The 56,032-nt window shown below is 64.1% G+C and carries 54 protein-coding genes and 1 pseudogene (2 of these 55 only partly in view); 27 read left to right on the forward strand and 28 right to left on the reverse strand.

What is annotated here, in order from left to right:
- Positions 1–197 carry the beginning of a TonB-dependent siderophore receptor gene (locus AABE10_RS13370; protein ID WP_342933712.1) on the reverse strand. Its footprint begins 2,044 nt before the window's first position, so 197 of the gene's 2,241 nt are visible here — the first part of the coding sequence; the start codon lies at positions 195–197; the stop codon falls past the left edge of the window.
- Here AABE10_RS13370 and AABE10_RS13375 point away from each other — a divergent pair.
- The 3 genes from AABE10_RS13375 (at position 192) to AABE10_RS13385 (ending at position 3,336) form a co-directional block, all read left to right on the forward strand.
- Positions 192–368 (forward strand): hypothetical protein, encoded by a 177-nt coding sequence (locus tag AABE10_RS13375; RefSeq protein ID WP_342933713.1) that lies wholly within the window; start codon positions 192–194, stop codon positions 366–368. The two genes, AABE10_RS13370 and AABE10_RS13375, sit on opposite strands and share 6 nt — an antisense overlap.
- Positions 369–900: 532 nt before the next feature.
- The gene (locus tag AABE10_RS13380; RefSeq protein WP_342933714.1) at positions 901–2,295 is read left to right on the forward strand and encodes an FAD-binding oxidoreductase; all 1,395 of its coding nucleotides are present in this window, start codon (positions 901–903) and stop codon (positions 2,293–2,295) included.
- A gap of 216 nt (positions 2,296–2,511) precedes the next feature.
- The gene (locus tag AABE10_RS13385) at positions 2,512–3,336 is read left to right on the forward strand and encodes a DMT family transporter (RefSeq protein ID WP_342933715.1); all 825 of its coding nucleotides are present in this window, start codon (positions 2,512–2,514) and stop codon (positions 3,334–3,336) included.
- Positions 3,337–3,417: 81 nt separating this feature from the next.
- Here the strand turns inward: AABE10_RS13385 and AABE10_RS13390 are convergent, their stop codons facing one another.
- Positions 3,418–3,846: a TOBE domain-containing protein gene (locus AABE10_RS13390; RefSeq protein WP_342933716.1), complete on the reverse strand. Its 429-nt coding sequence runs from the start codon at positions 3,844–3,846 to the stop codon at positions 3,418–3,420.
- A gap of 182 nt (positions 3,847–4,028) precedes the next feature.
- Between AABE10_RS13390 and AABE10_RS13395 the strand changes: the two genes are divergently transcribed.
- From AABE10_RS13395 to AABE10_RS13410, 4 genes are all read left to right on the forward strand, one after another.
- The gene (locus AABE10_RS13395; RefSeq protein ID WP_342933717.1) at positions 4,029–4,415 is read left to right on the forward strand and encodes a hypothetical protein; all 387 of its coding nucleotides are present in this window, start codon (positions 4,029–4,031) and stop codon (positions 4,413–4,415) included.
- A 157-nt stretch (positions 4,416–4,572) separates the two neighbouring features.
- The gene (locus AABE10_RS13400) at positions 4,573–5,280 is read left to right on the forward strand and encodes a YceH family protein (protein ID WP_342933718.1); all 708 of its coding nucleotides are present in this window, start codon (positions 4,573–4,575) and stop codon (positions 5,278–5,280) included.
- Between the two features lie 32 nt (positions 5,281–5,312).
- Positions 5,313–5,552, forward strand: coding sequence for a hypothetical protein (locus AABE10_RS13405; protein ID WP_342933719.1), 240 nt, complete (start codon positions 5,313–5,315; stop codon positions 5,550–5,552).
- Between the two features lie 289 nt (positions 5,553–5,841).
- On the forward strand, positions 5,842–6,768 hold the full coding sequence (locus tag AABE10_RS13410) for a M23 family metallopeptidase (protein WP_342933720.1): 927 nt from the start codon (positions 5,842–5,844) through the stop codon (positions 6,766–6,768).
- A gap of 55 nt (positions 6,769–6,823) precedes the next feature.
- Here the strand turns inward: AABE10_RS13410 and grxC are convergent, their stop codons facing one another.
- The 3 genes from grxC to AABE10_RS13425 all read right to left on the reverse strand — a co-directional run bounded on the left by grxC (position 6,824) and on the right by AABE10_RS13425 (position 8,744).
- The gene (gene grxC, locus AABE10_RS13415) at positions 6,824–7,111 is read right to left on the reverse strand and encodes a glutaredoxin 3 (RefSeq protein WP_342933721.1); all 288 of its coding nucleotides are present in this window, start codon (positions 7,109–7,111) and stop codon (positions 6,824–6,826) included.
- Positions 7,112–7,151: 40 nt separating this feature from the next.
- Entirely contained in the window at positions 7,152–7,496 is a 345-nt protein-coding gene (locus AABE10_RS13420; protein WP_342933722.1) for a DUF4148 domain-containing protein, read from the reverse strand.
- Between the two features lie 240 nt (positions 7,497–7,736).
- Positions 7,737–8,744, reverse strand: a complete 1,008-nt coding sequence (locus tag AABE10_RS13425) for an AraC family transcriptional regulator (RefSeq protein ID WP_342933723.1) — start codon at positions 8,742–8,744, stop codon at positions 7,737–7,739.
- Positions 8,745–8,909: 165 nt separating this feature from the next.
- On the opposite strand from AABE10_RS13425, the gene AABE10_RS13430 reads away from it, so the two are divergent.
- Complete coding sequence (locus tag AABE10_RS13430) at positions 8,910–10,304, forward strand: dihydrolipoyl dehydrogenase (protein ID WP_342933724.1); 1,395 nt, start codon at positions 8,910–8,912, stop codon at positions 10,302–10,304.
- Between the two features lie 364 nt (positions 10,305–10,668).
- Positions 10,669–10,797 (forward strand): annotated as a pseudogene (locus AABE10_RS36420) (MFS transporter); the annotation flags it as partial.
- A 43-nt stretch (positions 10,798–10,840) separates the two neighbouring features.
- Here AABE10_RS36420 and AABE10_RS13435 read toward each other — a convergent pair.
- On the reverse strand, positions 10,841–11,764 hold the full coding sequence (locus tag AABE10_RS13435; protein WP_342933725.1) for a LysR family transcriptional regulator: 924 nt from the start codon (positions 11,762–11,764) through the stop codon (positions 10,841–10,843).
- Between the two features lie 162 nt (positions 11,765–11,926).
- Between AABE10_RS13435 and benA the strand changes: the two genes are divergently transcribed.
- The 6 genes from benA (at position 11,927) to AABE10_RS13465 (ending at position 16,921) form a co-directional block, all read left to right on the forward strand.
- Entirely contained in the window at positions 11,927–13,324 is a 1,398-nt protein-coding gene (benA, locus tag AABE10_RS13440) for a benzoate 1,2-dioxygenase large subunit (RefSeq protein ID WP_342933726.1), read from the forward strand.
- Positions 13,321–13,824, forward strand: coding sequence for a benzoate 1,2-dioxygenase small subunit (gene benB / locus AABE10_RS13445; protein WP_342933727.1), 504 nt, complete (start codon positions 13,321–13,323; stop codon positions 13,822–13,824). Before benA ends, benB begins: the two co-directional genes overlap by 4 nt.
- 57 nt (positions 13,825–13,881) lie before the next feature.
- Entirely contained in the window at positions 13,882–14,928 is a 1,047-nt protein-coding gene (gene benC, locus AABE10_RS13450; protein ID WP_342933728.1) for a benzoate 1,2-dioxygenase electron transfer component BenC, read from the forward strand.
- Positions 14,929–14,933: 5 nt separating this feature from the next.
- The gene (locus tag AABE10_RS13455) at positions 14,934–15,713 is read left to right on the forward strand and encodes a 1,6-dihydroxycyclohexa-2,4-diene-1-carboxylate dehydrogenase (RefSeq protein ID WP_342933729.1); all 780 of its coding nucleotides are present in this window, start codon (positions 14,934–14,936) and stop codon (positions 15,711–15,713) included.
- A 138-nt stretch (positions 15,714–15,851) separates the two neighbouring features.
- Complete coding sequence (locus AABE10_RS13460; protein ID WP_342933875.1) at positions 15,852–16,010, forward strand: hypothetical protein; 159 nt, start codon at positions 15,852–15,854, stop codon at positions 16,008–16,010.
- Positions 16,011–16,177: 167 nt separating this feature from the next.
- Entirely contained in the window at positions 16,178–16,921 is a 744-nt protein-coding gene (locus AABE10_RS13465) for an NAD-dependent epimerase/dehydratase family protein (protein ID WP_342933730.1), read from the forward strand.
- A gap of 203 nt (positions 16,922–17,124) precedes the next feature.
- Here AABE10_RS13465 and AABE10_RS13470 read toward each other — a convergent pair whose 3' ends face one another.
- Entirely contained in the window at positions 17,125–18,558 is a 1,434-nt protein-coding gene (locus tag AABE10_RS13470; protein WP_342933731.1) for a PLP-dependent aminotransferase family protein, read from the reverse strand.
- 101 nt (positions 18,559–18,659) lie between these two features.
- Positions 18,660–18,875: a hypothetical protein gene (locus AABE10_RS13475; RefSeq protein ID WP_342933732.1), complete on the reverse strand. Its 216-nt coding sequence runs from the start codon at positions 18,873–18,875 to the stop codon at positions 18,660–18,662.
- 90 nt (positions 18,876–18,965) lie between these two features.
- Here AABE10_RS13475 and AABE10_RS13480 point away from each other — a divergent pair, with 90 nt between their 5' ends.
- Positions 18,966–20,864, forward strand: a complete 1,899-nt coding sequence (locus AABE10_RS13480; RefSeq protein WP_342933733.1) for an AI-2E family transporter — start codon at positions 18,966–18,968, stop codon at positions 20,862–20,864.
- A 349-nt stretch (positions 20,865–21,213) separates the two neighbouring features.
- Here AABE10_RS13480 and AABE10_RS13485 read toward each other — a convergent pair whose 3' ends face one another.
- Positions 21,214–22,707: an amino acid racemase gene (locus tag AABE10_RS13485; protein ID WP_342933734.1), complete on the reverse strand. Its 1,494-nt coding sequence runs from the start codon at positions 22,705–22,707 to the stop codon at positions 21,214–21,216.
- Positions 22,708–23,061: 354 nt separating this feature from the next.
- Between AABE10_RS13485 and AABE10_RS13490 the strand changes: the two genes are divergently transcribed.
- From AABE10_RS13490 to glgA, 3 genes are all read left to right on the forward strand, one after another.
- Entirely contained in the window at positions 23,062–23,529 is a 468-nt protein-coding gene (locus tag AABE10_RS13490; protein WP_342933735.1) for a response regulator, read from the forward strand.
- A 224-nt stretch (positions 23,530–23,753) separates the two neighbouring features.
- The gene (locus AABE10_RS13495) at positions 23,754–24,341 is read left to right on the forward strand and encodes a BPSL1445 family SYLF domain-containing lipoprotein (protein ID WP_342933736.1); all 588 of its coding nucleotides are present in this window, start codon (positions 23,754–23,756) and stop codon (positions 24,339–24,341) included.
- Between the two features lie 408 nt (positions 24,342–24,749).
- The gene (gene glgA / locus AABE10_RS13500) at positions 24,750–26,372 is read left to right on the forward strand and encodes a glycogen synthase GlgA (protein ID WP_342933864.1); all 1,623 of its coding nucleotides are present in this window, start codon (positions 24,750–24,752) and stop codon (positions 26,370–26,372) included.
- Between the two features lie 75 nt (positions 26,373–26,447).
- Here glgA and glgX read toward each other — a convergent pair whose 3' ends face one another.
- Both glgX and AABE10_RS13510 read right to left on the reverse strand, forming a co-directional pair.
- A complete protein-coding gene (gene glgX / locus AABE10_RS13505) occupies positions 26,448–28,619 on the reverse strand; it encodes a glycogen debranching protein GlgX (protein ID WP_342933737.1) in 2,172 nt (723 codons plus the stop codon).
- A 154-nt stretch (positions 28,620–28,773) separates the two neighbouring features.
- On the reverse strand, positions 28,774–30,408 hold the full coding sequence (locus tag AABE10_RS13510) for a PAS domain-containing sensor histidine kinase (RefSeq protein WP_342933738.1): 1,635 nt from the start codon (positions 30,406–30,408) through the stop codon (positions 28,774–28,776).
- 412 nt (positions 30,409–30,820) lie between these two features.
- On the opposite strand from AABE10_RS13510, the gene AABE10_RS13515 reads away from it, so the two are divergent.
- Complete coding sequence (locus AABE10_RS13515) at positions 30,821–31,252, forward strand: response regulator (protein ID WP_342933739.1); 432 nt, start codon at positions 30,821–30,823, stop codon at positions 31,250–31,252.
- A gap of 114 nt (positions 31,253–31,366) precedes the next feature.
- Here the strand turns inward: AABE10_RS13515 and AABE10_RS13520 are convergent, their stop codons facing one another.
- The 5 genes from AABE10_RS13520 to AABE10_RS13540 all read right to left on the reverse strand — a co-directional run bounded on the left by AABE10_RS13520 (position 31,367) and on the right by AABE10_RS13540 (position 36,266).
- Positions 31,367–31,576, reverse strand: coding sequence for a hypothetical protein (locus AABE10_RS13520; protein ID WP_342933740.1), 210 nt, complete (start codon positions 31,574–31,576; stop codon positions 31,367–31,369).
- Positions 31,577–31,725: 149 nt separating this feature from the next.
- Positions 31,726–32,580, reverse strand: coding sequence for a 2OG-Fe(II) oxygenase (locus AABE10_RS13525; protein WP_342933741.1), 855 nt, complete (start codon positions 32,578–32,580; stop codon positions 31,726–31,728).
- Between the two features lie 143 nt (positions 32,581–32,723).
- A complete protein-coding gene (locus tag AABE10_RS13530) occupies positions 32,724–33,230 on the reverse strand; it encodes a nuclear transport factor 2 family protein (RefSeq protein WP_342933742.1) in 507 nt (168 codons plus the stop codon).
- Between the two features lie 143 nt (positions 33,231–33,373).
- Complete coding sequence (locus AABE10_RS13535; protein WP_342933865.1) at positions 33,374–34,633, reverse strand: patatin-like phospholipase family protein; 1,260 nt, start codon at positions 34,631–34,633, stop codon at positions 33,374–33,376.
- 241 nt (positions 34,634–34,874) lie between these two features.
- Complete coding sequence (locus AABE10_RS13540) at positions 34,875–36,266, reverse strand: sigma-54 dependent transcriptional regulator (RefSeq protein WP_342933743.1); 1,392 nt, start codon at positions 36,264–36,266, stop codon at positions 34,875–34,877.
- A gap of 435 nt (positions 36,267–36,701) precedes the next feature.
- On the opposite strand from AABE10_RS13540, the gene AABE10_RS13545 reads away from it, so the two are divergent.
- Positions 36,702–37,043 (forward strand): NIPSNAP family protein, encoded by a 342-nt coding sequence (locus AABE10_RS13545; RefSeq protein WP_342933744.1) that lies wholly within the window; start codon positions 36,702–36,704, stop codon positions 37,041–37,043.
- A 209-nt stretch (positions 37,044–37,252) separates the two neighbouring features.
- Positions 37,253–39,841, forward strand: coding sequence for a mechanosensitive ion channel domain-containing protein (locus AABE10_RS13550; protein WP_342933745.1), 2,589 nt, complete (start codon positions 37,253–37,255; stop codon positions 39,839–39,841).
- Between the two features lie 13 nt (positions 39,842–39,854).
- Here the strand turns inward: AABE10_RS13550 and AABE10_RS13555 are convergent, their stop codons facing one another.
- The 4 genes from AABE10_RS13555 to AABE10_RS13570 form a co-directional block, all read right to left on the reverse strand.
- Complete coding sequence (locus AABE10_RS13555) at positions 39,855–40,340, reverse strand: SRPBCC family protein (protein ID WP_342933746.1); 486 nt, start codon at positions 40,338–40,340, stop codon at positions 39,855–39,857.
- A gap of 32 nt (positions 40,341–40,372) precedes the next feature.
- On the reverse strand, positions 40,373–42,637 hold the full coding sequence (locus AABE10_RS13560; RefSeq protein WP_342933747.1) for an ATP-dependent DNA helicase: 2,265 nt from the start codon (positions 42,635–42,637) through the stop codon (positions 40,373–40,375).
- Positions 42,634–44,409, reverse strand: coding sequence for a VRR-NUC domain-containing protein (locus AABE10_RS13565; protein WP_342933748.1), 1,776 nt, complete (start codon positions 44,407–44,409; stop codon positions 42,634–42,636). The genes AABE10_RS13560 and AABE10_RS13565 overlap by 4 nt, the downstream gene beginning before the upstream one ends.
- 120 nt (positions 44,410–44,529) lie before the next feature.
- Entirely contained in the window at positions 44,530–46,122 is a 1,593-nt protein-coding gene (locus tag AABE10_RS13570; protein WP_342933749.1) for an MFS transporter, read from the reverse strand.
- A gap of 443 nt (positions 46,123–46,565) precedes the next feature.
- On the opposite strand from AABE10_RS13570, the gene AABE10_RS13575 reads away from it, so the two are divergent.
- A complete protein-coding gene (locus tag AABE10_RS13575; RefSeq protein WP_342933750.1) occupies positions 46,566–47,750 on the forward strand; it encodes a TIGR03118 family protein in 1,185 nt (394 codons plus the stop codon).
- A 71-nt stretch (positions 47,751–47,821) separates the two neighbouring features.
- On the opposite strand, the gene AABE10_RS13580 is transcribed toward AABE10_RS13575, so the two are convergent.
- The gene (locus tag AABE10_RS13580; RefSeq protein WP_342933751.1) at positions 47,822–49,297 is read right to left on the reverse strand and encodes an RNA polymerase factor sigma-54; all 1,476 of its coding nucleotides are present in this window, start codon (positions 49,295–49,297) and stop codon (positions 47,822–47,824) included.
- A gap of 485 nt (positions 49,298–49,782) precedes the next feature.
- Here AABE10_RS13580 and AABE10_RS13585 point away from each other — a divergent pair, with 485 nt between their 5' ends.
- Positions 49,783–50,121, forward strand: coding sequence for a BON domain-containing protein (locus AABE10_RS13585; RefSeq protein WP_342933752.1), 339 nt, complete (start codon positions 49,783–49,785; stop codon positions 50,119–50,121).
- Positions 50,122–50,213: 92 nt separating this feature from the next.
- On the opposite strand, the gene AABE10_RS13590 is transcribed toward AABE10_RS13585, so the two are convergent.
- Positions 50,214–50,666, reverse strand: a complete 453-nt coding sequence (locus tag AABE10_RS13590) for a PA2169 family four-helix-bundle protein (RefSeq protein WP_342933753.1) — start codon at positions 50,664–50,666, stop codon at positions 50,214–50,216.
- Between the two features lie 346 nt (positions 50,667–51,012).
- Here AABE10_RS13590 and AABE10_RS13595 point away from each other — a divergent pair, with 346 nt between their 5' ends.
- Positions 51,013–51,297 (forward strand): hypothetical protein, encoded by a 285-nt coding sequence (locus AABE10_RS13595; RefSeq protein WP_342933754.1) that lies wholly within the window; start codon positions 51,013–51,015, stop codon positions 51,295–51,297.
- Between the two features lie 94 nt (positions 51,298–51,391).
- On the opposite strand, the gene AABE10_RS13600 is transcribed toward AABE10_RS13595, so the two are convergent.
- From AABE10_RS13600 to AABE10_RS13610, 3 genes are read right to left on the reverse strand one after another with little or no spacing between them, the layout of a single operon-like run.
- Entirely contained in the window at positions 51,392–51,751 is a 360-nt protein-coding gene (locus tag AABE10_RS13600) for a DUF1488 domain-containing protein (protein WP_428983309.1), read from the reverse strand.
- Complete coding sequence (locus tag AABE10_RS13605; protein WP_342933755.1) at positions 51,748–52,275, reverse strand: DUF4142 domain-containing protein; 528 nt, start codon at positions 52,273–52,275, stop codon at positions 51,748–51,750. The genes AABE10_RS13600 and AABE10_RS13605 overlap by 4 nt, the downstream gene beginning before the upstream one ends.
- Before the next feature lie 56 nt (positions 52,276–52,331).
- Entirely contained in the window at positions 52,332–52,883 is a 552-nt protein-coding gene (locus AABE10_RS13610) for a type 1 glutamine amidotransferase domain-containing protein (protein ID WP_342933756.1), read from the reverse strand.
- A 207-nt stretch (positions 52,884–53,090) separates the two neighbouring features.
- Between AABE10_RS13610 and AABE10_RS13615 the strand changes: the two genes are divergently transcribed.
- Positions 53,091–54,350: a DNA topoisomerase IB gene (locus tag AABE10_RS13615; protein WP_342933757.1), complete on the forward strand. Its 1,260-nt coding sequence runs from the start codon at positions 53,091–53,093 to the stop codon at positions 54,348–54,350.
- Between the two features lie 121 nt (positions 54,351–54,471).
- Here the strand turns inward: AABE10_RS13615 and AABE10_RS13620 are convergent, their stop codons facing one another.
- The 3 genes from AABE10_RS13620 to AABE10_RS13630 form a co-directional block, all read right to left on the reverse strand.
- Positions 54,472–54,762 (reverse strand): hypothetical protein, encoded by a 291-nt coding sequence (locus AABE10_RS13620; RefSeq protein ID WP_342933758.1) that lies wholly within the window; start codon positions 54,760–54,762, stop codon positions 54,472–54,474.
- Positions 54,763–54,986: 224 nt separating this feature from the next.
- The gene (locus tag AABE10_RS13625) at positions 54,987–55,175 is read right to left on the reverse strand and encodes a hypothetical protein (protein WP_342933759.1); all 189 of its coding nucleotides are present in this window, start codon (positions 55,173–55,175) and stop codon (positions 54,987–54,989) included.
- A 91-nt stretch (positions 55,176–55,266) separates the two neighbouring features.
- Positions 55,267–55,545, reverse strand: a complete 279-nt coding sequence (locus tag AABE10_RS13630) for a hypothetical protein (protein WP_342933760.1) — start codon at positions 55,543–55,545, stop codon at positions 55,267–55,269.
- Positions 55,546–55,940: 395 nt separating this feature from the next.
- Here AABE10_RS13630 and AABE10_RS13635 point away from each other — a divergent pair, with 395 nt between their 5' ends.
- A protein-coding gene (locus tag AABE10_RS13635; protein WP_342933761.1) for an HAD family hydrolase crosses the window boundary here: on the forward strand, positions 55,941–56,032 show its start. Its footprint extends 583 nt past the window's final position; the window shows 92 of its 675 coding nt (coding positions 1–92); the start codon lies at positions 55,941–55,943; the stop codon falls past the right edge of the window.

Consider the following 56,032-nt stretch of genomic DNA (forward strand, 5'->3'; position numbering starts at 1 on the left):
TGGCCCGTCACCTTGACGGCGGGCAGCGTGGCGTTGTCTGAAGGCTGGCTGGCGGAGGGCTGGCTGGCGGGAGGCGTCGACGAGTCGGCCTGGGCAATGCTGGCTGCCGGTGCAGCGGCAGGCGTCGTCGTTTGAGCGTAGAGCGGCGTCGCAAAGACGGCCATGACGGCCGCTGCGAATGGCGTAGTTCGATGCATCTCGATTCCCTGTCGTTGTCGCTGATTTTTCTTGCTGCGACGGGCAAGCGGCACCCGTCCGGTTCGCGCGACTGGCGCGCGAATCGCCCCGCCAAGCCGGATTTTCGCCGGGCTGGTCATTTCCTAAATGCGAATCGATATCATTACATGAACAGTAACAATTCGCAATAAGCTGCTGGAGACATTTGTGGTCATTGCGCGTCGCTCGCGCTTTTTTTCATCGCGCGATGGTCCCTTCGGCTCTCGCTAAAAGATGTGCATGCGTGGCTGCTTCAACGGCGCTATGGGAATACCGACTCGCACTCGCTCCCGTTTAGCGATGCGATAAGGGACGAAGCGACCGAACGCTTCATGTCATGCGTAAGAGCCACTTTGCTCGCGTGAATCATCACGACATGCGAAGCGCGATGCGTTGACATCCCGGCGATGCATTCGCGCTGGCGCCACGGTCACGCGATGCAACGCGTTTTCCCGGAGCACTCCATCCGTGTGTCGTTCAGAAAATGCCTTGTTTTGCAGTGCTTTTTCGATCGACAGCCCGCCTGGACCGCGTTTTGAAAGCGACGAAGCCGCATGCGGGTATACGTTAATTTGTACACGCCGAGCCTCCCCGTTTTACTGAATGAAAGCCAGGTCGTCCGAACTACTTTGATCAGACATGATCGAGGGGTCGGACGTCGTTCATTTGTACCGGAGGTGTAGCATGGCGAATCTGTCCAGCAGTGCAATCGATGAATTCAAAGCTCTCACGCGAGGCCAGGTGGTCTTGCCCGGCGATCCATCGTTCGATGAAGCGCGCAGCATCTGGAATGGAATGATCGACCGTCGCCCCGCGATCATCGTGCGCTGCGCGGGCACAGCCGACGTGCGTCGCGCCGTCAATTTCGCCCGCGACAACGGCCTGCTGCTGGCCGTGCGCGGCGGCGGCCACAATATCGCGGGCAGTGCCGTGTGCGAAGACGGCATGCTGATCGACCTGTCGCCGATGAAGTCCGCGCGGATCGATCCCGTCGCGCGCCGCGCCTATGTCGAGCCTGGCTGCACGTTGCGCGACTTCGATCATGAAGCGCAGGCCCTCGGTCTCGCCACGCCGCTCGGCATCAATTCGACGACAGGTGTCGCGGGCCTCACGCTCGGCGGCGGTTTCGGCTGGCTGAGCCGGCGCTTCGGGATGTCGGTGGACAACCTGATTTCCGCCGACGTCGTCACCGCCAATGGCGAACTGCTGCGCTGTAGCGCCGACTCTCACGAGGACCTGTTTTGGGCGATTCGCGGCGGCGGCGGCAACTTCGGCGTCGTCACGATGTTCGAGTTCCAGCTGCACGCTGTCGGCCCGGAAGTGTACGGCGGCCTCGTGGTGCTGCCGATGGATCAGGCGCGCGATGCGCTCGTCAAATATCGCGCCGCCTTCGAGACGTGGCCCGACGAGCTGACCGTCTGGGCCGTCGCGCGCTTCGCGCCGCCGCTGCCCTTCCTCAGCGCCGACGTGCACGGCAAGCCGATCATCGCGTTCGCGATCTGCTACACGGGGCCGGCAGCGAATGGTCCGGGCGTGGTCGACGAGGTGCGCAAGTTCGGCACGCCCTATGGCGAGCATCTCGGGCCGATGCCGTATACCGCATGGCAACAGGCCTTCGATCCGCTGCTCACGCCCGGCGCGCGCAACTACTGGAAGTCGCACAATCTCGCGACGCTGGATGATGGCCTGATCGACGCATTCGTCGATGCGATCGGCAATCTGCCGTCGCCGCAGTGCGAGATTTTCTTCGGCGCAATCGGCGGACAGACGATGCGCGTCGCGCCCGATGCGACCGCTTACTCGAATCGCGACGCGAAGTACGTGATGAACGTGCACGGCCGCTGGACGGAAGCCGCCGACGACGAGCGCTGCATCGCGTGGGCGCGCGCGTTCTTCGATGCGTCCGCACCGTTCGCGCTCGGCAGCGTCTACGTGAACTTCATGACGGAAGAAGAAACGGCGCGCATCGGCTCGGCATATGGCCCGAACTACGAGCGTCTCGTCGCCGTGAAAGACCGCTATGATCCGCAGAACCTGTTCCGTCACAACCAGAACATCAAGCCGTCCGCGATGGCCTGATTGCGATGCAGCAGCGCGCCTCGTCGTCATGACATGGCGCGCATGAACTTCACGATTGCCGGACAGCGAACGCTTTTTCGTTGCTGTCCGGCGCTTTCCCCTTTGTGCCTTCGCTATCGCCTTGCGCTGCACTGCGTGATGCGCGCCTGCGCGACTCGACGTTAAAGTATCGTGCGCACTTCCGACGCAACCCTTTCCTCGCCGCTTTCCAAACGCATGCGCATCGCTTTGCTGACGATCGTCGCGATGTTCGCATTCGCGGGCAACTCGCTGCTGTGCCGTGTCGCGCTCAAGGGCACATCCGTCGATCCCGCGACGTTCACGACCGTGCGCGTCGTGTCCGCGGCCGTCACGCTATGGATCATCCTGCGCGCGCGTCGGATTTCGCTGCCGGTCGGCGGCAACTGGATTTCTGCCTTCGCGCTCATCGCATACGCGGTGGCGTTTTCGTTCGCATATGTATCGCTCGCAGCGGGCACTGGCGCGCTGCTGCTGTTCGGCGCCGTGCAGGCGACGATGATCGGCTGCGCTCTCGCGCGTGGCGAGCATCTGCATGCGCGTCAATGGATGGGCGTCGCATGCGCGCTTGCGGGCCTCGTCGGTCTGGTGCTGCCTGGCCTCAGCGCGCCGGCTCCCGTCGCGTCGCTGCTGATGCTGTGCGCGGGCGTCGCGTGGGGCGTCTATTCGCTGCGCGGCAAAGGCGCCGCCGACCCGATCGCCACGACGGCGGGCAATTTCATCCGCGCTGTTCCGTTCGCGATTGCCGTCAGCGGCAGCACGTTCGCTCGCATGTCGATCGACGCAACGGGGCTGTTTTTCGCGGCGCTATCCGGCGCGTTGACATCGGGTGTCGGCTATGTGATCTGGTACGCGGCGCTGAAGGAACTCAGGGCCGCCACGGCCGCGACCGTGCAATTGAGCGTGCCGCTGATCGCCGCGATCGGCGGCATCACGCTGCTCGGCGAACCGCTGACCGCGCGTCTCGCGCTAAGCTCGATCGCCATTCTGGGCGGCATCGCGCTCGTCGTGGCGCGCCGCTGACGACCACGCGCTTCCGTCATTATGTCGTCGCAAGACAAACGCGGCGCATCGAGACACAGGGCCGCCCTTTCCCCAAACCGCTTACTGATCGACGCCGACGATCACGCTCGACGCCTTGAAGATCGCCGCAGCCGCCTTGCCGCTCGCGAGGCCGAGCCGCTCGACGCTGTCGTTGGTGACAATGGCCGCGATCTGCGCGCCGCCCGTGGCCGCAATGATGACCTCGCTATTGACGGCGCCCTTCATCACCGACGCGACCGTGCCCGCAACGCAATTGCGCGCCGACACCTTGCTGCTGTCCGCGTCGACCATCACGATCACCGACGACGCCTTCACGAGCGCGAACGCCGCCTTGCCCGCCGAGAGTCCCAGCGATGCCGCGCTGCCGTGCGTGATCACCGCGACGATATCGAGTCCCTCCTGCGTGCGCAGCGTGATTTCGTCGTTGACGGCCCCTGTCTTGACAGCTGTTACCTGACCTGCAAAGTGGTTGCGGGCGCTCGTACGCATGGCGATGGCTCCTTTGGATTGCTGTCGTTCGGCGTTGCAACGGCGGCAACGGCGATCAGTGGAAGCTCGCAGTGTACCGCGCGCGAATGACGGCCTGCTATCCACGTGCTGCATCGGACATGGCACCCGGGTTGCTGCAACGGAAGAGGAAAACTCGGGATGAACCTTCGAAAGGAGCCGTCATGAAAACGATCGATCTGTCGCAGCGCATCGAGGAAATCGAACTGGCCCTCGCCGCTACCTTCGAGTCGCCGAAATCGCCGACTGTCAGCGCGTATCAGGAGGGTGCGACCACGTTTCTCACGCTGTCGTGGGTCGTCGAAACGGGCCGCGATACGACGCTCGACGCGCGCTGCGTCGCGAGGCTGGAGATCAGCGATCATCAGATCAACCACTATGCCGCGCTCGATACCGCGAAACGGCGCATCGTGCAAGGCCGTCTGAAAGACCTGGTGCGCCAGCGCGTCGATGCAATGCGGACGCAAGGCGAATCGGCGGAAAACTGCTCGCTGCAATTCGACATCGACGACGCCGTATTCGACGTGCCCGAAGAGCCTTACAACATCTAGCGTCGGCAGCGGCAGCAAACGCGATCATCGGCGCACATCGCGCGCGCACGACTTTCCGTCCTTTTACGGGGACAATAGACTATGCTAACGCGCGAGCCGCGACGCTCGCGCGATCGCGCCAACGCGCGCCGCCGCATACAACCCGAGTCTATTGCCGATGAACGCCACCACCGACGATTCCCCGCGCCCCGCCATGCGCGCGCTCACGCCGCTCGAAGCGCGCGTGCTGGGCGTGCTGTTCGAGAAGCAGCACACTGTGCCCGATACCTATCCACTGTCGCTCAATTCGCTCGCGTCGGGCTGCAACCAGAAGACTTCGCGCTCGCCCGTGATGAACGTCAGCGAAAGCGAGATCATGGACGCGATCAACAGCCTGAAGCGCCTGTCGCTCGTGCTCGAAGGCAGCAGCAGCCGCGTGCCGCGCTACGAGCACAACATGGAGCGCGTGCTCGGCTTGCCGCGCCAGTCGGCCGCGCTGTTGACCGCTTTGCTGCTGCGCGGTCCGCAGACGGCCGCCGAACTGCGGCTCGCGACGTCGCGCCTGCATGGCTTTGCCGATACGTCGTCGGTCGAAGCGTTTCTCGAAGAACTCGCGGCCAACGATCCGCCGCGCGTCGTCAAGCTCGCGCGCACACCGGGCGAGCGCGAAAGCCGCTGGATGCATCTGCTGTGCGGCGAGCCGTCGCCCGAGCTGACGCGCGGCGCGGCTCTGTCCGACGATGCGCTGCCGCCCGGCGAACTCGAATCGCTGCGCGCGCAGCAACGGCAGCTGAGCGAACGCGTCGAGCGGCTCGAAGCGCTCGTCGAGCGTCTCGCGGGTGAGCTGGGCGTATCGCTCGACGATCCCACGGACAGCCCGTCATGAAGCCGTATAACGACGCATAGAAGGGCGGACGCATGTTTGTCGTGTACTGGCTCGAAGAAGGCAATGCGTCGACGGCAACCGCTCGCTTCGAGCGGTTCGGCGACGAAGAGATGACTCAGGCGCTCGCGTTCACCGAGGCCTTGCGCAAGAAACAGGCGGCGGGCGACGATGTGAGCTTCGTCACGTTGTGCAGCGAGAACCCGCGCTCGGTCGGCAAGGCGGGCGCAGCGGACCCGCCTGCCGGTTACGCATGGAAAAAGCGCCGCCCGTAATAGCCGTTGCACGCGAGCGCGTTCGCGCGTGACGCCTCGATGGCCGAAAGGTCACACCTTGAGCAACCGATCGGCGCCCGCCGATCACGATTCAATCCATCTTCCCGCGCACACTTCGCAACACAAACGCGCCGGCAAAAAGCGCGAATGCGAAGCTCTGTAAAACATTCAGGATTCCGGAAGCAAGCGTCAACTTTCACTGTCTGAGCGGCGTTCTACGCCTTTGGGCTGCGAATCGCCCAGGTGCGCTTACATGCGCCGCATGGCCGAACGACAAGAGGAAGACGACATGACACACACGCAATCGAACCGCGGCGCGCATCTGCTGCTGGGCGCAGGCCTCGCACTGCTATTGGCGAACGCCGGTTGCACGTCGCTGCCCTGGCAGATGGCTCCCGAGGACCGGTCGTACAGCGCGCCGATGCAAGCGGCGACGTCGGCAAGCCAGCCGGCGCCGCGCGTAACGGCCAGCACGGCGAGGCCGTTCGCGCCCGTGAAGGAAGGCTATTACCGCGTGAAGCCCGGCGATACGCTCTATCGCATCGCGACGACTCACGGTCAACGCGCCGACGACATCGCCAAATGGAACGGCCTGCAGGATATGAACCACATCGAACCGGGCGGCGTGTTGCGCGTCGCGCCGCCCGATGCAGCCGAAGACAGCAAGCCCTTCGCGACGACGCCCGCGCAAGCCGCGTCCAAAGCGTCCGCGAAACGCGAAGCCGCCGCCGACAGGAACGACAGCGACAGGAGCGACAGGAGCGACAGGAGCGACAAGAGCGACAAGAATGACAAGAATGACAAAGACAGGGGCGACAACGACAAAAGCGACAAGACCCGCTTCGGCTGGCCCGCGCGCGGCATGCTCAACGCGGTGTACGGACAGGCGAGATCGAAGGGCATGGTGATCGCCGCCAAAGCCGGCGATCCGGTGAAAGCAGCCGCCGCTGGCCGTGTCGTGTTCGCGGGAGACGGCGGCAAGCCGTATGGGAAGCTGATCGTCATCAAGCACGACGACACGCTCGTAACGGCCTATGGACACAACCGCAAACTGCTCGTGAAGGAAGGCACGACCGTCAAGCGCGGCGAAACGATCGCCGAAATGGCGGAGAGCGAAACGCAAGCAGGCTCGGGAGCCGGCTCACTGCGCTTCGAAGTCCGCAAGGACGGCAAGCCCGTCGATCCCGCGCCCTATCTTCCGCGCGTCGGTTCGTGACGGACGCGCGCTGCAAAGAAAAAACCGCGAACGGCCTGCACCGTTCGCGGCTTTATCATCGTGCCACGCGTTTTGCCTGGCGCACCGCGTTCGCGTCGAGCAGCGGATCGAGACGCCCCGCCGTCTCCAGCGCATTGAGATCGTCGAAGCCGCCGACATGCGTGTCGCCGATAAAAATCTGCGGCACCGTGCGGCGTCCCGTGCGCTCGATCAGCGCAAGCGCCGTCGCGCGATCGTTCTGCACGTCGATTTCGCTGTACGACAGGCCCTTGTTCGCAAGCAGTGCCTTGGCCGCGAGGCAGTACGGGCAAGTCGGCGTCGTGTAGATCGTGATAGCAGACATGGTTCATTCACTCCTTCTGTGTGTGCCGAAAGCGCTGGGGTTACTGACCGCGATAGACGTCGTCGTATGCGGACGGCGGCGCCGAAAGCGAACGCACACGCGTCGCGCGGAAGCCCGAAGCAAAACTGCCGTTCGTCGACGGACCATACGAAGCCGCGATCAACGCATGCGAGCGATGGAACGCATGCAGCGCCGCGCCCGGATAGCTGGCGGGTTCGGGATAGCGGGTATCGCTTTGCGGAAGCTGGCCGGAATGCCCGGCGGCGACGAGTTCGGCGCGGACTTGCGCGCGCGTCGCGGGCGATTGCGATTGGGCGTGGCTTGCGAGCGGCAAAGCGAGCGCAGCCGCGATGAAGAGCGCCTGATAAACGCGATTCACATCCATGATGAGCACCTTCGAGAAGAGTCGCCGTCGGCGACGGGATGGCTCGACTGTAGGTGCGCGACGCCGCGCCGTTAATATCGGCGCGTCTCATGAAGATGCTCATTCGGATCACCGGTCGCCGACGCAACGGCGAACAGGCGCGATAAGCGCTCGCCGCATGTGCGCCCAGGCCTTTTGCAGCAACGGTTGCTGCCCGATGCACGCAGCCGCCGGGCGCAGCTGACCGCTGTCTGAAACTCTCTATTTCGCTGCGTTGGCGGAAGCGGCCTGCATGTGTCCACCCGATGACCGCCAGCGCGCAGGCGTCACGCCGATCTGCTTCTTGAACACGCGCTGGAACGCCGCTTCCGACTGATAGCCGACCATCTCGCCGATATCGCCGACGGGCGTCGTCGATTCGAGCAGCGAGCGGCCCGCGATCGTCATGCGGACTTCGGTGAGCACATCAGTGGCCGAGCGACCGATCGCTTCCTGGAACTGCCGCACGAAGGTTGCGCGCGACATGTTGCAGAGCGCCGCGAACTGGTCGAGCGTCCACGCCTTGCCGGGCGATTCGAACATCGCCGACACGGCCGGCTGCAGGCGCGGACGCCCCGCCAGCGCCAGCAGACCGAGCGGCGGTTGTGCCGATTCGCTGGCGAATCGCAACGTCAATGCAAAAAGCGCTGCCGACAGATGATTGACGAGCGTCTCGCTGCCGGGGCACTCGTCCATCGCCTCTTCGCGCATCAGCTCGATCAGCCGCGCGAGCCGCGAACCCGCGACGCTTTTCGCCGAATCCTCCCCGCCGCCGTTCGGCTGCGCGCAGCCATTTGCATTTGCGTTCGAATGCGCGCCGCTGCGCACCACGAGCCGCGACGGCAGATGATCGCGCAGCAGCCTGTCCGGCACGGCGCCGAGCAGAAAACGGCCGCACAGGATGTCGGCGGTTTCGCCCGCGCCACCGTTCTCGGCGACTGTCAGCGTGATGTTGCGCCGCTCCGTCGCCGGGACGGGTTGTGCGCCGCTGCCGTCGTGGATGCGATGCGCGCCGCCCGTTGGAAACACGACGATGTCGCCCGCGACCAGTTGCTCGTGCGGCCCGCTGCCGTCTTCGAGCACCGCATGCCCCGACAGCAGCACGTGATACGGAATCTCGCGCACGCCCGCCGGGCCTTCTTCGATCGCCCACGGCGCGCCGAAATGACAGCGGACATCCACGCGCCCGCTCACCGGCATCAGCGACAAAAAGCGGCTTAGCAGATCCATTTGAGCCGAATAAGCATGTTTTTGAATCGTTCGAGGATTAGCACGCCGGACGCCAAACCGTACAGTGGCGACAGTGCAATGCAAACCGATTCTACTGGACGGCGGCGAGGCGCGCGGCAGCAACCCGTTTCATTCCGCCGCCCGCCCGTCAGAGCGAGGAACATCATGAAGACGCTTCATATCGATGTGGCAGTGATTGGCGCCGGCAGCGCCGGCTTGCCCGCGTTTCGCGCCGCGAAGGCCGCGGGCGCGAGTGTCGTGCTGATCGAAGGCGGTGCTTACGGAACGACGTGTGCACGCGTCGGCTGTATGCCGTCGAAGCTGCTGATCGCTGCCGCCGAAGCCGCGCATGCCGCGCGACGCACCGCGCCGTTCGGCGTGCATGTGGACGGCGCCGTGCGCATCGACGGACGTGAAGTGATGGCGCGCGTCAAAGGCGAGCGCGATCGCTTCGTGGGCTTCGTCGTCGAGTCGACGGAGAGCATTCCAGCCGAAGAGCGGCTGATCGGCTATGCGCAGTTCATCGACGACAACGTGCTGCAGGTCGGCGACCATACCCGCGTGCATGCGAAGCGCGTCGTGATCGCGACGGGTTCGTCGCCGTTCGTGCCGCCGATGTATCAGGCGCTCGGCGAGCGCGCGATCGTCAACGACGACGTGTTCGCGTGGGACGATCTGCCGCGCAAGGTGGCCGTGATCGGCGCGGGCGTGATCGGACTCGAGCTGGGGCAGGCGCTCGCGTGGCTCGGCGTCGACGTGACGATGCTCGGCGCGCGCGGCCGTGTCGGTCCGCTGAGCGATCCCGCCATCAAGGGCTATGCGCAACAGGTGTTCAGCGAGTCGTTCCGCTTCGAGCCGCATGCGCAAGTAGAGGCAGCGACGCGCGAAGGCGACAGCGTGCGTCTGCGCTATCGCGACAGCGCGGGCGCGTTGCGCGAGGACACGTTCGATTACGTGCTGGTCACGGCGGGCCGCCGGCCGAACGTCGACCGGCTCGGGCTGCTCAACACGACGCTCGAACTCGATACGCGCGGCGTGCCTGTGTTCGATCCCGTGACGCTGCAAGCGGGCACGCATCCCGTGTTCATCGCCGGCGACGCGAACAACGTGCTGCCGCTGCTGCACGAAGCCGCCGACGAAGGCCGCGCGGCCGGCGAAAACGCTGCGCGCTATCCCGACGTGAAGCCGCTCGTGCGCCGCGCGCCTATTTCAGCGGTGTTCACGGAACCGGGCATTGCGATGGTCGGCGCGCGTCATGCGGACCTCGCCGCCGATTCGTTCGTGACGGGCGAAGTGAGCTTCGAAGACCAGGGCCGCAGCCGCGTGATGCTGCGCAATCGCGGACTGATGCACGTGTATGTGGACAAGGCCTCGCGCCGTTTCGTCGGCGCCGAGTGGATCGGGCCGGATGCCGAGCACATCGCGCATTTGCTGTCGTGGGCGCTGCAGATGAACCTCACGGTCGATGCGATGCTCGCGATGCCGTTCTATCACCCGGTCGTCGAAGAAGGACTGCGGACCGCGTTGCGCGATGCAGCGGCGCAACTGCCGAATGCCTGACGAAAGGAGCTTCAGTGAATACTGCTGTTGATTGGTGAGCCAACTGCAGTTGCTCCAACCGCGAACACGCATAAAGAGCTGCCCCGCAATCTTTCGACAAGAACGTTCCGCGAGTCCGGGGCGGCCTCTTATAGTCGCGTTGCCCGTGCTTCGATTCACTCCCCCTTCAAGATACGCACGGCGCCCGCTTTCGCGGGCGTCGTCGCTTTGATGTTTCCCCCTCCGTCAAAACGTCACCCGGCTCATGACACATGGGCTTCGCCGACATGTCACAACATGCGATATTGGTGCCGGAAGCGATTGCCCGCACACCTGTTGGCCTTTCCCCTTTCCTCTACTGACGTTTATTGGTTGCTCGATGGCAACCGATACGCGGGGTAACACGACCGACGGCACCGTGAGCCCGCATCTCCAGGTCTCGCTGATCATCTTCGTGTTGCTGGCTTTTGTGCTCGGCGCCGTGTTCGCGTTCGGGATGACGTCGACGTTCAAACGAAGTCAGGCGCACGCCTGTCACAGGTTGAGCGCGAGCGTCGTCACGCGCCCTCTTCATGCGGCGGCAGGTACTCCATGTGCTCTTCTTCGTATAGCCGATAGATTAGTTCGAGCATCTCCGTGAGATCTTCCGATTCGTCGAGTTGCCGCATGCTCATGATGATCGGCGACACGAGATTCGAATCGTCCAGTTCCTTGTAGCTCACGTCGTCGCGCTTGAGTCCGTACACGCTTGTCGGCACGACGGAGATCCCCTCGCCCGCCGCGACGAGTCCCAGCGCGATCTGTAGTTCGCGCGTCTCGTAGATGCGCTTCGGCTCCAGGCCGCGATCGTGAAACGCGGCGAGCACCTGGTCCGCGTAACTGGGGCGCGGCGCTTTCGGAAAGATGATCAGCGTTTCGTTGACGAGATCGTGCAGCGACAACACCGGCTTCAACTCCGACAACGGATGCCCTACAGGCAGTCCGACGATCATCCGCTCCTCGCGCAACACGATGCGCTTGATGCTCGGGTCTTCATGACGGATTCGACCGAAGCCCACGTCGATCACGCCTTCCTTGAGCGCTTTGATCTGATCCATCGTCGACATTTCGACGAGCGTCAGTTCGACGGCGGGATGTTCGTTGCGAAAGCGGCGAATGATCTTCGGCAGCATGCCATACAGCGTCGACCCGACGAAGCCGACCGACAGGCTGCGCTCGATCTTGCCGACGCGCCGCGTCATCGATTCGAGCTCCGCTGTTTGCGCGAGCAATTGCACCGCGTGCGAATAGAAGAAGCGCCCTGTGTCCGTCAGTTCGACGGGCCGTGAATTGCGCACGAAAAGCTGCACGCCGAGCAGTTCTTCGAGCTGCTGCATCTGGCGGCTTAACGGCGGCTGTGCGATGTGCAGCCGCTGCGCGGCGCGCGTGAAGTTGCGCTCCTCGGCCACGGCGACGAAATAACGCAAATGGCGCAACTCCATGACGATACCCCTCGGATATTGAACTGATACTAAATCAGTGTTGGACGCGCCGTATGTGCGCCAACTACTCTTCACACAACCGCAGCGCCCTCACAAATTATACCTTTCGGGTAGCAACCGAATGGGCGAGCGAGACAGCAACCCTGTTGCAGGAGACATCCGATGATCCCCATCTACCCGGACCGCAGTCCGAAGCTGAAGCACATCGACGACTATCTGATCGAAGACCCGGCGCGCGGCGACTACCGCCTGCATCGCAGCGCCTTCACGGATGAAGCGCTGTTCGAACTCGAGATGCAGCACATCTTCGAGGGCAACTGGATCTATCTCGCGCACGAAAGCCAGATTCCGTCGAACAACGACTACTTCACGACCACGATGGGCCGCCAGCCCGTGGTCATCACGCGCAACCGTCAGGGCGAGCTCAACGCGCTCGTCAATTCGTGCACGCATCGCGGCGCGATGCTGTGCCGTCACAAGCGCGGCAACAAGGCGACGTTCACCTGCCCGTTCCACGGCTGGACCTTCAACAACAGCGGCAAGCTGCTGAAGGTGAAAGACCCGCAAGAGGCGGGTTATCCCGAGTGCTTCAATCACGAGGGCTCGCATGATCTGAAGAAAGTCGCGCGCTTCGAGAACTATCGCGGCTTTCTGTTCGGCAGCCTGAATCCCGATGTGAAGCCGCTTACCGAATATCTCGGCGAAGCGGCGCGGATCATCGACATGATCGTCGACCAGTCGGAAGACGGCCTCGAAGTGCTGCGCGGTTCGTCGACGTACACGTATGAAGGCAACTGGAAGCTGACCGCGGAAAACGGCGCGGACGGCTATCACGTGTCGGCCGTGCACTGGAATTACGCGGCGACGACCAATCACCGCAAGGAAAAGAACGCCACCGAGGACAAGATCCGTGCAATGGACGCAGGCGGCTGGGGCCGTCAGGGCGGCGGCTTCTATGCGTTCGAGCATGGCCATATGCTCCTGTGGTCGCGCTGGGCCAATCCCGAAGACCGTCCGAACTTCAACCGCCGCGACGAATTCGCCGCGCGCTGCGGCAGCGAAACAGCGGACTGGATGATCCAGAATTCGCGCAACCTGTGCCTCTATCCGAACGTGTATCTGATGGATCAGTTCGGCTCGCAGATTCGCGTGCTGAAGCCGCTGTCGGTGAACAGAACGGAAGTGACGATCTATTGCATCGCGCCCAAGGGCGAATCCGATGAAGCACGCGCGCGCCGCATTCGCCAGTACGAAGACTTCTTCAATGTGAGCGGCATGGCAACGCCCGACGACCTCGAAGAATTTCGCGCGTGCCAGCAAGGCTACGCGGCGCGCGCCGTCGAATGGAACGATATGTGCCGGGGCTCGACGCACTGGATCGAAGGCGCGGACGAAGGCGCGCAAAAGATCGGCCTCAAGCCGCTCCTGAGTGGCGTAAAGACGGAAGACGAAGGGCTTTATACGATCCAGCACCGCTATTGGGTGGAGACGATCCGCAATGCGCTCGCAACGGAAACGCAAGCCTGTGCAGCGAAAAGCACGGAAAGGAGCGCAGCATGAGCACGATTATCACCACGCCGACGCTCGCTGAGATTCAAGCGTTTCTCTATCGCGAAGCGCGTCTGCTCGACGACGAGCAATGGGACGAGTGGATCGAGCTCTATCACCCCGACGTCATCTTCTGGATGCCCTCGTGGGACGACACGGATCAGCTCATCACGGACCCGCAACGCGAGATCTCGCTGATCTACTACCCGAGCCGCCAGGGCCTCGAAGACCGTGTGTTCCGCATCAAGACCGAGCGATCGAGCGCGACGATTCCCGACACGCGCACGAGCCATAACATCAGCAACGTCGAACTCGAAAGCGAGGACAACGGCGTCTGCACGGTGCGTTTCAACTGGCACACGCTGAGCCATCGCTACAAGACCAATTACAGCTACTTCGGCATGTCGCGTTATGTGATCGATTTCAACTGCGCGTCGCCGCAGATTCTGAACAAGTACGTCGTGTTGAAGAATGACTACATCAATCAGGTGATCGACGTCTATCACATCTGAGCGCACGCCGCGACCCACCACGATACGCGAGCAGCACAGGAAAGTCAGGAGCAGTCCATGGAACATCGCATTGCACTTCAGTTCGAAGACGGCGTCACGCGTTTCATCACGTGCCGCGACAACGAAACGCTGTCGGATGCCGCCTATCGGCAGAAGATCAACATTCCGCTCGATTGCCGCGACGGCGCATGCGGAACGTGCCGCGGCTTTTGCGAATCGGGCTCGTATGACCTGCCGGAATCGAGCTATATCGAAGATGCGCTGACGCCTGAAGAGGCCGCGAAAGGCTACGTGCTCGCCTGCCAGACGCGCCCGCGCTCCGACTGCGTGATCCGCGTGCCCGCTTCGTCGGCTGCGTGCAAGACGGGCGTCGCGCGTCATGAAGGCACGCTTGCGAACGTACACAAGCTCTCCGATTCGACAATCGAATTTTCGATCGACGTCGATGCACCCGATCAGCTGTCGTTTCTCGCCGGCCAGTATGTGAACGTCGAAGTGCCCGGCAGCGAACTGTCGCGTTCCTATTCGTTCAGCTCCGCGCCGGGCGAATCGCGCGTGTCGTTCGTCGTGCGCAACGTGCCTGAAGGCAAGATGAGCACGTATCTGAGCAGCCATGCGCAACCGGGTCAGCGCGTGGCGTTTTCGGGGCCCTACGGCGCGTTCTATCTGCGCGAAGCGACACGCCCCGTACTGTTCCTCGCGGGCGGCACGGGCATCGCGCCGTTCCTGTCGATGCTCGACGTGCTGGCCGCGAAAGACGTTGCGAAAGACGGCGCGAAACACGCTATGACGCAGCCTGTGCGAATGGTGTACGGCGTGACCAACGACATCGATCTCGTCGCGCTCCCGCAACTCGATGCGGCGCGGGGCAAGCTGCAAGACTTCGAATACCGCACCTGTGTCGCCGATGCGTCGAGCAGTCATCCGCTGAAGGGCTACGTAACGGCCCATGTCGAGCCTGAATGGCTCAATGGCGGCGACGTCGATGTCTATCTGTGCGGTCCCGTCGCAATGGTCGATGCGGTACGCGGCTGGCTCGGCGAAATCGGCGTGACGCCCGCGAGCTTCCACTACGAAAAGTTCTCTGCCACCAACGCGGCCTGACGATCATGAACCAACGCTTCGAAGGAAAAGTCGTCGTCGTGACGGGCGCGGCACAGGGTATCGGGCGCGGTGTCGCGATCGCGGCGGCAAGTCAGGGCGCAACGCTCGTGCTGTGCGACCGCTCGGATTTCGTGCATGACGTGGCGGCCGAAATCCCGGGGCCGGACGCGCGTTGCGTCACCGTCATCGCCGATCTGGAAACGTATGCGGGCGCATGCAAGCTGGCCGACGCGGCGCTCGGCACATTCGGCCGCGTCGATGTGCTGATCAACAACGTCGGCGGAACGATCTGGGCGAAGCCCTATCAGGAATACGAGGAAGCGCAGATCGAAGCGGAAGTGCGGCGCTCGCTCTTTCCGACGCTCTGGTGCTGCCGCGCGGTGCTGCCTTCGATGATCGAGCGCAAGCGTGGCGCGATCGTCAACGTGTCGTCGATTGCGACGCGCAGTATCTATCGCGTGCCCTATGCTGCATCGAAGGGCGGCGTGAATGCGCTGACGGCGAGCCTCGCATTCGAACATGCCGCCGACGGCATTCGCGTCAACGCGGTCGCGACAGGCGGAACGGAAGCGCCTGTGCGGCGCGTGCCGCGCAACACCGACAAGCAGACGGAGCAGGAAGCGCTCTGGTATCAGGCCATCGTTGACCAGACGAAAGCGACGAGCCTCATGCATCGCTATGGAACGATCGACGAACAGGTCGGCGCGATTCTCTTTCTCGCATCCGACGAAGCGTCGTACATCACAGGCACCGTCCTGCCCGTGGGCGGCGGCGATCAGGGTTGAATTCTCGCGCGCAAAAAAAAACGCGGCCAAGGCCGCGTTGAAGCGTGGTTGTCTGCTTGCGTGCAGACAGGGTAAAACACCGCTAAGTCTAGAGCATTGCGCGAAACAAAAAACGTCGCAACAGGAAATGGACTATCGTTGTTTCCGCAATATTCTCTATTGGAGGGCGTTGCACCCAATTCGCGCGACGCGACCATCAACACGATCACCGACGCGCAGACATCGATCGGCTCGTATGGCTATGCGGGCACGAGCCACCAGGAGATGATCAACCCGGGCATTCGCCACAAGTTCTAACGCGGCATCCGATGCATTGCGTGCGACGCCCAATGCATCTTTCGTTATGCGCGGCCGCCCTAAATTGGCTCAGGCATTCTGTCGATAATGGCTCTTTCTACAAGCCATTATCACCGGTAGTCTACGTGCGAGGGGCTGCAAAGCCCGGCCTATACGGAGATCATCGGATGAACAGGAAAGTCTTTCTTGCGGGCGCGACGGGTGCTGTCGGCAGCGCCCTCATGCGGTTGCTCGTCGATGCGGGCTATGCCGTCCACGGCAGCACGCGCCGTCCGGAACGCGCGGCGCGGCTCGAACAGGCGGGCGCCGTTCCCGTCATTGTCGATGTGTTCGATGCGCATGCGCTCAGCGAGGCGCTGATGCGCATCCAGCCCGCGTGCGTGATCCATCAGTTGACCGACCTGCCGCCCGCGCTCGATCCTTCGAAGATGGCGAACGCGCTCGCTGGCAATGCTCGGATTCGCGACGAAGGCACGCGCAATCTGCTTGCGGCAGCGTTGGCGGCGGGCAGCACGCAGTTCGTTGCGCAGAGCATCGCGTGGGCTTACCGCGAAGGCGCGCAACCCTACGATGAAACGCAGCCGCTCGACACACATTCGGAAGGCAACCGGCTAGTCACCGTGCGCGGAGTCGTGTCGCTCGAAACGCAGGTGCTGGAGGCGCCGCTCGTCGGCGCGGTGCTGCGCTATGGGCAACTTTATGGGCCGGGCACCGGCTTCGATCATGCGCACGGCGCGAGTCCGCTGCACGTGGACGCAGCGGCGTTCGCCGCACTGCTCGCCTTGCAACGCGGCGCGCGCGGCGCATTCAACATCGCCGAAGACAACCCCGTCGTGTCGACGGAGAAGGCGAAGCGCGAGCTCGGCTGGTCGGCGAACTGGCGGCGCCCGCTTGCGGGCGTCGAGCGATGAACCGCGCGCGCAAGCTCGCGAACATGCGGCATGCGCGGACGCTCGCCACGCTGCCGCCCTGAACGTGCACACTCGCGCGCTCGCGCTTCACGTGCGATACAGCATCCGCTGCAACACGCGCGCGAGCGTTCTCGCGCCCGCGTCGATCGCTTGCCCATCGATGCCCGCGAAGCCCAGCACGAGACCCGCAGGCGCTTCGCGCCTCACCGAGTACGACGATAATGCCCGCGTCTCGATGCCCGCTTCGGCGGCGAGGCGAGCGGCGAGCGCATCGTCGGCGCCTTCGGGCAAGAACGCGGGCGCATCGAGACCGGCGACGATGGGCGGCAACGCGAGCAGGCCCGTCCAATGCCGGCGCGCCGCTTCGCGCAACGCCCCGGCGCGCTCGCCATACAGCTCGCGCATGCGCCGCACATGCCGGCCCGCGTGCCCTTCGGCGATGAACGCGTGCAGCGTCGCCTGTGATCGAGCGGCACGTGGCGGCTCGTCAGCGACAGCGCCGCGACGAACGGCTCGACGAGACGTTCGGGCAGCACCGCATACGCGATGCGCAGCGCAGGAAACAGCAGCTTGCTGAACGTACCGCAATAGACCACATGGCCCGCGTTGTCGAGACTCTTGAGCGCGGCAAGCGGACGTCCTTCGAAGCGATATTCGCTGTCGTAGTCGTCCTCGATGACGAGCGCACGATGCGTGTGCGCCCAGTCGAGCAGCGCGAGCCGCCGCTCCAGGGAAAGCGCGGGACCGAGCGGCGCCTGCCGCCCCGCCGTCACATAAGCGAGCCGCGCGTGCGGCGCAAGCTGACGGCCCGCCGCGACATCGATGCCGTTCGTATCGACGGGCACAGCGGCGATGCGCGCGCCCGCCGCTTCGAACAGCAGACGCGCGCCCGGATAGCCGGGATCTTCGAGCCACACCGTATCGCCGGGATCGAGCCATAGCCGCGCGGACAGATCGAGCACCTGCTGCACGCTGCCGACGATCGCGACATGATCCGCCGAACATGCGATGCCGCGCGTCACGCGCACGTGCGCGGCAATCGCCTCGCGCAACGGCGCGTAGCCTTGCGCCTCGCCGTCCGCGAGCATCGAGCGGTTCGACTGGCGCGAGCGGCGCGCGGCGACACGCGCCCATAGCGCGAACGGAAACAACTGCAGATCGGGCTGGCTCGGACGAAATGCGCGCGACGGGAACGTGCGCCCCTCGACGGCAAATGCACTGCGCGCAAGCAGCCGTCCGCGCGCAGACAAACCGATGCCTGCGTTCGTGTCGCCATCAGCGGACGGGCCAGCGCTCGCGGCTCGACGGCCAGCCCGCGCGCTTGCCGAAGCGGGTTCTGACGCCGGCGCCGGCGCGGACTCGAGTCGCACGTCCGGCAGTTCGCTCGCGACGAAGCTGCCGCGCCCGACGGCACCCGACAGATAACCCTCGGCCGCAAGTTGTGCGAACACGCCCAGCACCGTGCCGCGCGACACGCGATGACGCGCGGCCAGGTCGCGGGTCGCGGGCAGGCGCGCGCCCCGCGCAAGCCGCCCGTCCAGGATCGCCGCGCGCAGTTCGCCGTATAGCCAGCGCTGCAACGGCATGCCGTCGGGCCGCGCGTTCAGCGCGATGTCGATTTCGGTTGCGCGGCGCATCTCGATGCGACTCCTTGCGTAAATGGCTCGATGTCCAATCGACGGAATGCGAATTCCACCTGGCCAATTCCAGCATTATGCCGACATGACAATTCCGTACGTCAGACGTAAGCCGGCCGCGCAATTGATACACTGCAATAGTCGGCGAATGCGCACGGCACGCGCTTTTCCGCCCGGCCTGCCTCTTGCTTGACGTAGCAGGCCGCCAATGGCGCCATCAGCCGACAGACGAACATGCCGGGAACAACCGTGTCAGGCAAAGCCAAGGCAAGCTGCCGCCGCGCATCGATCGCGCGGACGGTGAAGCTGTGCCGCATACCGCGCTCGCGCATCGCCTCGCAAGCCCGTCTTGTCCCACGGGACAAATCTGCTGCGGGCCGCGCGCCGCGCACTCTTTCGACGACGTCATGAAACTGCCCCTCACCCCGCAACGGCCTTCCGGCAACCGCGTTTATCCATCGGGAACGCCGGGACTGCACGGCCTCACGTCGGTGATTACGTTCGTGGTCGTCGTATGCGGGCTGTACTTCGCGCGCGAGGTGCTGATCCCCATCACGCTCGCGGTACTGCTGAGCTTCCTGCTCGCGCCGCTCGTCGGCCTGCTGCGCCGGTTTCATTTCGGACAATTGCCGTCGATCTTCGTCGCGGTGCTCACGGCTCTCGTCACGCTGCTGGCCGTCAGCACGCTGATCGGCGCGCAGGTCGCGCAGCTCGCAAGTTCGCTGCCGCAATATCAGGTGGCCATCGAGCGCAAGGTCGAGACCGTGCAGGAGAAAACCGTCGGACGCGCCGATGCGCTCCTTACGCGCGCCGCCTCCGCGCTTGCGCGCGTCGCGCCCGAACGTCCCGCGCCGCCTCACGAACCCGGCCGCCCGCAGAAGCCGACCGTCGCGGCGCCGCTGCCCGTCGAGGTCCACGAGCCCATTCCTTCGCCGCTGGAGGTCGCGCAGCGCGTGTTCTCGCCCGTCGTCGGGCCGCTCGAGACGATGTTCATCGTGCTCGTCGTGACGATCTTCATCCTGTTGCAGCGCGAAGATTTGCGCGACCGGCTGATACGCCTGTTCGGCGCGCGCGACCTGCATCGCACGACCACGGCGATCAACGATGCCGCGAGCCGTCTGTCGCGCTACTTCGTCGCGCAACTGGGCGTGAATCTCGGCGCGGGTGCGACGATCGCGATCGGACTCGCGATCATCGGCGTGCCGGGCGCGCTGCTGTTCGGCGTGGTGACGGCATTGCTGCGTTTCGTGCCGTACATCGGAACTTGGATCGCGGGGCTGCTCGCTGTGATTCTCGCGGCCGCGATCCAGCCGCAATGGACGATGGCGGTGTTGACCTTCGTGCTGTTCGTGTCCGTCGATGTCATTGCGGGCCAGATCGTCGAACCGCTGCTGTATGGGCATAGTTCGGGACTTTCGCCGCTTGCCGTCGTCGTGGCGGCGATCTTCTGGAGCTGGCTGTGGGGGCCCATCGGCCTCGTGCTGTCAACGCCCCTCACGCTGTGCCTCGTCACGCTGGGCCGCTATGCGGAGCGTCTGAAGTTCCTGACGGTGCTGCTCGGCGATCAGCCCGCGCTCACGCCCGCGCAGAATTTCTATCAGCGGCTGCTCGCCGACGATCCGCACGAAGCGATCGTGCAGGCCGACCGCTTCCTGAAAGAGATGCCGCTCACGCGCTACTACGACGACGTCGCGCGCGAAGGCTTGCGGCTCGCGCGCAACGATGCGCTGCGCGGCGTGTTCGCGCCCGAGCAGCTGGCGCGGATGAACGAGACGCTCGTCGATATCGTCGAGAACCTCGAGCAGTTCGACGGCTTGCCCGAGCACAAGCCCGATCCGAGTGCGCTCGATGCACTGCCCGCCGTGCTGCCCGAAGACGCCGCCGCGCAACGCGTCGTGTGCGTGGCGGGCCGTGGTGCATTCGACGAAGTCACGACGGCCATCGCGCTGCAATTGCTGACGCGCCGCGGCTTTACGCCTGTCGTGACGAACTACGCACACTTCAGGCGCGGACACGCCGATACGCTCGGCATCGAGGGCGCGGCGATCATCTGCGTGGTCACGCTCGATGCGCCCGAAGCGCCGCCCTATCTGCGCAATCTGTTGCGGCGCATTCGCGAGCGCGCGCCTGGCGCGCAACTGATCGTCGGTATCGGCGGACAATCGGCGCGCGTCGATGAAGTGGGCGCGCTGAACGGCACGCACAACGCGAACGCGTTCGGCGATCTCGTCAATCAGTGCGTGCAGGCCGCCTGCGCGATGGCCGCGCCGCTGGTCGAGAAGTCGGCTCGCAGCATCGGCGCGTGAACGGGGCAAGCGCATCTTCGACGCGCTCACGCCGATCATGGAACCGACGCTGCAACGTCAGACGCTACCGCTCGTCTGCGTCCGTTGCGTCGGTTGCGTCTGCTAGCGAACGACAACACAAAAAAAGCCCCGGCACGCGAACGATGCCGGGGTCAAGCTTGCGCTGCTGTAGTCTGCCGCCCCACGCACACAACGCGCGCGACGCGTGCAAGAAAACGGAGTGTGATGTCGGATGAAGAAAGTATTGTGAAACGTTCGCAAAGAAAAAAATTAACAATTCACCCGATTCTTTTTATGGAAAGTCGCCAGAAAGAAAAGCGAAATAGGCCAGTCACAGCGCAATTACGCTTCAAAGAACACCGGCATTAAACGCCGCTCCTTTTTCGACTCGCGCGGCTAATGCAGCATATTCGACGGGCAAGCTTTCCAGGGGCGCGCTCGCCTGCCTGGCGATCGGCTTGCCTAATGCGAACTCGACACAGCATTTCGCCAGCACGTCGGTCGGATCGACGAGGTGCGCGGTGCGGCCTCTGCGCGAAACCGTGGCCGCTTGCGGAAAGAGCAGCGGCAATTCCGTGCACGCCAGCAGAATGACTTCCACTTCCTGCAGCAGCAGGCTCTCGATCGCAGCGATGATGTCGTCGACGCATTCGCCGCTCGTGAAGCCCGCTTTCACGCCACGCGTCCCGTAGATTGCCTTCGTCACTCGCGCCTGCATGGCGGCGGACGGCAAGACTTGAGTCAGTCCACACGCTTCGAGCGCGACCCGATATACGCCGCTCGCGAGCGTGCCATCGGTTGCGAGTAGCCCGACACGTTCGAGCGCAGGAAACGTCGCACGCAGATGATCGGCCGTCACGCGCATCATGCTGACGATGGGCACGCGCAAACGCGCTTCGAACGGCGCGATGAATGCATGCGCAGTATTGCAAGGAATGGCGATCACATCGGCGCCGCCGTCTTCGAGTTTTCGGCAGGTCGCATAGAGCGCGAGCGTCGGGTCCATGCCGTTGCCCAACAGATGATCGGTGCGATCGGGAATCTGCGGGTTCTGTTCGACGATGATCTTGATGTGGTCCTGATCGCGCACGGCCGGCGTATTGCGCACGACCTTGTGCATGAAGTCGACGGTCGCGGCGGGCCCCACTCCGCCGACGACGCCGAGCGTGACCTGACGCGCCGGCTTGCTGTGATCGGCTGTGATCAGATGCTTCGCGTAGGCCGCATACGAGTCGACGATCGGCACCGCACGCGCGCCGAGTCTTTGCACCGATAGCGCGCTATCGGTCGTGGCCGGCAACAGTACGTCGACGCCCTGCGCGATCAGCGCATCGCAAGCCGCACGCAGCGCGCCCGCGTCCTTGACTTCGACGCTGACCACGTCGATACGCACGCGCGCGCCGTAACGTTCGAAGAGCCGCCGCTCGCACAGCAGCGGCGAAGCCAGCACGCCGACCCGCCGTGCAAACGGGAAACGCTGCCGTATATGAGCAAAGAGCGCAGCGATCATATCGACGACGACGACAGTCGTGTTCGCCTGCAATTCGTCGATGAACAGATGGCTCTCGAAACACGGCAACGCAACAGCCAGCACGCCGCGCTCTTCGAAATCGCGGATCGCATCGAATGTGCGCAGCTTGTGTTCCGCCGAACCGGCAACGGGCGGATAAGGCTCGCGGCGCCTGTCAGTCGCGCCGCGCTCGACGGCAATATCGAGCGGCTGAAAATGACGCGCGGACGAATTCGCGCAATGCATCTTGCGCAATAGCTCCACGCTCGCGAGACGCGCCACACCGCCGACAATGCCGAATGCGCGCCCCCCAATAACAGACGATGGTTTCATTAAAGCCCTCGTTGGCTTGTTTTATTGGAGGCACGTATTCCGCCAGTCGCATTGCGCGCTGCCGGCGCCCTGTTGCAATCCGCTTTGCCGCGCCATTCGGAATATAAATCCGAATGGGCGTTTATGTCGCATGAATAGAGTCGATGGCCGACTTATAAACAACACGTTTTACGTTTATTCCTCTGCATTAGCCTGCGGCGATTATGTTCGCCTCGCCAGTCCCGCTGGTTAACCCCAGGCGGCGCCGTAATTGTCAATTAAAGGCGTTGAACGCATTTCAAAACACTTCGCGTCTCGGGTCCGGCCCTTGCTCGATTCGGTGCCTTGGGGAGGGTGTGACGGGAGATCAACAGGATGGCGACGAAAAACTCGCGTGACAGCGATGACGTATTGCAATGGCGGCCGATTTCCACGCACATGTCCGATCACAGACGTGTACTGGTCGTCGACGATTACGCGGACGCCGCCGATGCGCTGCAACTGCTGCTGTACGCCAACGGCTTCGAATGCCGCGCAATGCACGACGCCCAGAGCGTCTGCGAATTCGCGGCCGAATGGCAGCCGTTTGCCGTCGTGCTCGACATCGCGATGCCGGGCGTCGACGGACTCGAACTGGCGCGCCGTCTGCGCGCGTCGCCGTCGACTTCGCACATGCTGCTGATCGCGTGCACGGGCTACGCATCGCAGTCCGACCGCGAGCGAGCGCGCGAAGCGGGCTTCGACGCCCATTGCGCGAAGCCGTTGACGCCGCAACGCCTGCTTGCCCTGTTAAAGCGGGCCGTGTCCGAATCCGATAACGCGCAGCGAAACGACGGTTTGTAATTCGTACACGCATCGTGCCGTCCGTCGAGCGCATTCATACCGTGCAGGTCTCATGACACCCGCCGCAAGCAACGCCGCACGCTGTGGGCGCAAAGCGGGCACATGAACTGGTGTCATATCGTGAGTCCTTGCCAATCAAGGGTTTCACGACCCTCATCGGAGCGGTGATGCACCCAGGGAGGCGCAAACCGATGGACTTTGCGTTGACAGACAGGAGAACTCAAATGCATAGAAGAAATTTCATATTCAGCACGGGTGCCGCACTCGCCGCCGGCAGCATGGCTCTTGCCGGCTGCACGACGACGCCTTCCAACTCCACGACAGCAACCAGTAATGCGGACAAGCGCCGGGCGATCAATTCGAGCGTCGATGAAACGCTGTCTCGCCTCTATACGAGCGTCCACGGCTCGCGTGAACTCGTCGCGAAAGCGCGCGGCGTGCTCGTGTTTCCGTCGGTCGTGCAGGCGGGCTTCTGGATCGGCGGACAGTACGGACAAGGCGCATTGCGTGTCGGCGGGCAGACGGCCGGCTACTACAGCACGGCAGCCGGCTCGTTCGGTTTGCAGATCGGCGCGCAGTCGAAGGGCGTGATCTTTCTCTTCATGACGCAGGATGCGCTCGACCGCTTCCGCAACAGCCAGGGCTGGTCGGTCGGCGGCGATGCGACGGTCGCGCTCGTGAAGGTAGGCGCGAATGGCAACATCGACTCGACGACAGCCACGGCGCCCGTTCAGGCGTTCGTGCTGACCAACGCAGGGTTGATGGCGGGCGTATCGCTCGAAGGCGCGAAGATCTCGCGGCTCGATATCTGATTACCTGAGCGCGAATTTGCGGGCGTGCAACGCACCCGCAAATTCGCAGCGCTGCCGGACGCGCAAGGCACCCTGTAAAAAAGCGCCATTTTCAACGCGTGTTTTACACGCGGCGTGCGGCACGCGTCGATTCACCAAGTTGACGCATTTGATCCTCTACAGTGCTTCATGCACGGCAGCAAAGCCTGACGCAATGATCCGGGCGATGCCGCGACCCGCGCCGCAGTGTCAGCGCGGACGTCGCGCGCATATGGCACATTGCTTGCTGCTTATCGACGCCGCCTGTCCCACGTCTCTCGCCGACCCGATCCGCCACGCGGATCGCGCCAGTCTTTACGGCGGCATTTCAAGCGTCCCATTCGATCCACCTGATCCACTCGATCTGCTCTTTCACCGGGAGTCATGACCTTGACGCTGAACGTGCTTCTCGTCGCCTCGGAGGCGATGCCGCTCGCGAAGTCCGGCGGTCTGGGCGATATGGTGAGTGCGTACGCCGCCGCGTTGCGCGATGCCGGCGTCGATTCGACCATCCTCTTGCCTGCGTACCCATCGGCGCTCGCGCGCGCCGAAGGCGTCACGCCCGTTTGCCGTATCGGCGGGCTGCCTGGCGGCGACGCGCGGCTCCTGCGCGCGCGCATGCCCGATACGGATGTGCCCGTGCTGCTGTTGCAGATGGACAACCTGTACAAGCGCGACAGTCTCTATCAGGACGATCAGGGCCGCGACTATCTCGACAACGCGATCCGTTTCGCGTCGCTGTCGGCAGCGGCCACGCGCATCGCGCGCGGCGTGCGCGGCGTGCAGAAGCCCGACATCGTGCACGCGCACGACTGGCACACGGGCCTCACGCCACTCCTGATGAAGCTCGCGAACGTGAGCGCAAAGAGCGTGTTCACGGTGCACAACCTCGCGTTCCAGGGCAACTATCCGCTCGCGCTCGGCAGCTGGATGGGCGTGCCGCCGGAACTGCTCGTGCCCGCGCTGTCGGACCCGCGCAGCATCGAATTCTATGGCGCGCTCAGCATGATGAAGGCGGGCATCGTGCACGCGCACCAGGTCGTGACCGTCAGCGAAAACTACGCGCGCGAAATCCTCACGCCGCGCTTCGGCCATCTGATGGACGGCGTGTTGCAGGCGTGCGCGCACAAGCTGTCGGGTATCACGAACGGCATCGACGGCAAGACGTGGAATCCCGCGACCGATCCGCTGATCGCGCGCCCCTACTCCGCCGACGACGTGCGCGGCAAGCAGGCCTGCAAGCGCGATCTGCAGCAGACGTTCGGCCTCACCGTCGATCCGTTCGCGCCGCTCGTCGCGATCGGCAGCCGTCTCACGTCGCAAAAGCTCGCGGACGTCGTGGCCGAGGCTGTGCCTATGGTGCTCGCGCGTCACCCGCGCCTGCAAGTGGCGATTCTCGGCAAGGGCGATGCATCGCTGGAGGCGGCGATGCGCGATCTCGCGTCCGTGTGGCCGCAGCGCGTCGGCGTGCATATCGGCTATGACGAAGCGCTCGCGCACATGCTGCATGCAGGCGCCGACATTCTGCTGCACGGCAGCCGCTTCGAGCCGTGCGGTCTCACGCAGCTCTACGCGTTGCGTTACGGCACGATTCCTGTGGCGTCGCGTGTCGGCGGGCTGCGCGACACGATCGTCGATTACACGCCTGAGCGTTCGCCCGAACTCGGCCTGCCCGAAGACGGCGCGACGGGCTTTCTGTTCGACGGCGAAACACTGGAAGATGTAGCCGCCGCGCTGCAACGCGCGCTCGATGCGTTCATGCGGCCCTCGACGTGGCACAAGCTGCAGCGCAACGCGATGCGCTGCGATTTCAGCTGGCGCAAGCCGGTGCATGCGTATCTGAAGCTGTATGGCGCGTTGACGGATGCACGTCCGGCGCAACCGCGCGTCGATGTGGTCGCCGCCGCTTCCACGCAGCGTCGCGCGAATGCGGGCGGTCAGGCTGCCCACGCGCAGTCGGGCTGGGCGAATGGTGCGGCTGCAACTCAAGAGACGGTTGCGCGCAGCGCGTGAATGTCTGACGCGTCAGCGACGGGCCTTGATGTTCATTTTGTCTAGCCCGTCGCTGACATAGTCTTGAGATAAGCGCTAGGCCGTCAGCCGTTGTTCGAGCCGATCGAAGATCCGTTGCGTCTCGCCCTTCGCGTGCAGCGCGAACAGCAGCATCGAGCGGCCCGTCACCTGATAGACATCGCCTGACTCGAAGTCCGGCAATTCATCTCGCTCGGGCGCGTTCGTATCGATCATGCAGCTCCATTGGTCGCTGCCCGGTATCTCCGGCAGCGTGAAGTCGACGACATCGTGATACGCGTTGACGACCAGCAACAAGGTCGCATCGGATGCGGGCTTGCGAATGCCGCTCGCCTGCGCGCGGCCGTCGATGACGAGGCCGAAGCAGCGCATCGTCGCATCGTCCCATTGGTCGCCCGTCAACTCGACGCCAGCAGGACTCAGCCACTTCACATCCTTCACGCCGATGTCCTCGCGCATCTCGCCCGTGAGAAAGCGATTGCGTCGCAGAACGGGCAGCGCATGACGCAGCGTCGTGAGCTTGCGAACGAATTCGGTCAGCGCGCGACCGTTGTCGTCGATGCCCGTCCAGTCGACCCAGCTGATCTCATCGTCCTGGCAATACGCGTTGTTGTTGCCCTTCTGCGTGCGGCCGAATTCGTCGCCGGCGAGCAGCATCGGCGTGCCTTGCGAAAACAGCAGCGTCGCGAGCATGTTGCGCTTCTGGCGCTCGCGCAATGCGATCACTTCGGCATCGTCGGTCGGCCCTTCGGCGCCGCAATTCCACGAACGGTTGTCGCTATGGCCGTCGTTGTTGTCCTCGCCGTTCGCTTCGTTGTGACGCTCGTTGTACGACACGAGATCGTTCAGCGTGAAGCCGTCGTGCGCGGTGATGAAGTTCACGCTGGCCCACGGACGCCTGCCGCGCCGGTTGAAGAAGTCGCCCGACGCCGTGATGCGTGTCGCGAGATCCGCGGCCTCGCCTTCGTCGCCTTTCCAGAACGCGCGCACCGTGTCGCGAAAGCGGTCGTTCCATTCGGCCCAGCCCGGTGGAAAGCCGCCCACCTGATAACCGCCCGGCCCGCAATCCCACGGCTCGGCAATCAGCTTCACGCTGGAGATGATCGGGTCTTGCCGGCAACTGTCGAGAAAGCCGCCGCCTTCGTCGAAGCCATACGGCTCGCGACCGAGGATGGTCGCGAGATCGAAACGGAAGCCGTCGACGTTCATCTCCGTAACCCAGTAGCGCAGGCTGTCCGTCACCATCTGCAGCACGCGCGGATGCGACAGGTTCAGCGTGTTGCCCGTGCCCGTATCGTTGATGTAGTAGCGATTCTGCTCGGGCATCAGCCGGTAGTACGACGCGTTGTCGATGCCGCGAAACGACAGCGTCGGCCCGCGCTCGTTGCCCTCGGCCGTGTGGTTGTACACGACGTCGAGTATCAGTTCGAGGCCCGCGTCGTGCAGGCGGTCGATCATCGCCTTGAATTCGTCGACTGCGCCGGGGCCGCGCGCGAAGTAACGCGGATCGGCGGCGAAAAAGCCGATCGTGTTGTAGCCCCAGTAGTTGGTGAGCCCCTTGTCGAGCAGATACTGATCGTTGACGAACGAATGAATGGGCAGCAGTTCGATCGTCGTTACGCCGATGCGCCTGATATGGTCGATCACCGCCTTTTGCGCGAGACCGTCGAAGGTGCCGCGCAGCGCTTCGGGCACGCCGGGATGACGTTTCGTATAGCCGCGCACATGCGTCTCGTAGACGATCGTGCGGTCCCACGGCACGCGAATGCGAGTGGGGTGCGTCCAGTTGAACGTCTGATCGACGACCTGGCACTTCGGCATGAAAGGCGCGCTGTCGCGCTCGTCGAATGTGAGGTCGTCCTCAGATTCGAGCGTGTAGCCGAACAGCGACGGGTCCCAGCGCAGCGCGCCCACATGCGCCTTCGCATACGGATCGAGCAGCAGCTTGTTCGGATTGAAACGATGACCGGCCTCGGGCTCATACGGACCATGTACGCGATAGCCGTAAACAGTGCCCGGCTTCAATCCGGCGACATGCACGTGCCACACTTCGTCGGTGTATTCGGGCAACTCGATGCGTTCGAGTTCGTTCTCGCCCGTCTCGTCGAACAGGCACAACTCGACTTTCGTTGCATTGGCGGAGAAGAGCGCGAAATTGACGCCCCTGCCGTCCCATGTCGCGCCGAGTGGAAAAGGCAGGCCCTCGGCAATGCGGGGATCGATCGGCATGGTGGGTTCCTCAGGCGAATTGAGCGGCGCATGCTGCATGCACGGCAGCAGCGCTGCGGGCAGCAATCGATGTACCTGTAGCGACGTACACCTATAGCGATATACCTATAGGCGAACGCTAACGCACTTCCGCGCGTTTCGCTCGACGATGGTGTCAACGATAAAGCGGCAGCGTCACTCTGAACGTCGAACCCTCGCCGCGCCCCGCGCTCTCGGCCACGACGGTGCCGTGATGCAGATCGACGAGATGCTTGACGAGCCATAGCCCGAGACCCAGCCCCGCGACGCGCCCGCCGCTTTCGGGATCGACCTGGCGAAAGCGCTCGAAAATGCGCGTCAGCGCATCGGGCTCGATGCCGCAGCCGGTATCGCGCACCGACAGTTCCGCCTGCTGGCCCTTCACCGTCACGCTCAATTCCACTTCGCCCTGCGCGCAGAACTTCACTGCATTCGACAGCAGATTCCACGCGACCTGCTTCATCCGGCTTTCGTCTGCCATCACGATGCAAGGCGCGAGTTCGCCGACCACGAAGCGCAACCCTTTCGCTTCCGCCGACATGCGCATGTCCTCCGCGACGTTGCCTGCGAGCGCGCCCAGGTCGACGGGCTGCAGATTCACGGACAGCTTGCCCGTCGCGATCGCGCCGCTGTCGAGCAGATCGTCGACCATATGCGCAAGCTGATGCGCGTTGCGCTCGATCACGCCCGCCGCGCGCGTCACGTGCGCGGGATCGGCGGCACGTTGCAGCAGCGTCGTCCACGAGAGAATCGCGCCGAGCGGCGAGCGCAATTCGTGGCTCACGGCCGTGACGAATCGATCCATCGCGCGCGCCGCTTCGTCGCTATGCTTGCGCGCGCGTTTTTCAGATTCGGCGATCGCGCGCTGTTCCAGCTCAGATTCCTTGCGCGACGTGATATCGAGCGTAAAGCCGACAGTCGACTTCAGCGTGTTGTCGTCGCGATAGCGGCCGAGCCCGCGCAGCAGCACCCAGCGCACCGTGAGGTCGGGCCACGTGACGCGGAACTCGACTTCGAAGTGCTCGCGTCGCGCAAGCGCCCGTTGCATCGCGTCCTTCACGCGCGCGCGGTCGGCGTCGTCGATCAGCTCGTCGAAAAGGCGCTGCTCGGTCAGCGCATCGGACGCCGACAGGCCGAGATTGATCTTGCATTGTTCGGTGGCGTCGATCGTGCCCGTCGCCGGATCGAGTTCCCACGCGCCGACATGCGCGAACTCGAGCGCCTGACGCAACTGCTCGCGATGCATGCGCAGTTCCGCGTTCGCTTCGTCGACCAGCACCTGACGCCGGCGCACCTGCGAACGCAGTTTTTCGCGCTCGCGCTGATCGCGTTCGGTGATCGCGAGCGATTCGGTCACGTCCATCATGCACATCGCGATCAGCGGCGCCCGGCCGTCGCTCGGCTCGATCATCGACGCGCGCGCCTGCCAGTAGCGCGGCGTCAGCGTGCCGTCGCTCCTGTCCGGCGCGGGTGTGTCATAACGGATCAACGAAGAAAGACGCGGCTCGCCAGGCACGAGACCGGCCAGTAGCGAATCGAGCCAGCTGCGGCGCAATTCCCGCTGCGATTGCGGACCGACCTGATTGATGTCGTGGATCGAACAGCCCTGGATATCGGCCAGCGTAACACCGTGCATCTCGCGATAACGCGCGTTCGCGGCCACGACCTCGCAGCGCTCGTCGAGGATGAGCCACGCGTCAGGCAACAGCTCGAATACCTGCGTGGCGTCGACGGAGATCACCGTGCGCGATCGGCTGGATAGTCTGTCCATAGCCCAACAGTCTACCTGAAACGACACCGTTGGACCCGACATGAAGCGCCGCGTGGCGCGTATTGCATGCCATGACGAGGCTTGAGTTCATACAGCATCGCGCGATAAAAATCGTCGCCGCCGCGGGTCAGAACTTACAACGTCATCGATAATTTTTGCGCACCGCAACCCTCCACGGCAGCAGTGCTCGTGCGGCTTCATGCCGGTTCGCGCGCAGGGCCGAAACGTCCGCAAGCCCCGCCCCTCCTGGGCGACGACGTATGCGCTTCATGGCCGCGCGATCACCACGCGGTCATTCGAATGGACTCCGTCATTCATTTGGCACGCGTCGTGCATGCGCCGGAACCAATTAAACGATGACACATCGCATGCGCCGGATTCCGGTCTGCGAGTAAGAAGCCTGCCTGTGTACATGGATTCGAACGCAATATCGGATAGCCGTCTTCCCACCATCCTGCTCATCGACGACGAGCCGGATCTGTTGATTGCATGGGCGCTCCTGCTCGAACTGGAGGGTTTTCACGTGCTCACGGCCTTCAATGCCCGCCAGGGCGTCGAACTGGCGCAGCGCGTGCATCCCGCGCTCGTGATCACGGACCTGATGATGCCCGAGATGAGCGGGGTCGAAGTGTGCCGCACGCTCAAGAGCGATCCCGGACTCGACGGCATGCCCGTGATCCTGTGGAGCGCGTCGCCGGATATTCCCACTGATCTGAAGTGCGAGTGCACGTTGCACAAGCCCGTCGCGCGCGAGATCCTGCTCGGGCAAGTCGATCTGCTGCTCGGCCGCGAACATGCAACCGATGCCGCGTCGCCGCGCTCGGGCAGCGCGCCGTTGAATTAGCCCATCATCGGACTGAAACGCGAAACGGGCCACGTTGCAACGCGGCCGACGTCTTGTCGTTTTACGCTCCCTGTGTTGCTCCGCGTTGCTCGTTGTGCGCGATCGAACGCGCCGTCAGCCGATTTCCGGCGTGCGCGTCTCCAGTGTGCGCAGCATGTCGTCGAGCTTGCGCGCGCGGGTACGCTGCGAAGGCACTAGCGGCGCCGCGAGCACGGTGTTCAGCCGGGTGCGCCAATACGAGAGCGGAAACCGATGCTCGGCGGCCATATGGCTGAGCACGCGCTCGAGGTGGTGCAACTCGCTTTCCAGTTGATAGTTGTCCATCGTCGGTCCCCGCGTTCTTTTTCCAGTCAGGACGGCGCTCACGCGTCGCATCGAACGCCGGATGTCCGCGCGTCCATGCGGCGCAATGAGCACACGCCATTCCTGATTCTTTTATGCGCGCGCGAAGAGACTCGCGCGCCGGACTGCACTTACACGTACGCGCGCTCGCGCATCCACTTGGTCATGATCCACTTTTCACCGCCCGTGACAGGCGCGCCGCCGTGCAGCGTCAGTGGATCGAGTTGCCCGCGTCCGTTCCGGTAGCGGAAGTAGACGGCGCCGCCCCGTCGCGCCATCACGGTGATGCCGGCCTCCGGAAACACCGTTTCGCCGCCGCCCTCGACATCGCTCAGATAGACGATCAGCGTCGCGACCCGCTGGCCGCCGCGCGCCGTATGCAGCGCGCTGCCCGATTGCGCGGGGGGGAAATAGTCGAAATGCGGGCGATATTCGCCGCCCGCCCTGTAGTGCAGGATCTGCAGGCCCTCGCCGTGTTCGAGCGGCCAGTTCATCAGTTCGGCGATACGGCGGTCCAGCCGCTCGATGAACGCATCCTCGCAGCGCTGAAACCAGAAGCCCTCGCTGGTGCGCAACGTGATCACATCTTCCTGTCCGCTGTCGGGATTAACGGTCGTCGAGCGCTTCAGCCGGTTTCGCGCGCGCTCGATCAGCTCCGTGCATTCGTCGGCCGACAGCACGTCGTCGAACGCGATCACCTGCGGGCGATCGACGCGCAGCACGACGGGCACATCGCGGTCGTGCGTGCGCACGATATTGCCCGCGGCAACCGGGCACGCATCGTATTCATAGGCGCCCTCGCCGCCCGATGGCTTGACGGCATCCGCCTCCACGCTGTTTTCGGCGGCCGCGCGGCCCACGATTTCGCGCGCAGCCAGTGCATCGAAGCCCGCCTGCACCATCGCGTCGACCATCGATTCCTGCGTGCACCCGCGACTCACGTTGGTCGCGAGCCATTCCTGCCATGCAGCATCCACGACTTGCATTGGAGCCTCGCTATGTCGTTCGTTCTGCCTGTGTTGCAAACGGAATACCACGCACATCCAGCGGCACGATGCCAGCATTGCGCCGCGCATGTACGCATTCCGCCTGTCCATCAAGGGCACTTTCTGCGCGCTTCCTGCGCACTTCATGCTCCCTTCCTGTTCGCCTCATGCCCGCTTGATGCGTTCGTTGCACGCCACGCCGTCAGCCCGTGTCTGGCCCGCGCGCGGATCGCGTTCTGCACGAACGGCGTCCAGCCAAGGAGCGCGCCCTTCGCGCCCAATGCCTGACTCGCCCAGCGCCACAGATCGAAGCGATCGTGATGCTCGACGATCAGCGCGTTGTGGAACACGAAGCGCGCGTCGATCGGATTGACGACCGTCCTGCCTGTCTGACTGAACACATAGCTCGCGACCCAGTGCGCGCTGCCGCTCGCATCGTCGGCAGCGACGTGGCCGAAAGCAATCGTCAACTCCTGCGCGCGCGACGCCAGCATGCGCCACATGTCGGACACTTCGGCGCCATGCAGCTCGCCGAACACGGGATCGCTGAACATCACGTCGGGCGCATAGCAGGCCGCCATCGCGTTGACGTCGAGCCGCTGGAACGCCTCGTAGAACCGTTCGATCAATGCCGCATTCGGATGAGTCATGTCGTTCTTGTCGTGGACGTCCCGTCTGCCGATGCCTTCATTCAAGGTACAACATGCCGATTTGTTTGCGCAATGTTTCCGGCGTGCCGCCGTCGCTTATCCTCGCTCGTCATCGTCGCTCACCGCCTCTCACGACGCGCGGTTCACGCCGTCTGCGACTCCGAGCGATGAATCGATATGCCCTCCATCGGGTCCGGCTCCGCACTCCAGGGCGCACGCTCGATCATCCGTTGCGCGTCCGCGTAGCCCGCCTGCCAGCGCCGCCTGATGCCGTCCGCCGAAAAGTCGATGTCCTTGTGCAGTTCGTCGCTGCCGAAGCTCGGCGCGTCGAGCTCGATCACCTGCATTGTCGTCCCGCAGCCCCAGCCGAGCAGTTCCTTGACGGCCTTCGTATCGCGTTCGTTTTCGGGCAGGTGCTTGCCCAGTTCGCGGATCACGTGACGCAGCCGGTGAATCTGCCGCTGCCGTTCGAGATGACTTTCGGCGCGGCTCGAATACTGGATGTCGCGTTGCCGGCTCATCGCTTCGTGGATCGATGCTGGCTCGTCGCCGTGCGCGGGCCACAACTGCACGGTGAAGATCACCGAGCTGTGGCGCGGCCGGTCGTCGAGCACCGCTTCGAGCGGCGTGTTCGAATAGATGCCGCCGTCCCAGTACGCCTCGCCGTCGATGCGCACGGACGGAAAGCCCGGCGGAAACGCAGCCGAAGCCATCACATGCTGCACGTCGAGCGCTTCGTCGCGGTTGGTGAAATAGCGCATCTGCCCGCTGCCGACGCCGACTGTGCCGACCGTCAGCCGCGTTGCCTTGCTGTTCAGATAGTCGAAGTCGATCAACGACGCGAGCGTCTCGCGCAACGGCTCGGTGCGATAGAACGCGGCGTGCTCGAGGCCGACGGGCGCTCGCAGGCCGAGCCACGCATCGGCGCGCGGCGTGAAGAACGCCGGAATGCCGCGCGACATGATCGACAGGTTGCGCAGCCATTGCTCGTAGCCCGGCATCCATGCGGCCCATGTGCTCCATGCGGCCGCCAGATACACGGGGACGTTCGCGGCGGCGCACGCGGGCGCAAAGGCCGACAGCCACGAAGTGTGATCTTCCGCGAAGCCCTTCCACGTGACGCGCTCCCAGAAGGCGCGCAGACGGCTCATTCTCTCTGCCGGGCGATTGCCCGCGACGATCGCGCCGTTGATCGCGCCAATCGACGTGCCGATCACCCAGTCGGGCTCGATCCCCGCGTCGTGCAATGCCTCGTAGACGCCTGCCTGATACGCGCCGAGCGCGCCGCCGCCCTGAAACACGAGCACGACCTGCGCATCGATCGCGGGATGCGCGGACGTTTCGCTCGCAACCGCTTCACGCGGACTCGCGGACGCGCGGGATGTCTGCGCTGCCGCATGCATCGACGGTTTTTTCACACGGCTCGGCCTGGTTGAGCTGGGCATTGCGTTTAGCCTCGTTCAGCAACGGTTTCGCGGAAGATTCCGCTGTGCATTTTGACAGAGGCGGCTGGAGAAATCAGGGCAAGGCCGCGCGGACGCGTCGCAAGCAGCTGCTTTTTGCTACTACCCGCTACGTCCCGCTATTCGTGCAGGCGTGGCACGAGTGCCGACGTCGCCAACCTCGTCGGCGTCGTCGCATTCGTCATTTCGGCTCGCTGTGGTCGTCGTCGTGGTGCTTGTCGGGCTTGATTTCGACGCTGTCCGGCTCGCGCATCCGGTACGCATCCATCAGCCGGTAAAGCGTGACGCGGGAAATGCCCAGGTCGCGCGCGGCCTCGCCATAGCGCCCGCGATGCCGCAGTAGCGCGCGTTCGATGGCCATGCGTTCGGCCGCCTCGCGCGCGAGATTCAGCGACACGGGCGTCTGATCCACCAGATGATCCAGTTCGAGATCCTTTGCCGTGATCAGTCTGCCTTCGGCCATCACCACGGCCCGTCGAATGCGATTGCCCAGCTCGCGCACGTTGCCCGGCCACGCGTGGCGATGTATGGCTTCCATCGCATCGGGCGCGAAACCCTGCAAGCGTCGTCCCGCATCTCGCCGCAAAAGGCCGAGCAGCCGAAACGCAAGCAGTTCGATGTCGCCGCCCCGCTCGCGCAACGGCGGCGCGACGATGCGCAGCACGCAAAGCCGATGATAGAGATCGTGTCTGAAGCGCCCGTCGGCGATGGCCGCATCGAGATCGACGTGCGTCGCGGAGATGATCCGCACATCGACGTCGATCGATTCCTGCCCGCCGAGTCGCTCGATCTTGCGTTCCTGCAGAAACCGCAGCAGGCTCGCCTGACTTTCCAGCGGAAGATCGCCGATTTCGTCCAGAAACAGCGTGCCGCCGTTCGCCGCCTCGACGCGTCCTATCCTGCGTTGCGTCGCGCCCGTGAACGCGCCGCGTTCGTGGCCGAACAGCTCCGACTGCACCAGCTCGCGCGATATCGCGCCGCAATTGATCGCGACGAACGAAGCGTCGCGGCGCGAAGACCGTTGATGAATCGCGGCGGCCGTCAGCTCCTTGCCCGTTCCCGATTCGCCGGCTATGAACACGGGCGCGTCCGTCGAAGCGACGCGCTTGATCGAACGGAAGAGCGCCTGCATCGACTCGCATGAGCCGATCATGTCGCCTTCCGTGAAGGTATGAACGGGCGCCTGTTGCGGCGCGCCCGCGAGCGTCGCCATCCCGCGAGCATGCCCGACGGCCCGGACGGCCCGCTCGGGGACGACGGGGACGGTCACATAGTCCGAGCAGTAGTCGCGCACGAGCCGCCGCATCGTCGAATCGGCGAGTTGCCCCGGCGATACGATCGCGACCCAGCCGATAGTCGGCATCGCGAGGCACGCATCGAGCGCTTCGATTTCGTGAAGCGGCAATCCTCCCGCAAGGTCAAGGAGCCCGCCCGCCGCATCGGAACCGTCGACAGCCTTCGCCACCTCCTTCACCGACTTGACCGGTTTCACCAGCCAGTCGCACTGCTCGAAGAATTGACGTATTTCCGCGCTGGGTTTCGCCGACAGGTAGATCAATCGCCGCACGTCCATACTTCCCCCTTCGCGCGCCTGCGCCCAGACGACACGGGCGCTACCCGGTGCGCAACGCGATGCACCGTCATCGTGAACGAACGCGCGATCATCGTCGGTCCATTCGACATTCTTATCGGCGCATGCTTTTTTGACTTTAGGTGGGTAAACCATCACGCGCTTCGCTACGAAGTCGCCGTGACCGTCAGTCTGCCTGATTACCTGTCATCCAGTCATCGACGATCTGCATGAGAAGCACACATTCTGCTCGCGTCGCGGACACGTGAAGGAAGAACACACTTAAAAAGCACGGGCGCTGCCGGGACATCGAAAACGCGTCGACACTTCGAGCCAGCCTGAAACATCGCGCGACACGCGTCGCTGATACTCGCTCTCATGCAGCCACAGCCCGACTGCGCTCGGCCCAACGAAGCCACGACATCGACAGGAATCTCCATGACGCTCACCTGTTTCATCCGCTATCAGATCGATCCTTTTCAACGCGACGCATTCAGGCAGTATGCCGAGAACTGGGGTGAAATTATTCCGCGCTGCGGCGGCCATCTGATCGGCTATTTTCTGCCGCACGAAGGCACGAACGACATCGCGTGGGGTCTCGTCGCGTTCGACAGCCTCGCCGCCTACGAAGCGTACCGCGCGCGGCTGCGCATCGACCCGGCATCCGTCGGGAACTTCCGCATGGCGCAGGAGAAGCGCTTCATTCTGCGCGAGGAACGGACCTTCACGGAAGCCGTCGACGGCACGCTCGGCAAGCCCGCGCGCGCCGGCGAACGCTAATCGTGCGAATGCGTTCGCGCTGCGTTTATCCATAGGCACCAAAAGCGCGCATCGCACGCCCGGATGCGCGCTGGATCGCCGTTTGCGAACCGGTTGCGGAACTTATCGCGCCCCGCCGCTGTCGTTTTAATTTTCAGTCGAAACGTGGTGGCTCCCGGCGCCGCATCGCGTCCAGCCGTACGCGCATCGCCGCCGCCCACCGGCCCTACATGCGCAAATTCCTTCTGATCTGTCTGCTGGCGCTTTTCAGCGCCCCTGCCTTTTCTGCCGTCACGGCGACGACCGCGACGGGCGCCTCCGCCACCACCGTCACGCTGACGCCCGAGCAGGCCCGCGAGGCGCTGGCCGTCCTCAACGATCCGAAAAGACGCGCGCAGATCGAAGACACGCTGACGGCGATTGCCGCAGCAGGCGCGCTCGCGACACCTGCTGCGCCCGCGCCCGCATCCGGCGCGTCGGCGGCTGCGGCGGCGAGCGCATCGGGCGCGAGCGCGCCCGCCGCGTTCAAGTCGAACGGCCTCGCATCGCAGCTGGCGCGCCAGGGCGCGCATTGGCTCGCGCAAGGCGGCGCGACGCTCAGGCGATCGGTGGCCGTGCTGCTCGATACGTCGTCGGCGCGCTACTGGTGGAACGTGCAACTATCCGATCCGCGCGAGCGCGCGAAGGTCGGCGGCGTGCTGCTCGCGCTGATCGGCACGCTGCTGCCCTCGATCGTGCTCGAGTGGATCGTGCGGCGCGTGTTGCGCCGGGCGCGCGCGGCAATCATCGCGCGGCGCGAGCCGCGCGAGGCACGCGACGCGGCGCATCAGGCAGAAGAAGACGCTGCGGCGCGCGCAGCGGGTGCCGTGAGCGCCGCGGCAACCGCGACCGAAACCGCTACGACAGACAAGAGCCCGCCCGCGAGCCCGGCGGCGCGATCGATGTCGACGCCGCCCTCGTCGGCAGGATCGGCGGGATCTGCTGCAACGCCGGGCGCCAAACCCGACAGCCCCGACGACGAGCAGAAGGAAGCCCGCAGCAAACGCCAGGCGGCGCATCACTGGACCACGCTGCAACGTCTGCCGAGCGCCGCGCTGCAACTGTGCGTGCGCATGCTGCCGCTCGTCGCGTTCGTCGCGGCGGCAAGCGCGCTGATGTCGTTCTTCACCGACGACGGCACGATCCAGGACGACGCGCTCAACGGCCTGATCGACCTCTATGTGATCTGCCGCGCGATCGTCATCGCGGCGGGCTTTTTCCTGCAACCCGACGCGCCCGGCCTGCGCCTGTTGCGGCTGCCCGATAGCTGGGCGCTCTTCATGCAGCGCTGGGTGGTCCGCATCGTCAGCGTGATCGGCGTGGGCGGCGCGCTGATCCAGATTTCCACGGCGCTCGGCCTGAGCGATGCGGCGCATCTGCCTCTCGTCAAGCTGCTCGCGCTGGTCGGACACGTGATGGTGTCGATCATGATCCTGCAATGCCGCGCGCCGATCGCCGCGCTCGTGCTGGAGCGCACGAGCGAGAGCCAGCGTCCGATGAAGCTGCTCGCGCACGGGCTCATCGACATGTGGGCGGGCGTCGCCGTGTTCGTCGTGATGGCGCTGTGGTTCGTGTGGGCGCTCGACGTGCACAACGGTTATCGGACGCTGCTGCACCTGGGCGGGCTGTCGCTGATCGTGCTGGTCGCTGCGCGCATCGTGTCGATCGTGGTGTTCGGCGCGCTCGGACGGCTCTTTCATGTCGAGGAGGGCAAGAGCCGCTCGCTGCTTCATCAGCACGCGTACCGCTACTATCCGCTGATACGGCGCATCGTATCGACTGCCATCGCGGTCGTCACCGTGCTCGTGCTGCTTCAGGTGTGGGGCATCGGCGTGTGGCAGTTCTTCCGTCCGGGCGCGATCGGCCACCGTTTGACATCCGCGCTGATCACGATCTGCGTGGCGGCTGTGATCGCGCTGATCGTGTGGGAAGTCGCGAACGTCTCGGTCGAGAAGCGCCTCGATCAATGGACGAAGAGCGGCGACCTCGTGCGCGCCGCGCGTCTGCGCACGCTGGTGCCGATGCTGCGCACGGCCCTCTTCGTGGTGATCGCGATCGTCGTCGTGCTGACGGGCCTGAGCGAGCTCGGCGTGAACACGGCGCCGCTGCTTGCGAGCGCAAGCATCTTCGGCGTCGCGCTCGGCTTCGGCTCGCAAAAGCTGGTGCAGGACTTCATCACGGGGATCTTCCTGCTGATGGAAAACGCGATGCAGGTCGGCGACTGGGTGACGCTCGCGGGCGTGTCGGGGACGGTCGAGTATCTGTCGATCCGCACGGTGCGTCTGCGCGGCGGCGACGGTTCGTTGTACACGGTGCCGTTCAGTTCCGTGTCGACGGTGAACAACACGAATCGCGGACTTGGCAACGCGGCCGTGAAGGTCAGCATCGCCTACGGCCAGGACGTCGATCTCGCGATCGCGACGCTAAAAGAAATTGGCGCTGCGCTGCGCGAGGACGACAAGTTCAAGGACGGCATCCTGTCGGACTTCAGCTTCTGGGGCGTCGATGCCGTCGACGGCGCGTCCGTCACGCTCGTGGGCCAGATCCAATGCCGCGACAGCGCGCGCTGGCCGGTGCAGCGCGAATTCAACCGGCGCATTTTCGAGGCGTTCCGCGAGAAAGGTATCGAGATCTCCAATCCGCAGCGCAACGTGCTCATTGCGCCCAATGCGCAGCCTGGCATTGCCAACGGCGAAGAACCCGAAGGACCGCCGCGTCCCGCGAGCGCACCCGACGGCTCAAAGACGGACAAGCCCGAGCCGAAGGCCGCGCGTCACTGATGCGTCGCTTGCTTCACGACGAGTGCTCGATGCCGACGAGACGCGCATCGAGCAGAGTCGCGAGCGCTTCGCCGCCTTGCTGCATCACGTAGTCGTGGTTCCATTTGAAGAACGGGCGCGCGAGCGGCGCAAGCAGGTTCATCCAGCCGCGCTTCGTGCGCACGCGCCATTCGTAGCGCACGACTGTCACCGGGCCGTGCGACGAGAACTGCCAGCGCCCCGTGCCCTCGACATCGCCGCATGCTTCGCCTTCGAGCACGACGAGCGGCTCGACGCGCGTGACCCGCATATCGAACGCGACGCGATACGGCAAGCGCCCTTTCCACGTATAGCGATGCAACGCGCCGACGCCGTCGCTTGCGCCCGTCTCCACTTCGATCACGCGCTCGACGCTTTTCCACCAGCGCGGCCAGGCGGCCGGATCGTGGATCGCGTCCCACACGGCCGGGAGTGGCGCTTTGATGCGCCAGATCGTGGTGAAGCGGTATTCTGTATGCACTTCCGTTTCCTTTTTTTGTCGCAGACAAAAAACTATGCGACTCTCCACCACCGCGGCAACAGCCGCCTGACATCACCCCGCCGATACCTGTCATCGATCAGATGCACGACGCCCGCATCGTGCTCGGTGCGAATCACGCGCCCGGCCGCCTGCACGACCTTCTGCAAGCCCGGAAACAGATAAGCATAGTCATAGCCATTGCCGAACTTCGCGTCGAACGTGCGGCGCATCTGCTCGTTGACATCGTTCATCTGCGGCAGACCGAGCGTCGCGATGAACGCGCCGATCAGTTGATCGCCGACGAGATCCACGCCCTCCGAAAACGCGCCGCCCAACACCGCAAAGCCGACGCCCGCTCCGCTCGCGCGAAAGCGCGCGAGAAACGCGTCGCGTGCCGCTTCGTCCATGCGCGGTTCCTGCGTCCAGATGGGCACATGCGGATGACGCTCGCGCATCGAATCGACGACGCGCTGAAGATAATCGAAGCTGCTAAGAAAGCCGAGATAGTTGCCCGGACGCTGCGCGTACTGCTCCGCGATCAGATCGACGATCGGCGCGAGCGAGCGCTCGCGGTCGCGCCAGCGCGTCGATACGTGATGGGCGACATGCACGTCCAGTTGCTCTGCCCTGAAGGGCCCTTCGACGTCGAGCCAGCCGGTTTCGTCGGGCAAGCCAAGCATGTCGCGATAGAAGTGCCGCGGACTGAGCGTCCCCGAGAACAGAACCGTCGCGCGCGCAGCCGCATAGCGCGGCTTCAGGAACGGCGCAGGAATCACGTTGCGCACGCAAAGCGATGTCGACGACTTCGCTCGCGCGGCTCCTTGATACGAATCGAGCGTCACGTCGACAATCGAGTGATCGCCGAACGCCTCGACCAGCGACACGAAATGCAGCGCATCGAAATAAAAACGAAGCACGGTTTCGTCGATGGGTTGCGGCGCTTCGGCAAGCTGATCGCCAATCGATGCGATCAGATTCTGCACCGCCGATTGCAGCTTCGGCGGCACGGCGGCCAGCACTTCGTAACGTGCGTTGCGCTCGCGGTTCAATGCATTCCACTCGCGATTCACGCGGTCGAATGGCTTCTTCAGCGCAGCGGGCGCCGCATGACGCGCACCGCGAAACGCGCCCTGATCGAGCGTCGCGCTGTACATGCGGCGCGCGCGGTCGGGCAGATTGTGCGCCTCGTCGACGAGCACGGCGACGCGCCAGCCGTTCATCTGCGTGAGCGCATACAGCATTGCGCTACCGTCGAAGTAGTAGTTGTAGTCGCCGATCACGACATCGCACCAGCGCGACAACTCCTGCGCGAGATAGTACGGACAGATGCCGTGCGCGAGCGCCGCTTCGCGCACGGCCGCGCGATCGAGCATGCGCGACTGCAACGCCGTGTCGCGCGCAGCGGGCAGCCGGTCATAGAAGCCGCGCGCGAGCGGACACGATTCGCCGTCGCATGATTTGTCGGGATGCTCGCACGCCTTGTCGCGCGCGACGAGTTCGAGTGTGCGCAGCGGCAGCGCCTCTTCGTTTCGATGCAGCGACTCGATCGCATCCAGCGCGAGTGCACGGCCCGGGGTCTTTGCGGTCAGAAAGAACACACGGTCGAGATGATCCGCGCCGCACGCCTTCAGCAACGGAAAGATCGTGCCAAGCGTCTTGCCGATGCCCGTCGGCGCTTGCGCCATCAGGCAGCGTCCGTCCCGCGCGGCGCGGAACACGGCCACCGACAACTCGCGCTGTCCGCTGCGAAACTCGCGATACGGAAAACGCAGCGCGCTCAGCGCAGCATTGCGCGCATCGCGATGCGTCGCTTCGCGCGCGGCCCATGCGACGAAACGTTCGCACTGGTCCTCGAAAAATGCGCGCAACGACGCGGCCGTGTGCCGCTCGGTCAGCACGGTTTCCTTCTGATTCGCAATGTCGAAGTACACGAGCGCGACGGTGATTTCGTCGAGTTCGCGCGCTACGCACAGCAGATGCCCATACACGAGTGCCTGTGCCCAATGCAGTACGCGATGATTCGCAGGCATCCGTTCCAGATCGCCCCGATGCGTCTTGATCTCTTCGAGCCGGTTGAGCGCGGGGTCATAGCCGTCGGCGCGGCCGCGAACGGTGAGCGAACCATGCGTGCCCGTCAGCGTGATCTCGGTTTCGTAGCCCGGCGCGCGCCGCGCCGTCACGGTCTGATGCCCGGCGATACCTTCTAGCGCCGAAGGCGCGGGCGTGAAGCGAAGATCGAGATCGCCGCGCCTTGCGGTGAATTCGCACAGCGTGCGCACGGCGACGATGTAAGTCATGCCGCCTCCATGTCGCTAACGTCGCCGATGTCCGCGCCCGCAAGCGTACCCGCATCGTCGTTGCCGCCGACCCAGCGCACGTCGAGCACGCTCACGGGCATGCGATGCTGCATGCAGTACTCGAGCCAGCGGATCTGGTTGTCCTGCAGACGATCGCCAGGCCCTTTCACCTCGATCAGCTCGTACCGCCGCTCGCGTGGCCAGAAGCGGATCAGATCGGGCAAGCCCGAACGGTTCGCGCGTACGTCGGCCAGCAACCGCTCGAACCACAGCTTCAGATGCGCAGCGGGCAGGCAATCGAGCGCGAGCGTCAGCAGCTCGGGCGTCAGCATGCCCCAGAACACGAACGGCGATTGCAACCCTGCTTTAGCTTCGAAGTGATGCTGTATCGTCGCGCGATATTCGCCGCTGTCGAGTTGCGCGAAGCATGCGTCGAACAGCGCGGCGCGATGCGAGCGAAAGTCCGGCGCATGCAGATCGGCGGGACCGCGCTGGAACGGGTGGAAAAACGCGCCGGGCACGGCCGCGAACACGGGCTCCCAGCACAAGAGGCCGAAAAGCGAATTGATCAGCGCGTTCTCGACGTAATGAACGGGCGCATCGTCCGTCGACAGATGATCGCGTGCGATATATTCGACTGCGAACGGACTGGCAGGACGCGGCAGTTCGAGCATGCTGCGCGGCGCGGCGCGCGCTTTCACCGGCTTGTGCGCGGCAAGTCCGAGCCGCCGTTGCAGACGCGGCACGATACGCGCAAGCCGCTGCAACTCCTCTTCGCTTTCCGGTTCATCGGCGGCCTGAAGCGCCAGCGCGAGCGCTCGCGCATCGCGGCCCGCGCGTTCGAGCACGCGCATGCGCCGGTGCCGCGCGCCCGGCCACGCGCAGCGCTCGTAGACACGCAACGCCATATCCCAGTCGTGCCGGCGCTCGGCATGCTGGCCGATTGCGAACAGCAGCTTCGCACGGCGCAGCGCGAGCCACGCGTTGTCTTGCGTATCGATTGCATCGACGGCTTCGAGCAGCGGCTCCGGCGCCTCGCCGCCCGTCAGTTCCAGCGCTTCGCGGCATGCATGCAGCGCCAGATAGCAGTCGACATCGGCGCTTTGCTGAAACGCGCGCGACGAGTCGGCAAACGCGACGCGCTCGTACTGGAACACGCCCAGGTCGGCGAGCACGAACTCGGACCAGTCCTGATGCAGATTGCCGAAAAACATCAACCTGAAGCGCTCGCACAGCGGCGCGACGAGCACGCGCAACGCGGCTTCATCCGACGCGGCATCCCACTCGCGATAACGCCGTTGCCTTGAATGAACTGCATGGGCCGAATGGTCCTCACGGTCCGCGTCCGCGCGCAACGCTTCGAGCCATTCGGCCTTGCGCGCGCCCTTGAGCGCGGGCGCGTCGGCGAACATGCGCTGAAGCTCGGGGCGCGTCGCGAGCGCGAACAGTTCGTCGAGCGACACGTGCGCATCCGCATCGATCCATCCGAGTGCGGCAAGCGGCGCGGCGGCCTCCAGCGCGCAGCCGATCTCCGCATACGCGAGACGCCCCGTGCGAAACAGCGTGCCCTTGCGCATCAGCATGCGAACGAGCAGCGCGCGCGACGCTCGCGGCAACCGCGCCGCGTCGTGCAGAAACGTGTGCAGAAAAGCGCGCTCGCCGACATCGAGCAGGTCGTCGTAACGCTCGGCAATCCACGCGAGCGCGCGCTCGAAATTCAGCAGGTAGTAGAAGGGAGACCCGGAATACGGATCGGGCGCGTCGGTCGGCACGAATGTCGGGGACAGAAAGGCTGAAGAAGGACTGTATATCTATACAGCCATCATAGCAAAAGCGGGCCGCCCGTCCGGGCGAAAGCAAACAGCCCCGATGACAAGCTGAACGCCGCGAAGTCACGTGCCGCGGGCTTCGGCCTCCGCATACGCGACCTGCACGGCGGGCACGAACCACGCGAGGCACAGCCCGATCAACGCCGCCAGCGCCGCGACGGCAAGCCCGATATGGATCGACGCGACGAGCGCTTCCCGCGCCATGTGCATCATCGGATCGCCGGAATGCCCTGCTGCCACCAGACGTTCGATCAGCGCCGACTGCTCCGCGCGATCGACCAGCACGTCGGGGCTCGCGAACGACTTAAGCCACTGCGTCGCCTGATACGAATCGAGCGAACGGTTGACGCCCTGCGTGTACAGATGCCCGAGCAGCGCGCCCGTGATCGCCGTGCCGAGCATCCCGCCGAAGATACGCAGCGATTGCAGCAGCGCCGTCACCGCGCCGAGATGATCGCGCGCGACGATCTGTTGCGAGCAGATCGTCAGATTCGTCACGACGAGGCCGAGTCCGAGTCCGCTCAGGCCCATGCACGACATCCATACGATATGCGGCTCGTTGCCCTTGAGCGCGACCAGCGCGAGACAGCCGATCACGCACAGCGTAAAGCCGATGTACATGAGGCCGTTCGCGCGGCGGATGCGCGTGACGATGCGATTGTTGAGCACGCTGCCGACCGTGGTGCCGAGCAGCAACGGCGTGATCAGCATGCCGGAGTCGTGCGGCGACATCGCATAGCCGCCCTGGAACAGCAGCGGCACATAGAACACCATCGAGAACAGCGCAAAGCCGCCGAGCACGGCCATCGCGAACAGCGCCGCGAGCTTGCGGTCGAGCAGCACATCGACGGGCACGACGGGATAGCCCATGCGCTTTTCCCAGAAGTACAGCGTCAAGCCGCAGACGGTCGTGATCAGGAAGAGCAGAATCGTTGTGCCGCTGATGCCCTTCCTCGGCAGCAGTTCGATCAGCAGTTGCAGCGCGCTGAACGTCACGGCGACGACGAATGCACCGAGCCAGTCGAGCTGGACCGGCCCGCGCTCTTTCAGACGACGCAGTTTCGGCACGAACAGCTGAACGAAAACCAGCGACACCACGCCGATCGGCACGTTGACGAAGAACACGAGCCGCCAGCTCTGCATCTGCGTGAGCATGCCGCCCAGCGTCGGCCCGACGATGTTCGCGATGCCGAACGACGACGTGACGAACACGAGCCAGCGGAGTCGCAGCTTCGGGTCGGGGAACAGATCGGCGACCGTCGCGAACACGGTGCCGATCAGAATGCCGCCGCCGATGCCTTGCAGGCCGCGCGCGGCTACGAGAAACAGCATGTTGGTCGCGAGCCCGCACAGCATCGACGCGAGCGTGAACAGCAGGATCGCCGCGAGCAGGAACGGCTTACGCCCGTACAGATCGCCGAGCCGCCCGAAGATCGGGATCGTGATGACGGACGCGAGCATGTACGACGTCGCGACCCAGGCGTAGAAATCGAAGCCCTTCAGATCGGCGACGATGCGCGGCAGCGCCGTGCCGACAATCGTCTGATCCAGCGCGACGAGCATCGAAACGAACGCGATGCCGAGCATCGCGAGCAGCGATTCGCGAAACGGCAGCAATTGACGGTGCGGATCGTAAACGGCGATGGCGGACATCATGGCGTGCTCCACCCGGAAGGACGCGCCCGTTGCCGGCGTGCGAACAGGCGGTATTCTTCATGCAGAGTGGTACGCGCGCCTGAAAATAGCAAGGCGATTGCTGCACGCGCGTGTCCTTGCCGGCGAGCAGTTTCGCGCATGAGAAAAGCTTTTAAGCTGACTGCGCATATCGGCTTTTTCGCGCACGGCAGCGCGCGCCCTTCCGATACGATGGCACTGGAATAAAAGTCGCAGCAATACACAACCGCGCGCTCGCCACTTCCTGATCAGAACAACGGAATAACCACGCCCCACGTTCGTTGCGAGACGCCCTTCCATCCATCCGGCTCAGCCATTGAAATCACGCGCGAAATAAGCCCGCGCAGACCAGGAATAAACGCCACTCGCCCCTCGTTCAATGACCGTCACGTCCTGTGAACCAAACAGGAACAAGGAGTACGGCCATGAAGTCTCTAGTCGAGGTGTTCGGCATCACCGCGTGTGCAGCCACGCTGGCGACGCTCGTGTCATGCGGCGGCAGTTCCAGCTCGAACAATCCCAGCCCGCCTGTGCAATCGTCGTTCACCGCGACGGCACTCGTCTCGGATGGTGTCGTGTCCGCGTCGCACATCGACCCGAACCTGAAGAACCCGTGGGGTGTCGCGTTCAACCCGAAAGGCTTCGCGTGGGTCGCGGACAACGGCACCAACGTCGCGACGCTCTATGACGGCAACGGCGTGCCGCAATCGCTGGTGGTCACGATACCCAACGGCAAGAACGGTACGGCATCGCCGACGGGCATCGTGTTCAACGGCACGCAGAGCTTCAACGTCACGCAAAACGGCAAATCAGGGATCGCCGCATTCATCTTCGCGGGCGAAGGCGGCACGATTACCGCATGGGCGCCCGCCGTCGGACCGACCAACGCGTTCACCATGTACGACGACGGCACAGGCGGCGCCGTGTACAAAGGCCTCGCGCTCGCGGCGAACAACGGCGCCAACTTCCTCTATGCCACCGATTTCCACAACAACAAGATCGACGTCTTCGACACCAGCTTCGCGAAGGTCGCGATGCCCGGCGCTTTCCACGATCCGGCGATTCCCGCCGGCTTCGCGCCGTTCGGCATCCAGGCGATCGGCACGAACCTGTTCGTCACCTACGCGATGCAAGACCCCGCAAAACACGACGACGTCAAAGGCGCGGGACTCGGCATGGTCGACGTGTACGATACGGCGGGCAATCTCAAGCAGCACTTCGCGACGGGCGGCGCGCTGAACGCGCCGTGGGGCATCGCGCAGGCGCCCGCGAATTTCGGCTCGCTGAGCGGCGCGATACTGATCGGCAATTTCGGCGATGGGCTGATTCACGCGTTCAACGCATCGACGGGCCAATCGATGGGCTCGCTCAATGGCGCGACGGGCAGCCCGATCGTCCACGACGGCTTGTGGGGCCTCGCATTCGGCAACGACCTCAGCAACCAGCCTTCGACTACGCTGTTCTTCGCGGCAGGACCGAACGACGAAGCGAATGGCGTCTACGGAAGAATCGATCTGAGCCCGACATCGACAACCGGCTCGACCCCAGGATCGACCACGGGATCGGGCACAGGTACGAGCTCGACGGGAGGTTCGAGCATCGGCATGTAGCGCTTTGGAGCAGTAAAGAAAAGACGGCCGCTCGCGCACGACGAGCGGCCGTCTTTCGGTGAGGCCCGACGTCAGACCTGGCGACGCAACTCCGCCGGCGGCACCTTCATCAGATGACGGTACTTCGCGACCGTGCGTCGCGCGACGAGCACGCCCTGGTCGGCGAGCATCTTTGCGAGCGCGACGTCCGACAGCGGATCGCGCGTGTTTTCCGCAGCGATCATTTCCTTCAGCAGCGCGCGCACGGCCGCAGCCGAGCAGGTGCCGCCGCTCTCCGTGCCGAGCTCGCGCGGGAAGAAATGCTTGAACTCGAAGATGCCGCGCGGCGTCGCCATGTACTTGTTGCCCGTTGCGCGCGAGATCGTCGATTCGTGCAGGCCGAGTTCTTCCGCGACGTCGCGCAGCACCAGCGGCTTCAACGCAATCTCGCCGTACTGGAAGAACGGCTTCTGATGCGCGACGATGCATTCGGCGACGCGCTGAATCGTCTCGAAGCGCTGCTGCGCATTGCGGATCAGCCAGCGCGCTTCCTGCAACTGCTGCGCAAGCGGCGAGCGGCTCGCGCCCGCCGACTGCGCGAACAGCTCCGCGTACATCCGATGAATGCGCGCGCGCGGAAGCACGGCGGGATTCACCGTCACGACCCACTTGTTGCGCACGTTGCGCACGATCACATCGGGAACGATGTAGTTGTCGTCTGCGCGGCCATACGAATTGCCCGGCTTCGGATCGAGCTTGCGCACCAGCGCGCAGGCAGTCCGCAACTCGTCCGCATCGCAGCCGATCTGCTTCTGCAACTCCGCATGCTCACGCCGCGCAAGCCGGTCGAGATGATGCTCGACCACCTGCTTCGCGACATGGCGCGCGGGCGTATCCGCAGGCATCGCGTCGAGTTGCAGCGACAGGCACTCCGACAGCGAGCGCGCCGCGAGCCCCGGACGATCGAGCGTCTGCACGAGACGCAACGCGACCAGCAACTCTTCTTCCGTCAGCGGCGGGTCGAACTCCACGATGTCCGTCAGGTCGGCGAGGTCCTGGCGCAGATAGCCGTCGTCATCGAGCGCTTCGATCACGAGCCGCGCAACTTCGCGATCGCGATCGTCGAGCCGGTACAGACGCAGCGCGTCGTGCAACTGCTCATGCAGCGTCGGCTGCGCGCGTGCCCATTCGGTCGGGTCGGCGGCTTCCGAATCGCCGTTGTAGCGCGACGGTCCGCGGCCATATCCGTCGCCCGCAAAATCGCCGCCGCCGTCGTCCGATGATACGGGCGTTTCCGCAGCCGGCTCCGCCGCCGAGCCTTCGAGCGCGGTATCGCGTTCGGCAGCAGGCAATGCCTCGCCGTCGGCCGTCGTGCCGTCCGCTGTCTTGCCCGCCGCGAGGTCGTCCGCGACGGTCGGATCGTATTCGAGGAAGGGATTCGTATCGAGTGCGTTGCGCAGTTCCTGCTGGAATTCCAGCGACGACAGTTGAAGCAGACGCACGGACTGCTGCAGACGCGGCGTGAGCGCAAACGATTGCTTTGCGCGTAGTTCAATTGAAGGCGGCATACAGACTTTCCTTTCCTATGTACGAGTCTACGAGTCGGCAGTGAGTTGCAAGCGATCACGCAACTGTCGTACCAGGTGCTGCAACCGCCTGTTTTGACTCGCCTTTGTCTGTTCCCGATGCCGATCCAATAAGCACTTTGCGCGCCGAATTTACAAATGTTCTGAAATTCGAGTGCAATCACCGCGCGCAGCCGGCAACGCGCCTGGCGGCTTGCCGCAAGCGTTTCGCGTTCCCTCTCGCGAATTTGAAAGCAGGTTGACAGCAAGCATGCGGCGGTGCGGCACATCGCTTGCTGCGCGCTTCTCAGGGACGCAGGGCGTGCGTCGCGCGAGCAACGCACGGCATTTGCGCTCCCGTGTCGGCGACGGACCAGACGGAACCGCGGCGGCAGTGGTCTTTGGTCTGGTCATCGGCGGCGAGGGCCGCAATCGATCGCACGGACAACAGGACCGCATCCCTGATCATCAACCGAGAAGGAGAAACCATGAAAACCATCCCGTTCCTCAAGGCCGCAGGCAGCATCGCATGTGTTGCATTCGCGCTGAACGCTACTGCGCAGACCACGGCGTCCGCGCCGCCGGCAACGTCCGAAAGCGTCGGCCAGCATATCGACGACGGCACGGTGACGACCAAAGTCAAGGCGGAACTGCTCGGCGCGAAGAACGTGAAGTCCACGCACATTCACGTGAAGACCCGCAAGGGCATCGTGTGGCTCAGCGGCTCGGTGCCGTCCGCCGAAGACAAGACGGCCGCGCAGGACGTCGTGCAGAACGTCTCCGGCGTGAAGGGCGTGAAAAACCATCTGAAGGTCGCGGCCGAATGAGTGCCGCCGGGCGCCGCCGGATGATCGCCAGCTGAAAACGCGACGCTCGCGAAACATGGCCGCCCGTTTGCATGGGCGGCCATGTTTTTTTCTCAGCTCTTCATTGCCGCGTACTGATCGCGCATTGCGCGAATGCGATCGTGATTTTGCAGCACGCCTTGATACAGCCGCTCGACGACGGCGCGCACATCGGCGGGGAGGTCCTTCTCGAGCGCATCGTGAAACCGCTTCTTCGCGACATCTTCGCCCTTTTCGCAATCGGCGAGTATTGCGTGATCCGAGCGGCTGCCGACAGCCGACTTCACATCGAGCCAGCCGCGATGCAGCGCGCCCGCCATGCTGCCGCCGCTTTCGGGCTTGCCCCCCAGTTGCAGCACGAGATCTTGCAATTCGCGCGCGCCGCGCGAACAGCTCGCGGCGCTTTCGAGCAGCGCGTCGTTCACGCTTGCGTGTTGCGCTTCCTCCGCTGCTTTCATGAAGCCGCGTTCGCCGTCCTTCGACATTTCGATCAGTTCGTTGAGTACGGCAATGACATTGGTCGTCATGACTTCGCTCCCGTTCAGGTGACGCTTCAGCTAACGCATGAAACACGTTCACGCATGCAGCCGTCATGCCCGCGCGATAGCGCGACGTGGCGGTGACCCGGTTCGCCTTCGTGCGCATCGATTGGCGTCTTTTCCAATGCGTCGAGTAAATGATGCAGTGCTCGGGCGCCGCGCACTGCCGCCATTGCGACGAAACCCGTGCCGCGCAAGTGTTCGGAACAGAGGCACGCATATTGCTCATCTGATCGCTGGCCCACTTTCACGCCTTCGCAGACAGTCACGCGGGGCGATTACACGATCTCAGATCACATACAAGGGCCGGCATTCGACAAGGGAGAGCCTCATCATGAACATCAGGAGCGTGGAGCGTCTGCTCTTCGTCGCTATCGTTACGTCAGCCGTCGTCGCGCAGGTGCGCGTGCATACGCTGCCATCGGCAAAAGCCAATCCGTCCGCGCAGGCGCGAACAGCGCAACCACGGCCCACTCGCGAAGTGCCGGCATGCGACGAAGCGCGCGGCGCGATGCTGCGCGCAGCATGCGAGACGCGACGCAATCGACGCCCCGTTGACGGTTACGACCGTGAAATAGACCGCACACGTCATTCGCGCGTGAACGACGGCTGGGTGTGATCGCCGGGCTGCTCGCGTTCGCGCGCGCGTTCACATGCGTAGACAGCGCAAATAGCGCAAATAGCGCAAGCGCACGCGGCGCGAGCCGCCTCGACTACCGCCGTTTGACGCTGCGATCCGGTTCCATGCCTTCGACACGGAACAGTCCGCTGTGCAGGATCACGCTTTCGCCGCCGTTCTGATCGAGCGCCTCGGCGCAGACGGAACGGATGCGTGCGCGCCCTCTTTCATACGCGCCGATCAACGCGCCTTCGAGCGGCGAGTCAGCGCCGAAGTGGTCTTCGAGCGCCTCGGCCGTGATCGCGCACACGACGGACTCGCCATCGACGCGCGCCGTAAAGCGCACGACCAGGCTCGACCCATCGAATACGGGCGCATCATCGGTGAATGTGATGTGCATGTGAGAGTCCTCGTACGCCGCACGCGGCATGAACACCTTGATCATCCCGTTCATGACGATGCCTTTCGCGCATCCGCGAGTTGCTGCGCCATCTGGAGATGGTGACGGATAACGGGGAGCGCGCGCGTCGCCGCGCTCTTCAGTTGCGGGTCCTGGCCGCTTTCGCTTTCCTTCTGGAACAGCACGACTGCTTTCTGATGCCCGCCCACCGCGACCTCGTCGATATACGCCTTGTCGAAGTCCGCCCCATTGAGCGCCTGCAGCTTGCCGATCAGCGCCGAATCGGCGGGCGGCGCCTTGCCGAGGCCCTTGCCCGCGGCGACGACGTCGAGGCTGCGCGCGAGCCGCGTGTGATCGGCGATCATCTGTTGCGCAAACTTCTTCACCTGCGGATCGGACGAATTCTTCAGCGCGAGCTTGCTCGCGGCGATCTCCGTGGCGCCCGCCTGCGACGCGTCCTGCACGAACTGCTGATCGCCCGGCGACAGCTTCGTCTGTGCGCTGACGACGCATGTCGCCGCGCCGAGCGCGACGATCGCGGGCAATACGACGGCTCGAACGAGTGGGCGATGCATCATGCGTCTCTCCGCTTTGGCGCCTGCTCTGATCGCTCGCTGCATGGTTGCGCTGAAACTCACGCGGCCTTCTTCTTCGACAGCTGCGCGATCAGTGTCCTGTTGAACGCGGGAATATCGTCGGGCTTGCGGCTCGTGATGAAGTTGCCGTCCTCGACGACTTCCTTGTCGACCCACGTGCCGCCCGCATTGCGAATATCGTCTTGCAGGCTGGGCCAGCTCGTGACCGTGCGTCCTTTCATCAAACCGGCGGAAACGGGCAGCCACGCGCCGTGGCAAATCACGGCGACGGGCTTCTTCGCCTGATCCGCCGCCTTGACGAACGCCTGCGCCTGCGGCAGCAGACGGATCGCGTCGCTATTCACGACGCCGCCCGGCAAGACTACTGCGTCGTAGTCGTTCGGCGCAGCCTTGTCGAAAGTCATGTCGACATCGACGGACTCGCCCTTGTCGACGTGTTTGAAGCCCTGGATCTTTCCGCTTTTGGCAGAAATTACGTGTACTGTCGCTCCCGCTTCCGTGAGCGCGCGGCGCGGCTCGATCAACTCGGCCTGCTCGAAGCCGTCGACTGCGAGTACCGCAACCTTGCATCCCGTGAGTGCGTTAGCCATGTATTCGTCCTCCCTCACTATCCGAGTGCTGCATTGTTCGTCCTGCCGGCACGCGAACACGCGGCCGGGCGTTCGCTGATCTGGCGAGCAAGTTCGATGCCCACATATCGGCGCCATACCGTCAGCGCATGTCGTGCAAGTACGTGGCACCGCTATTGCGCGGGCTACGCCGTATCGCTGAACGAGCCACATTCGACACAACGCCAGATGAAAACGATGACCCGCCACACGGTCGAAGCCATTGCCGACGCATTGCCTTCGCCGATGCCCGCCGGACTGCGGCACGCCGACGACACGCGGCCCGGCTTCACGCGCAAAAAAACGCGAGGCGCGTTCGCGTATTTCGATCTGGACGGCAAGCGCATCACGGATCAAGCGCAGATCGCGCGCATTCACGCGCTCGCGATTCCGCCTGCGTGGCGAGACGTATGGATCTGCCCCGACGCACGCGGCCATATTCAGGCCACGGGGCGCGATGCGCGCGGCCGCAAGCAGTACCGCTATCACGCGCAATGGCGTGAGACGCGCGACGCCGACAAGTTCGAACGCCTGGCAGCCTTCGGACGCGCGCTGCCGAAAATACGCGCGAGCGTCGCGCGCGATCTTGCACGCGAAGCGATGCCGCGCGAGAAGGTGATCGCGGCCGTCGTGCATCTGCTCGACACGACGCTGATTCGCGTCGGCAGCGTCGAATACGCGCGGGAAAACCAGTCCTATGGGCTCACGACGCTGCGCAAGAAGCACGTGAAGATTCGCTCGGGCGAAGTGCGCTTTCGTTTTGCGGGCAAGAGCGGCATCGAACACGATGTGACTGTCGACAATCCGCGCGTCAAGCGCATCGTGCGCGCATGCGCGGAACTGCCGGGCCACGATCTCTTTCAGTACATCGACGAAGACGGCACGCGCCGCACGGTCGAATCCGCCGATATCAACGACTATCTACGCAATGCGTGCCACGCGGACTTCACTGCGAAGGACTATCGCACATGGGCGGGCAGCGTGTTCGCGATGACCGCGCTGCGGCACCTCGTCTGCGAAAGCGCAGCAGAGGCGCGCCGCCATGTCGTCGCGACAGTGAAGGATGTGGCCGCGCTATTGCGCAATACGCCCGCTGTGTGCAGGCGTTGCTACATCCATCCCGAAGTGATCGCCGCTTTCGAAGCGGGTGAATTGCAAGAACTGTCGCCGCCGCGCGCGAGGCGTCATATGAAAGTCGACGAGGCTGCATTTGCGGCGCTGCTGGCGCAATGCGAAAAACGCGACCGGCTTGCGAAGCGTCGCGCGCGCAAAAACGGTGGCAACGCGCAACCCACCGCATCGACGGACGTCGAGCGGGCGAGACTCGCGACGCTGCTGAAAAAATCGAGCGCGCTGCAAAAGGTCAACAAGCAGGCGGCGAATAAGCAGGCAGCCAGGCAGGCCATCACGCGCACGAACAAGCAGGCGAATGCGCGAAAGACTGCTTGAGCGTCGACTCGTATCCATCTGGTGCCCATCGCGTGCCCATCTCGTGCACGTTTGGCCTGATGCTGGCCGCGCAGGCACAGGCACGCATGCGCCCTGTGCTATGAGCGCATGCGTGCCCGCGTCACTCCTCGTAGGCGGCCATGACGAGCCACATATCGCGCTCGCCGTCATGAATCTCCGCTGCCAGCGCGTACGGATCGCTCGGTCCGCATGTATTGAGCAGCGTGCGCTGCGCGACTTCGGCATTGTCGAACACGCGATCGTCGAGCGGACGAACTTCGCGCTTGCCTTCGAACATATGCTCGTTCATCCGGTACACGAGCGGCTGCGTTTTCCATGTATTGAAGCAGTCCTTCACGTGCTGAAAGTCGCCACCGCAGATGTTGCTCTGATAGTGAATTCTCGAACGCATCACATTACCTCCATGGGGCGCGTGTCCGTTGCCGCGGTTGTGGATGCTCTACCGCGCAAGCCGGATCGCGAGTGGGACGGGCGTTGATGCGCCCGTTGTCCGCAACGCGGATCGCCACGTACCCCCGTTGTGCCGCGCCCTTCAGGTCCTCGATGAAGAACGCGGCATGATCCGATTCCCTCATTACCCCGGGGCTGCCCGAGGTACCCCGTCACTGCGCGATGTCACTGGCTCGCGCCCGATGCCCCTGCTGCGCCGCTTGCGCCCATCGCGCCTGCGGCCGGGGCCATGCTGCTGCCCGCTGCCGCGCCCGTGTCGCTGCTGGTGTTGTCCGCCTTCTTGCAGGCCGCGCCCAGTGACATCGACACGACCGCTATCGCGAGCAACGCGTATTTCCATCCTGGCTGTGTCATGATTCCTCCCGCCTTTGCTAAAGGTCCGGCATATCGCGCCACATCGCACTCGCATCGCGAAGCAGTGGCGGGCGCCGGACGGAATCAAGGGTCATTGCCCCTTCGTATCGCTGCTTGCGTCGGCGCCCGGCACGTTGGTGGTGTCGGTAGCCGACTTCTTGTGCGACTTCGACATCTTATGATGCATCTTTTTCGACGCATGTGTGCCCGACGATGCCATGCCCGCCCCCGTCTCATCGGACGAACTCATTCCGGCACCATTGCCGCCACCGCCCGCCGAACCGCCGCCGTTGCTGCCGCCCGTCTGGGCAAAAGCGCCTCCCGACAGTGCGAGCATTGCCGCTACGATCCATGCTTTACGGTTCTTCATCTGTTAGCTCCTTGAAAAACGTGATCAGTGAGTGCGGTTGACTGCCGCCAAAAAACCTGGTGCTGTCACTCGTCAGTTCAGCAAACGGTGTGCCCCTGCGAAGCCTCGCGTGCCCGTCTGGATGCGGCCTGGCACGGTTTCGCCAGCAGTTGCACGCGATGAAGAACCGGGCCGCGCGCACACGCTCTTTGATATTTACAAAGCGGACGTAAATCTTTCGTGGAATAAATGGCGCAATATGGGCGCTGTGCCGCCAAGCATCGCCACGCATGCAATGCGTGCCCGCTTGCGGCTTGCTAGTTCGCTTTGCTAGTCGGCGCTCATGTTGGTTTGCGTGTCCACTCGATTACCGATTTCCCATCCACCGCATCTGATCGCACTCGAAGGAGAAGCCCATGCGTATATCCACATCATTTCTGTTCGATCTCGACGGCACGCTCGTCGATAGCGTGTATCAGCATGTGCTCGCCTGGAAGGAAGCACTCGA

This window comes from Paraburkholderia diazotrophica, from assembly GCF_038900755.1.
Classification (GTDB): domain Bacteria; phylum Pseudomonadota; class Gammaproteobacteria; order Burkholderiales; family Burkholderiaceae; genus Paraburkholderia; species Paraburkholderia diazotrophica_A.

Bases quoted from the DNA above. Each gene is read 5' to 3' on its own strand.
- AABE10_RS13605 (WP_342933755.1), bottom strand. From the start codon at position 52,275: ATGATGCATCGCCCACTCGTTCGAGCCGTCGTATTGCCCGCGATCGTC.
- AABE10_RS13530 (WP_342933742.1), bottom strand. From the start codon at position 33,230: ATGACTCATCCGAATGCGGCATTGATCGAACGGTTCTACGAGGCGTTC.
- AABE10_RS13535 (WP_342933865.1), bottom strand. From the start codon at position 34,633: ATGCATGCGGCAGCGCAGACATCCCGCGCGTCCGCGAGTCCGCGTGAA.
- AABE10_RS13600 (WP_428983309.1), bottom strand. From the start codon at position 51,751: ATGAACGGGATGATCAAGGTGTTCATGCCGCGTGCGGCGTACGAGGAC.
- AABE10_RS13495 (WP_342933736.1), top strand. From the start codon at position 23,754: ATGCATAGAAGAAATTTCATATTCAGCACGGGTGCCGCACTCGCCGCC.
- AABE10_RS13620 (WP_342933758.1), bottom strand. From the start codon at position 54,762: ATGCGTTCGAGAATTCACTATCAGAGCAACATCTGCGGTGGCGACTTT.
- AABE10_RS13570 (WP_342933749.1), bottom strand. From the start codon at position 46,122: ATGATGTCCGCCATCGCCGTTTACGATCCGCACCGTCAATTGCTGCCG.
- AABE10_RS13470 (WP_342933731.1), bottom strand. From the start codon at position 18,558: ATGCGCCGCGCAACCGAAATCGACATCGCGCTGAACGCGCGGCCCGAC.
- AABE10_RS13585 (WP_342933752.1), top strand. From the start codon at position 49,783: ATGAAAACCATCCCGTTCCTCAAGGCCGCAGGCAGCATCGCATGTGTT.
- AABE10_RS13410 (WP_342933720.1), top strand. From the start codon at position 5,842: ATGACACACACGCAATCGAACCGCGGCGCGCATCTGCTGCTGGGCGCA.
- AABE10_RS13515 (WP_342933739.1), top strand. From the start codon at position 30,821: ATGGATTCGAACGCAATATCGGATAGCCGTCTTCCCACCATCCTGCTC.
- AABE10_RS13475 (WP_342933732.1), bottom strand. From the start codon at position 18,875: ATGCGGCACAGCTTCACCGTCCGCGCGATCGATGCGCGGCGGCAGCTT.
- AABE10_RS13590 (WP_342933753.1), bottom strand. From the start codon at position 50,666: ATGACGACCAATGTCATTGCCGTACTCAACGAACTGATCGAAATGTCG.
- AABE10_RS13580 (WP_342933751.1), bottom strand. From the start codon at position 49,297: ATGCCGCCTTCAATTGAACTACGCGCAAAGCAATCGTTTGCGCTCACG.
- AABE10_RS13595 (WP_342933754.1), top strand. From the start codon at position 51,013: ATGAACATCAGGAGCGTGGAGCGTCTGCTCTTCGTCGCTATCGTTACG.
- AABE10_RS13560 (WP_342933747.1), bottom strand. From the start codon at position 42,637: ATGACTTACATCGTCGCCGTGCGCACGCTGTGCGAATTCACCGCAAGG.
- AABE10_RS13390 (WP_342933716.1), bottom strand. From the start codon at position 3,846: ATGCGTACGAGCGCCCGCAACCACTTTGCAGGTCAGGTAACAGCTGTC.
- AABE10_RS13400 (WP_342933718.1), top strand. From the start codon at position 4,573: ATGAACGCCACCACCGACGATTCCCCGCGCCCCGCCATGCGCGCGCTC.
- AABE10_RS13550 (WP_342933745.1), top strand. From the start codon at position 37,253: ATGCGCAAATTCCTTCTGATCTGTCTGCTGGCGCTTTTCAGCGCCCCT.
- AABE10_RS13490 (WP_342933735.1), top strand. From the start codon at position 23,062: ATGGCGACGAAAAACTCGCGTGACAGCGATGACGTATTGCAATGGCGG.
- AABE10_RS13375 (WP_342933713.1), top strand. From the start codon at position 192: ATGCATCTCGATTCCCTGTCGTTGTCGCTGATTTTTCTTGCTGCGACG.
- AABE10_RS13465 (WP_342933730.1), top strand. From the start codon at position 16,178: ATGAACAGGAAAGTCTTTCTTGCGGGCGCGACGGGTGCTGTCGGCAGC.
- AABE10_RS13455 (WP_342933729.1), top strand. From the start codon at position 14,934: ATGAACCAACGCTTCGAAGGAAAAGTCGTCGTCGTGACGGGCGCGGCA.
- AABE10_RS13425 (WP_342933723.1), bottom strand. From the start codon at position 8,744: ATGGATCTGCTAAGCCGCTTTTTGTCGCTGATGCCGGTGAGCGGGCGC.
- AABE10_RS13630 (WP_342933760.1), bottom strand. From the start codon at position 55,545: ATGAAGAACCGTAAAGCATGGATCGTAGCGGCAATGCTCGCACTGTCG.
- AABE10_RS13520 (WP_342933740.1), bottom strand. From the start codon at position 31,576: ATGGACAACTATCAACTGGAAAGCGAGTTGCACCACCTCGAGCGCGTG.
- benC (WP_342933728.1), top strand. From the start codon at position 13,882: ATGGAACATCGCATTGCACTTCAGTTCGAAGACGGCGTCACGCGTTTC.
- glgX (WP_342933737.1), bottom strand. From the start codon at position 28,619: ATGCCGATCGATCCCCGCATTGCCGAGGGCCTGCCTTTTCCACTCGGC.
- AABE10_RS13405 (WP_342933719.1), top strand. From the start codon at position 5,313: ATGTTTGTCGTGTACTGGCTCGAAGAAGGCAATGCGTCGACGGCAACC.
- AABE10_RS13485 (WP_342933734.1), bottom strand. From the start codon at position 22,707: ATGAAACCATCGTCTGTTATTGGGGGGCGCGCATTCGGCATTGTCGGC.
- AABE10_RS13545 (WP_342933744.1), top strand. From the start codon at position 36,702: ATGACGCTCACCTGTTTCATCCGCTATCAGATCGATCCTTTTCAACGC.
- AABE10_RS13480 (WP_342933733.1), top strand. From the start codon at position 18,966: ATGAAACTGCCCCTCACCCCGCAACGGCCTTCCGGCAACCGCGTTTAT.
- AABE10_RS13385 (WP_342933715.1), top strand. From the start codon at position 2,512: ATGCGCATCGCTTTGCTGACGATCGTCGCGATGTTCGCATTCGCGGGC.
- AABE10_RS13615 (WP_342933757.1), top strand. From the start codon at position 53,091: ATGAAAACGATGACCCGCCACACGGTCGAAGCCATTGCCGACGCATTG.
- AABE10_RS13525 (WP_342933741.1), bottom strand. From the start codon at position 32,580: ATGCAAGTCGTGGATGCTGCATGGCAGGAATGGCTCGCGACCAACGTG.
- AABE10_RS13430 (WP_342933724.1), top strand. From the start codon at position 8,910: ATGAAGACGCTTCATATCGATGTGGCAGTGATTGGCGCCGGCAGCGCC.
- AABE10_RS13420 (WP_342933722.1), bottom strand. From the start codon at position 7,496: ATGGATGTGAATCGCGTTTATCAGGCGCTCTTCATCGCGGCTGCGCTC.
- benA (WP_342933726.1), top strand. From the start codon at position 11,927: ATGATCCCCATCTACCCGGACCGCAGTCCGAAGCTGAAGCACATCGAC.
- AABE10_RS13575 (WP_342933750.1), top strand. From the start codon at position 46,566: ATGAAGTCTCTAGTCGAGGTGTTCGGCATCACCGCGTGTGCAGCCACG.
- AABE10_RS13380 (WP_342933714.1), top strand. From the start codon at position 901: ATGGCGAATCTGTCCAGCAGTGCAATCGATGAATTCAAAGCTCTCACG.
- AABE10_RS13540 (WP_342933743.1), bottom strand. From the start codon at position 36,266: ATGGACGTGCGGCGATTGATCTACCTGTCGGCGAAACCCAGCGCGGAA.
- AABE10_RS13435 (WP_342933725.1), bottom strand. From the start codon at position 11,764: ATGGAGTTGCGCCATTTGCGTTATTTCGTCGCCGTGGCCGAGGAGCGC.
- AABE10_RS13625 (WP_342933759.1), bottom strand. From the start codon at position 55,175: ATGACACAGCCAGGATGGAAATACGCGTTGCTCGCGATAGCGGTCGTG.
- AABE10_RS13610 (WP_342933756.1), bottom strand. From the start codon at position 52,883: ATGGCTAACGCACTCACGGGATGCAAGGTTGCGGTACTCGCAGTCGAC.
- grxC (WP_342933721.1), bottom strand. From the start codon at position 7,111: ATGTCTGCTATCACGATCTACACGACGCCGACTTGCCCGTACTGCCTC.
- AABE10_RS13510 (WP_342933738.1), bottom strand. From the start codon at position 30,408: ATGGACAGACTATCCAGCCGATCGCGCACGGTGATCTCCGTCGACGCC.
- benB (WP_342933727.1), top strand. From the start codon at position 13,321: ATGAGCACGATTATCACCACGCCGACGCTCGCTGAGATTCAAGCGTTT.
- AABE10_RS13395 (WP_342933717.1), top strand. From the start codon at position 4,029: ATGAAAACGATCGATCTGTCGCAGCGCATCGAGGAAATCGAACTGGCC.